Raw genomic sequence first — 55908 nt, forward strand, 5'->3', positions numbered from 1 at the left:
GCTCCTCCCCAGGTCTGAAGGCCGGGGTCTGTAGCGCCACTGAAATCTGATGACGAAACGTCCTCTCCGAGCTTGTCTGGTCCTGTTGTTGGCTTTCTCTTTCGACCGCGCCTGCAAAGGCGACGAATTGACCGGACCAGCGGCGCCGCCCGCAATCGAGGCATGGGCGAGCGATCAAGGAGATGACGCGCTCGCCTCGACGCGCCGACTGGACCAGCTAAACCGCACCGCCGATGGCGCATTGCGCCCGCTCCCTCCCGAAGAGCACATGCGTCGCGCGGCGATCTATTTCGCCAACCGAGCCTTCCGCGAAGCGCGCGAACACTGGCAAACGCTGATCGCGCGCTACCCAAATGACGCGAACATCCCGGCAGCCCTGTTCGGCATCGGACGCGCCTTCTACCAAGAACGACGCTACGCGGAAGCGCTTCCTTTCTTCGAGCGCGTCGGGCGCGAATTCCCACACACGCGCGAAGGGCGCGACGGATTCTATTTCGTCGCGCCGACGCTGCTGCGCATGGGGCGGGCCGCCGAAGCGGCGCTACGGTATCAAGCCTATATCGAGCGCTTTCCCGATGGAGAACGCATCAGCGATGCATACCTGAACGCAATCGATACGTGGCGTGAGGCGGGAAACAGCGATGAGGCTTTGCGTTGGATCGAACGCACGCGCCAGAAGTTCGCTGGCACGCCAACGGCCCAAGCTGCACTCTTCGCCCACTTGAGACTGGAGACGGCGCGCGCTAACTGGTCCAGTGCGGCGCGCATCGCCGAAGCGCTCGCCCGCACGTCGCTTGCGGCGACCATGACGAACGCCGCCGAGATCGCCTACTTGCGCGCTTACTGCTTGGAAAGGCTCGGACAGACGGCGGAAGCGGCAAAAGTTTACCAATCGATCGCCGACAGCCCCGGTTCCTACTACGGCTGGCTGGCGACGCAAAGGCTCGGGAAGCTGAACAAAGAGACTCGCCGCATAGCCGCCGCACGTGACGCGCGCGTGCGGCAGGCGGTCAAAGCGGCAGCCGCTGACTACCCGGCGCCGTACCGTGAGACCATTCTGCGCGCCGTGCAAGGACGCGATCTAGACCCGCGCCTTGTGCTCGCCATCATGCGCCAAGAGAGCGAGTTTCGCCCGCAAGCGCGCTCGCGCGCCGCAGCGCGCGGCCTCATGCAACTGACCATGGACGCGGCGAAAAGGTACGGGCCGCGCGTTCAACTCGCCGATGTGAGCGAAGCGGATCTCTACCAGCCGGAAGTCTCCATCCGCATCGCCGTCGCCTACCTCGAGGAGTTGAACAAGCTCTTCGCTCGCTCAACCGAAGCCGTGGTCGCCTCCTACAACGGCGGCGAGGAGAACGTGGCGCGCTGGCTCGAACGCTCCGGCAGACACGATGTCGGCATCTTCACGGCTGAAATCGGATTCGCTGAGACGAAGAACTACGTCTTCAAGGTGATGACGAACTATCGCGCTTACTGCACGCTCTACACTACAGACCTACGGCCTAATCTCACGACCGAAAAGCTCTCAGCTCGATGAACGCTACGCCTTCCGGCTCTTTTTCTCGGTAGGCCAGGCGATCAACGTTACGCTCGCTTCAGGAGCGGAGAAGCCTTCAAAAGGGCAGCCCACCGCTCCCGACCTTTCACGCGCTCGGTTTCGCTGTGAGTTCTGCCAAAGCTTCCGACGTTTCGCCCGCGGTGAGCGCCGCTCAAGCGATGGCGCCCGCTTCAAGCCGCTCCTCGCGCAGATCGATCACGCTGAACTCACCTTTGGCCAAGGATCCGGGCATCACGACCCACGAATCGCCGAGCTTCTCCTGTTTGCGCTCCGCGCCCGCAACCAGCGCCGCTCTCGGGTTATAAGTCTTGATCAGCTCGGCCACCGTCTGGCTGCCATCCTCGCCGAGACCCTTGTGCGCTGGCGGCGTCGTAAAGAGCAGGATCTTGGGGTAGTCCTTTAACTCTCGGAGCACCTTCAAACGGTACTCGGCTTCCCAACCGGGATAGCGCAAGCACTCGCGTTCTTCGCGCGGCGCGTCCGGGTCATCGGCGATCTCGCCGCCTAGACCAGCGACCAGCAGATATCCGGGCGCAAAAGCATAGCTTCCGTGTACGCCGTGCATCTGCGGATGGACCACCTCGATGTTGGCCGCCTCGCGCAAGTACTCTTCGATGGGCGCATCTTGACGCCCCGGAAGGTAGAAAGTCGGTAGATCAACATGTGTCAGAAGGCGGAAGAGCTGCGCGTAGTCGCGCGTGCCAGCCTCACGCGGGGCTAAATCCCCGAGGATGACCAAAGCGTCGGCCTCGATCTCAGGGATTTGCTGAATCAAGCGTTCAAGCGCGCTCAGCTCACCGAGGACGTTGGAAGCAGCGATCATTCTCCTCGTCGTTTTGCGCATCGCCATTCACCTCCTCACAGATAGATGATCTCGGAGGGTTTAATCTAGCGAATTGATAATGTTATTGTCAAGTAATATGAGCTTATTTTTATCAAAACGCCGACGGAATTTTTCTGAAACCTCCAGCGCCTTTCGCTCGTCACCACAGTTGAGGAGCAAATAGGCCAAGGCTCTATTGGAACAGATCTTTCTCGCTGGCGCTTCGTCCGTGTGAGAACAACAAAATTGTTGTCTTTTGGTTGCGAATTGATTACTATGCAAAAGGGTTTTGTGGCGGATGAACAAGGCCGCCGCGCCATTTGCTAGAAGCACGCGCCTGACCGATATACCTCGATATGATAGACGCTCGCATTCTCTTCATCGAAGACGAAGATCGCCTTCGTCAGCTTCTGCTCGAAGCGGCTGCGCTCGACGGATACAGTGCCAAGGGCGTCGCATCGGCTGAAGCCGCGCTGGAACTCCTCAAGCGAGAGAGTTTCGACGTTTTGGTGACCGATATCGCACTGCCGGGGATGTCAGGGCTTGATCTTCTATTGCATTTGAAACAGGTCGCTCCCGGCGCCGTCACCATCGTCATGACCGCTTACGGGACCATCGACGTGGCGGTGGAAGCGATGAAGCGCGGGGCGGTGGATTTCATCACCAAGCCGTTCCAACTCGACACGCTATCGAGCGCCGTGCGCGTTGCTGTTGAACGCCTTGCGTTGCGCCAGCGGCCAAGAGTCAGCGCGGGGGATCGCGAAGTCGAAGTGGTCATCGAATCCCCAGCGATGCGGCGCGTCTTCGACCAAGTGCAAGCCATCGCCCCTTTCAACACAACCGTGCTGCTCACAGGCGAGACGGGCACGGGCAAAGAGGTCGTCGCGCGTTCGATTCACCAGCAGAGCTCGCGGCGCGAGCGTCCATTTGTCGCCTTAAACTGCGCCGCCGTGCCGGAGCAACTCCTCGAAGATGAGCTTTTCGGCCACGTCAAAGGGGCTTTCACTGGTGCGCACACAACCCGCGAGGGACGTTTTGAACAGGCCAACGGCGGCACGCTCTTTCTTGACGAGATCGGCGACATGAGCTTGCCGTTGCAGGCCAAGTTGCTTCGCGTTCTGCAGGAACGGGAGTTCGAGCGTTTAGGCAGTTCGCGCCCGGTCCGCGTCGACGTTCGCGTCATCGCGGCGACGAGTTGCAACATCGAAGAGCGCGTCGCCAATGGACAGTTTCGCGCCGATCTCTACTATCGGCTCAACGTCGTACATCTGAAGCTTCCGCCGCTGCGCGAACGGGGAGCTGACATCATGCCTTTGGCCGAGCACCTTTTAGCGAAATTCTGCCGCAACGTCGGGCTTCCGGTTAAAGAACTCGACGAGGAGGCGCGTCGTGTGATTCTCTCCTACCGCTGGCCCGGCAACGTGCGTCAATTGCAGAACGCCATGGAGCGCGCCGCCGTGCTTTCTGGCGCGCGCGCGAAGATCACTGTGGACGATCTTCCCGAGGAGGTACGAGGTGGGGCGGCTTCCGGCGTCTCGGCGATCGCCGCACAAGCGCGCGTCGAAACGCAGATCCCCGACGAGGGATTGAACTTCGAGGCGGTCGTTTCGCAGGTCGAGCGCGAGCTTCTGCTTCAATCGCTCGCCAAAACCAAGGGGAACAAGATGCAGGCGGCCAAACTCCTCAACATGAAACGGACGACCTTCGTCGAGAAGCTGAAACGCCTGCAGATCAACACGGACGACGACACATAAGGGAGTTTTGCGCGGGTCTGGCTCTCTTAAGGCGGCAAAGAGCGGATCACACCATGCGGTCGCAGGCGACCGGCTTTGTTTGTCCATCTTGCAGGTAGGCGCGCGATCCTCTGGTCGCTCGTTGAAGGCGCGCTAAGCGTTCCGAGGTCTGCCGACGAACCGTTTCCAGCGCCACGCGCGTTCTTCCGTCTTGCTCTTTGATCTCCCGAGCGAGCTGCAGGAGGTAGGCCGCCTGCTCGCTCTCAAGGTCGGGCGAACGCTGACCGAGCTGCGCGCGCAAAGAGATGATCTGTTGCTGATAGACCGCTAGACGTTCGTCGAGCGTGGCACGCTCGCGCACGGTCGCCATCAACGCGGCGAAATCGCCGCGTTCGAGTTCAGCCGCTTCGCGCCGCGCAAGTTTCAACAACAGTTCAAGGTCGCGACACTGCGCGATCAGCAACTCGATGATCGACTCGGCTCGCGCGTTGATTTCCGTTTGCAAATCGGCGCGGTTCATGGTTGGGCTGTGGCGCGAGGCGCGCTGAACGCTTCACCGTTCAGCGGAAGGCTATTGTTCGAGCCGGAACGAATTTGGCACCAAGCGTCGCGCACTGGCACGAGCAGATCGGCCGCCCGACGCATGGTTTCGGCATCGAGCGTGGCGCTGGCGCGCAGGACGAGCGCGGCGACTTGGTTGTAGAGGTGATCGAGCGTGCGCGCGACGTCGCCGCCGCGTTCGAAGTCGAGAATGGCTTGCAAGTAGGCGATGACGTCGAGCGCGCGATTGGTCTGTTCTGCCTTGGTTTGCAGGTCGCCTGTCTCGATGGAGCGCGCGGCGAGCCGCAGGAAGCGTATGGCCCCATCGTAGAGCATGACGATCTGTTGCAAACGATCCGTTTCGGCGTTGGCCACTCGCCCGTAACTAGCGAGCGCGTTCGGTTTAGCGATCATCTTCCTCTTCCCTCCCTCGTCGGGCGACGCGAGCTTACCGATTGTTTTGTTGCGGCTGCAAGGACCGGATGATGTTGTTGAGCGCTGTTCCCTGCCCGTTCAACTGGCTGATGGCCGCATCGACGGCGGCGAATTGCCGCGTCAGGCTTTCGCGCAAGCGGTCGAGACGCGCTTGATTGTCGGCGATCAAACGATCGAGGCGCGATGCGGAATCCGTGTAGCCTTTGATCGCCAGCTGAACTGTGCCCGAAACCTGATCGCTCAAGGAAGAAGCGGTGGTCAGTATTTGGTCGGCCAATCCGACGTTGCTCGGCGTTCGCCCAGCAAGCAGCGCAACCGTATCCGCGAAGGCGTTCTGCAAGCGATCATCGAGTTTGGCTTGATCGAGGGTGAGTTTACCTCGCTCGTCGCGCCCGATGCCGATCTCCGTCAGGTTGGTAAACGCGCCGCCGTTGCCGGTGGATGAGGCGGCGAGCGCATCGCGCAACGTCCTTTGCACGGCGCGCAACGTCGCATCGCTGGCGAGCGGCCCACCGGCTTTGCCTGCCGCGTCGTTTTGCTGCGACAGGATAAAGTCCTGCACGGAATTGTAAGCTTCGACGAAAGCTTTGACTTTGTCCGCGACGCTCCTGGCATCGGCGGCGACGGTGATGGTCGTCGTCCCGGCGGACTTCAATTCGAAGGTGACGCCAGCGACTAGATCCGCGATCTTGTTCGCTGCGCGATGGACCACGAGGCCGTTGAGGTTTATTTCGGCATCAAGGAGCGAATAGTCGGGCGGCGAACCGGTTGGATTGAGGGCGCGCAAGTTCAAATTGGCTTCCGTTCCGGTGGCGCTCGTTTCGATCAACTGGACGCGATTGCTCGCGCCCGTGTCGGTCGAGGTGAGCACGAGTTGATAGGCTGATCCGTTGCCGCCCACATCGACGATCGCAGCAGTCACCCCGGCGTTGGCAGCGTTGATGGCATCGCGCAACCCGACGAGGCTGTTGTTGCTCGCATCGATGGTGATCGTTGGACCAGAAGAGGCCCCGCCCTTGCGCAGTTCGAACGTCGCGCTGGTTGCGCCAGCGGCGAGCACCGGATCGTTCGGCGAGGCGAAAGAGCGGGTCGCTTGGGCGAAGGCGGTCGCTAGCCGCGCCACGCTCAAGTTGATGGCCGTCGGCGAAGCGCCATCGCTCGCGGTGGCTGTGGCGACCGCGGCGTTGGACGAGGTGGTCGAGCGCGCGGCGGCGAGCGCGTTATCGGCCAATGCGCGCGCCGCTTCGGTGAACTTGATCAGACGCGCGTTGAGTTCGCGCAACGCATCGGCCCGCGCTTGAACCGTGCTCCGTTGCGCTTGCAACTGTTGAAGCGGACGGCTGCTGCGCGCGACGATCGCGTCGATGAGCACGCCGAAGTCTATGCCGCTGTTGAAACCGCCCAAGCCGACGTTGCCGTTTGCCACGTGCTTCTTCCTCTCATGCCAACCGATTGAAGATCTGGCCTTGAAGTTTGCCCAACGCCGCCGACAGGCGGAGCAAAGCTTCCGGCGGGATCTGCCGTAACGTCTCGCCGGACCTTTCGTCGATCACGCGAACGACGATCGCGCCCGTCTCCTCGTCGCGACTGAACTTGAGCGCGATCTGAAATGGTTGAAGCACATCGGAGATCTTCCGCAGGTCGCGTTCGGAGACGCCTCTGTCTTCCGCCTGCGCCGCATCCTGTTTGTTCACAACCGTTGCGACGCGCGCCGTTTCGGCAACGCCCATGCTGGCGCCGCTCGGCGAGTTGAGATTCGCTTTCAATCCCATGATGGCGATGCTCATAGCTCTATCCCGAATCTCCGCGCGTTGATCTTAAGACTAGAGCGAGCCTCGCGAAGAGGAAGCCCGCTCTAGCCCATGCACCCCTTGTCGAAAGGTCGTCCTCGAGCCGTTTATCGGAGCAACGAAAGCACCGCTTGATTCGACTGGTTGGCTTGCGCCAAAGCGGCCACGCCAGCTTGCTGCAGAATGGTCAAGCGCGACAGATCCGAAGCCTCCGAAGCGACGTCGGCATCGCGAATGCGCGACTCGGCGGCTTGGAAGTTGGTCAACTGCGAAGTCGCCAGATCGATCGCTTGTGCGAGGTTGTTCTGACCGGCGCCGACCTTGCCCTGTACTCCGCCGAGCGTGGTCACGGCACTGCGGATCGTTTGAATCGCTGTCAAAGCGTTCGCTTGCGTGCTGATATCGATGGTGACGGTGTAGTCGCCGGTGGCGCTGTCGTAGGTAGCAAAGCTCAATCCGGCAGCATCGACGTTGACGCCGGCCAGATCGACCTGCACCGAGTTGTTGCTGGAGTTGGCTGACGTTCCGCCGCCGATGAAGACCGTCAAAGCTTTGGCAAAACGGCTCCACGCCGCCCTTGCTGGATTGGCGTCAGCGCTTGCCAGACCGATGTTTTGGGCTTGGCGCGAGATTTCGGCGACGACTTTGCCGAGTTCGGCGTTGAGCGTGCTGCGGTCGCCGATGAACGTATCCGAAGCCGATTGCGTCGCCAGCGTCATCGCGCGATCGAGCAAGGTCGAGATCGTCGCCAAACCGCCGTCGATGATCTGCAAGGTGGAGACGCCGTCGTTGGCGTTGCGGATACCTTGACTCAATTTAGCGATGTCGTTGCGGAAAGCATTGGCGATCGCCAAACCAGCGGCATCATCGCCTGAGTTGTTGATGCGAAGACCGGAAGAAAGGCGTTGAAGCGTGCGGTTGAGTCTGACCGAAGTAGCGGACAGACGAGATTGTGAATCGAGCGAAGCTAGGTTGTTGACAAGCGAGAATCCCATTAGTGTTCCTCCGTGAACGGTTTTTTGTAGCCGCGGCATCCGTGCCTTGGCTCTTCTTTGTTGCCGGGAAACTCTCCCGGTTTCACACTACTTATCGGAGCTGCGCGCGCGGAACTTTAGCGCGCGCCGTGACCTTATGGCGTTGAGCGCCTATGCTTCAAGCGCGTCGCCATCCGTTCGATCACCTCACGTTCCAGCTCACACGAGGCGAGCGCGGCGCGATTGGCCGCTTCGATCTCGGCGAAGACCTCGAACCGATGGACCGACGTTGCCCGCGGCGCGGTGATCCCGAGCTTGACCACATCGCCGTTGATGGCCAACACCTCGACGACGATCTCGTTGCCGATGATCAGTTTTTCGCCGCTTTTTCTCGATAGGACGAGCATAAACCTCCGCTCCTTCACGCCGCTTCAGCGACGAGCAACGGCTGGTCCACACGATAGCTGCTATCGGCGAGAATCGTTTGCAGTCCGCGCATCGCACGCGCCGAAATGAGCACGGGGGCGCGTAAGTTGACGGTCGAGCGACTTGGGTCCGCACGCATGACGACCATGCAGAGCATCAACAGTCGGTCTTCCGCGTCGCACATTAAGCGGGCGCGCACATCTGTGGGCACGTGCGACGCGTAATCGGCCAAGAGAGTTCGCGGATCGATCGTCAAAAAGGCGAGACGCTCGTCGTCGAGCGGTACGAGCCACAAGAAGGGGGCGATGTCGCTTTGTCGCACCAGCACCATGCGGCGAAGATGCGGGAAGCCGATCAACCCTTCGTCGAAGGCGATGATGTCCGATTCTTCATAAGAGAGGGTCGCACCCTGAATGCATATGGTCGGCATCTTCTTCAACCGAGGATATCGATGAGCGAGTTGCGTCTAAAGCGCGCCGTTTGCGCGATGGCGTCGATCACGTTGGAGGCTTCCGCCAGCTTGACGGCGGCTTGCGCGACGTCGGCGGATTCGGCCTGTTGTGCGACCTCTTCGAGCACTAGGTTGTCGGCATCGAGCCGTGCGCCGACGGCTTCGACGTGCTCCAAAGCGACGCCGAGGCGCACGCGAGCGCTGCGAGCGCGGCTGCCGAGATCATTCAGGCGCCCCATCATCGCCTCCAACGTCGCCCGATCCGTAGTCGGGTTGCCCGTTCCGCGCAGCGCCGTCGCCGCGCTGGCCAACGCGGCAAAGACCGTTCCGTTGCCATCGCTGAAGACCTCTTCGGCCCGCACGCCCGTGATCACGGGCGGAGCCTCAGCTTCGATCTGCAACAGCTGTTCGGTCGAAGGCGTTGCGGCGGGCGTTCCCGACGAGTCAAACGGCGGCTGGTCCTGTCGCGTTCCGCCGAAGATGAATTCGTCGCCGTGTTTCAGTTGCGCGAGGTGGAGCGCGCTTTCGCGCAAGCCCTCGATCTCGACGGCCAACGCTTGACGCGCCTCTGGCGTCGCGAAATCCGACAGGCCTTGTGCGAGCAACGCGCCCGCCCTGTCCAACAGTTGCTCATAGGATTCGAGCGCGCTATCGCCGACGCGCAGCTTTTCATCGGCCTGCGTGATCGCTTTCTTGAACTGCGCGAGCGCTGCTTGCGAGATGCGGATGTTCATCACTTTCTCTGCCCCGACGGGATCATCCGAAGGGCGATTGATCCGTTTGCCGCTGCTGATCTGCTCCTGCGCGGCGGCCTGCTTTTGCCGCGCGAGGCCGAGCTGCTGGACCAGACGTGCGCTCATCAATGAATCGGTGACGCGAAAAGGCATAAGACCTTCAACCTCGAAAGTTGATTGTTAGGATCATCACTGACCGAGGGCGATCAACGTCTGCGTCATTTCGTCAGCGACCTTGAGAAAGCGCGCTGCCGCCTCGTACGCGCGTTGATACTGCATGAGATTGATCGCTTCCTCATCGAGCGAAACGCCGGATACGCTCTCCCGTTGAGCGACCACTTGAGCGACGATCGATTGTTGCGCTGCTAATCCGTCTTCCGCGACGCGCAATTGATCGCCGGCATCGGCGACGATCGAAGAGAAGATCGAGGGGAACGATCCGGAACGCGCTCCGACCGTTTGATTCGAGTCGGAGACGAGATTGGCGATGGCGCGTGCGACCGTCGCATCGCCGCTTCCGGCGCCGGTGGCCGCGGCCACGACGCGTCGCGGGCTTGCCGTCAGCGCCGGATTGACGCTCAAGGTCGCGGCATCAATCGGACCGCCATTGCTTGAAACGAAGAAGGCCGCTCCGGCGTTGCCGTCGAGATCCTCACCCGAAGTATGAAGTTGGTTGACGCGCGCGGCCACGGCAGCGGCCAGACCATCGAGCGCGACGATGTGATCACCGACTGCGCTCAAGGCGTTCAACAGACCGCCGATGCGCCCGCCGTCAACCGAGAGCGGTTGTCCATCGAGGGTAATGATAGGAACGCCGTTGGCGACCGAGACCATGTTCATAGCGAACGCGCGGTCGTTTAGAACCAAAGCGCGCCCATCGCTGAAGGTGAGCGTCACGTCGCCATTCGGGTTCTCCACGGCGTTGACGCCGACCAGTTCCGTCAAACGCTTAACGACTTCGCCGCGCTGATCCTCGAGCGCCGAAGAGATGTTGCCGGTCTTTGCCGCGACGCTGATCTGCCGATTGAGTTCGGCGACCTGCGCTGCTAATCGGTTGACTTCTTCGACGAGCGAACCGGCTTCGACCTGCGTATCGCGATAAACGGATTGCAAACGCGATCGCGTCAGGTGAAAGGCGTTCGTCAGATCGACGGCGCGCGCAACCACCGAGGTACGCAATGGAACGGAAGTCGGATTCGCTTCGAGATCGCGGAAGGAATTGAAAAAGCTGGTTAGCGCTTGACCGATGCCGCCTTCGGAAACGTTGCCAAACGCCCCTTCGATCACGGCGAACACATCGCGTTCAGCGTTCAGGCGTCCGGCGATTCCCGTTTCGCGTTGCAGGCGCGCCTCGATGAAACGATCGCGGGCTGCTTCCACGCCTTGGACCAAAACGCCGACGCCAATCGACAGAGGACGCGCCCCGTCGGGCGGCGCAGGCGCGAGCAACAGCCGCTGCCGTGCGTAGCCGGGCGTGTTGACGTTGGCGATGTTCTGCCCTGTGACGGTGATGCCGAGCTGCTGAGCGCGCAGCGCGCGCCGTCCGATCTCGAAAGCCGAAAAGTTTATGCCCATCGCGTCGGCCCTCCGCGAGGTGTAAGAGGAACGCTGTAGGTTATGGGCTGAATCCCATGCATCTGCATGCAGGCTGCGGTGAAGACCGAACCGTTGTTGGCCAGCATCGCGGCGCGGCGCCGCACGTGTTGGAATTCGCGCGCGGCGCGCATCAATTCTGCCGAAGCCCGCTCGAAACGATCGCGCGCCTCATCGCTGATGGGCAGCGGGCAAGCCGCACGTGCGTCGGCGAAGGCGGCGAGTGTGCCCACCAATTCCACCAAACGCGCGCGCATCTTATGCAGTTCGGCATCGCCTGCGCGCACGAGCGCTTCGATCGTCTCCGGCGCGTCGCGCACGAGCGCCGTCAACATCTGCGCGCATAAAGAACTCAATCGGCCATAAGCTGCCGTCTGTTCAGCCATCAGTGACGCGGCTTTTCGGATCAGTTCGTCCTGCATCGTCGCTCCACGTTCGAGTCAAAGAGGGACGAACGCGCAAACAAATCGCCAAACGAGTTCGTCCTTCGTCGCCCGCCTTCAGCTCGAGTCAAAGATTTCGCTAGCGCCGCGACAACACGCCGCGCTTTTTTTGAATCAGCTCCAAGGTTCAAGCTAGCGAGAACCGTTCTCCTGCCTGATGATCGCCTCAGCGATCATGCCTGCCGGCGGATCGTACCGCCCGGATCGAACCAGTTCGCGAAGCTCAGCCACCCGCTCTTGCCGCATGTCCGGCATGTCGCGCAAGCGCGCAGCGAGCTGTTGCATGCGCGCGGCGCGCTCCGATAAGCTCACGCGGTCTGCGCCCTCCGACGTTCGCGCTTCTTCCGCTTTGCGCACTTCGGCAGCGCGTTCCGTGCGCCGCACCGGCCCGACGCGACCGGTTTCGATTTCGCCGTTTAACTCCACCCTGTTCATCTGTTTCTCCATTGCGCCTCTTCAAGGGGATCTTCCCCAAAGCTTCTTATCGGCTATTTCGGGCCAAATCATTAGCCTTTATTCGTTCGACTTCGCGCAATGGGTCGACGCGCCGTCCATCCTCGACCACCTCGAAATGCAGATGCGGCCCCGTCGCCCGCCCCGTGGCGCCGACGGTGGCGATGGGTTGGCCAGCGCGCACGTGGTCGCCCGGCTGGACCAGCAAGCGTTCAGCATGGGCGTAGAGAGTGCGCCGTCCGTCTGCATGTTCGATGACGACCGTGTTGCCGTAACCGCGCCTTTTCCCGGCGAAGATCACCCGTCCGTCGCCTGCCGCAGCGATGCTGGTCCCGCGCGGTGCAGCCAGATCGACGCCAGCGTGATATCGCTGCCGCCCGTTGATGGGATCGCGGCGCAGACCGAAAGACGAGCTGAGGCGCGCCCACAAAGGCATCCGCAGCGGAACCTCTTCGCCAACTGTTGGCGCTCCATGCCCCGACGCACCATGCGGTTCGGCGAAGACGCGCCGCGGCCGAGTGAGATGTATCACCTCTTCCGGCGAGCTGAGCACGCGCTGCTCGGATGCCGCCATCGAACTGCTTATGTGACGCGGTTCGACGCCAACTGAGGGGACCGCCTCCGTCTTCTCAACGCGGACCAGTCGCGCTCCTTCCACCGCTCGGACGAGCGGCGATCGCTCTTCGGCGAGGTTCAGGCCGCGCAGGATCATGTCGGCGATGCCGATGCCTCCGCCGCGTGACATCGCCCGCGCGATCTCTTCGCCGAACATCTGACGATAGACGCCACTTGCCGAGCCGCCGAACAGATCATCTTCGCTCTCCTCCGCAGGGGCGAGCGCCGAAGTCAACTGATTGAGCAACAGCGCCTCAAATTCCTGCGCGGCGCGCCGCGCTTCGGCTCGACGCTGCGTGGCGTTGATGGTCGCCGTGCCATTGATGGCCGTGATCTCCGACACTTCGCTTCGCTCCTTACTGCATCTCCAAGTCGGCGGCGAGCGCGCCAGCCGCTTTGATCGCCTGCAAGATGCTGATGATGTCGCGCGCCGAAACGCCCACTGCGCGCAAGCCGCGCACAACCTCATCGACGGTCGCGCCATCGGGCAGCACGACTGATTCCGGCTTGCGCTCTTTGACTTCGACGCTCGTGCGCGGGACGACCGCGGTCTCGCCCGTTCTTGACAACGGCCCCGGCTGCGAAACTTCGTATTCCGTGCCGACGCGCACCGTGATGCCGCCCTGCGAGATCGCCACCGAAGAGAGTCGGACGTTGCCGCCCATGACGATGGTCCCTGTCCGTTCATTGATGACCACTTTGGCCACCACGTCGGTTTCAAGGCGCAGCGCTTCGAGTTCAGCGATGAACCCAACGCGATCCTGCTGCCAGCCGTTTGGCAAGAAGATCTCGACGTTGCGTCCATCGATGGCACGCGCCGTGCCCGTGCCGAATTTGGCGTTGACCGCACGCGCCAGACGCGCCGCCGTCGTGAAATCATCTTGCCTGAGCGCCAACGTCAAGCGTCCGCCAGCGGCCAGATCGGTGGCGATTTCGCGTTCAACGAGCGCCCCGTTGGGAACGCGCCCCACCGTCGGGTGATTGACCTCGACGGAATTGCCCGGCTCGCCCGCCGAGATACCACCTACCGAAACGGGACCTTGGGCGAGCGCATAGACTTGACCATCAACGCCGCGCAAAGGCGTCAAGACCAACGTCCCGCCCTGCAACGAGCGCGCATCGCCGATGGACGAAACTGTGACGTCGATCTTGGTCCCTTGACGGGCGAAGGGCGGAAGCGTAGCCGTGACGAGAACGGTGGCCATGTTCTCCGGACGCAAAGCATCGGTCGAGACGGTGATCCCCATGCGTTCGAGCAAGTTCTGCAACGTCTGTCGCGCGTAGAGGTTCTGTTGCACGCGGTCGCCCGTGCGGTTCAGGCCGATGACGATGCCATAGCCGATGAGCTGATTCGAGCGGACGCCCTCGATTTCGGCGATGTCTTTGACGCGCACCGTCAAACGATTGACGCTCTGGCCGAGCGCTGCCGCCGCAAGGCAAAGCGCCATGTAGAACGAGCAGAAGAGTTGAGCCGCATGCACGCAGTCAACACAGTCGGGAACGAGCGCCATGAGATCTTCGAGCGCGGCTGAACGACGGCGTCTGCGCGGTTTTCGGTCGTTAGTGAACATGGCTTTCACCTCGTCAGAAGGGCGCGATCTTCTCAAAGAGCCGGAAGAGCCAACCCGGCGCGTTATCCGCAGAGGCAACTCCCTTGCCATTAAGTTCAACGCGCAAATCGCCAATGGCCGTCGTCGGCACGGTATTGTCTGCCGCCACGTCGCGCTGTCGCACGACGCCGGAGAGCAGCAGCGTTTCCGTCTCTTTGTTGACGCGGACCAGTTTGCGCGCTTCGATGCGCAGGTCCCCGTTAGGCAACACCTCGACCACGCGGGCGACGATGCGCGCGCGCACGTTGCTTCGCCTCTCGGTTGAACCTTTGCCGTCGTATTTGCGCGAACCCAGCGCACCGATGACGCCAGCGGCGATGCCGGCACCGGGAAGCGGCAACGCTCCGGCTGCCGTCACGAGGCCGCCAAGCGTGCCGGAGTCGCGCGCGCGTTTGGCGTTTGAAGCGACCGATGCGGTGCTCTCTTCGACTACATCGACGAAGACCAGATCGCCCATGCGACGCGGTTTGAAATCGCCGTAAAGGTCGACCATCGGCGAGGCTTGCACGAAGAGCGAGCCGTTGGCCGAAGGCGCTGCCCTGTCGGCGGTTCGAATCATTTCACCTTGCGCCCAACACCACAATGGAGACATCACGCAGATCATCAAGGCAAACAGTCTGAAGCGCCCATTCATCTTCTTCTCCCTTTTCCGACGCGATCTAACCCGCTCGACCACAAGATCCAGCGGCGCAACCACTACCGGTTGTGGTAGCGCCAACCGATGTCGCTGGTCCGGTCGCTGGCAACGGATCGAGCTGCGGCTGCTGGCGGTCATAGATCCCTAGAAGTTCGCTCCGCAAAAGCGCGCAAATCGAGGGGCGCTTCCCCGACGAGAAGAGACGCGCCTTTTAAAAGCGCACGCGAACGACCCCTTCATCGACGACCACCGCTTGCAGCAACGCGCCCGATTGCGCGTTTCGCACCGTGATGCGGTCGCCTATGCGCCCGGCGGCGCGCGCTTCGCCCATGACGGCGACGCGCACGCGATCGCTCGCCCCTTCGATGCGCACTTGATCCCCCGGACGGATCACCGTTTCCGCGTGGAGCGCATCGATCGTGAACGTCTCGCCCCGGACGATCAAGCGACTCGCCGCCATTCCGCGAAGCTGCTTCGTCTCGCGCAAGTACGAAGTCACAGGGCGAGTCAAGCGCCTCACTTCAACGGTCGCATCCTCTTCGCGCAGACGCCTTCCAATCGCCAGATCACGCGCAGCTACCAGCACCGGAGCAAAGGCTTCCACCTGCGCCGTCAAGCTCAAGCGTCGCACTGTGCGACCGTCAACGCGCACTTCCGCCGTCAGCGGGAAGGGCGTAAACGGATCGCGCACGCCGTTCGCCGCAACACGCACCTCGATCTGCCCCGTTGGGATATCGACGTGCGGTGGCAGGTCCAAACGCACGAGCCGCGCTGTAGCCCCCGCCGCTTGAAGTTCGGTCAACACCGCTTGTTCGACCGCAGCGCGCAAGAGCTGTTCGTCTAGCTTTTGCGCGGCGCGCCGCACGAGGCTCGAAGCCGGTCCGCTGAAGCGCACTTCTTCGGCGCGAAATCCGGCAGCGATGATGGCGCGCAGCACGTCAACGCGCCCGATCTCGCGCGCTGCCCCCACCGCCGGAGCGTAGCCGAGCGACGCGGAGGCAAGCCGCGCCCTGTTCATTTCGTCGGCAGCATGTATTTCGGCGATCTGGCCCAAAGTCAACACGTCCGAAGACACGATCGTTTCAGCGCGCAGACGCAGCTCGGCAACCGTCTGCGCGTTCGATCTGAACGCGCAAGCGAGCACACACAGGAGCGTGAACCACACCAGTCGCATGGCAATTACAGCGTTGCGAGGCGAAAGCGCCGACGGACGAAACGCCATCTGCGCCGCTCACATGACCGAACCATGTTCGACTACGAGACGGCTTGATTGATGGTCGCCAGCATCCGATCGGCGGCGGTGATGACCTTGGAGTTGGTCTCGTAGGCCCGTTGTGCAGCGATCATCTGGACCAGTTCCTCGACGACGTTGACGTTGGAACCTTCAACGAATCCCTGATTGATCCGTCCCAAGCCGTTTGCGTCGGGCGTCCCGACAGTTGGCTGCCCCGAGGCTGCCGTTTCGCGGAAGAGGTTGCGCCCGAGCGATTCGAGTCCGGCGGGATTGGCGAAAGTCGCCAGTTGAATCTGGCCGACCGTCTGCGCGTTCGCCTGCCCTGGCATGGTGACGCTCACCGTACCATCGGTCCCGATGGTGATCGAAGTCGCCTCGCGTGGGATGGTGATGGCCGGCTCCAGCGGCTCGCCCGTTGCCGTGACGATCTGTCCCTCAGCATTCAAGTGAAAGGAACCGGCGCGCGTGTAGGCGATCTCGCCGTTGCTCAAGCGAACTTGAAAGAATCCGCTCCCTTCGATGACGAGATCAAGCGGGTTCTGCGTCTGTTGGAAATCGCCCTGCAAAAAGATGCGTTCGCTCGCCACGGCGCGCGTGCCCAGACCGATCTGCAAACCGACGGGCAGCGATGTTTGCGCATTGGAGGCGGCGCCCGGCGTGCGCAGGTTCTGATAGAGGATGTCTTGAAACTCCAACCGCGTCCGCTTGAAACCGACGGTGGAGGAGTTGGCGAGGTTGTTAGCGATGTTATCGATCTGCTGCTGCTGGGCCATCATGCCCGTCGCAGCGGTGTGAAGTGCTCTGCTCATCTTTCGCTCCTTTCGTTGACCGACATGCGGTGCTAGATTCTTCCGAGTTCGTTGACGATCTTGCGTCCGAGCTCGTTCATCATCAGCGTCACGCAACGCTGCATGGACTCGAACTCGCGCCCTTGCTGAATCATCGTCACCAGTTCCGCAACCGGGTTGACGTTCGACATTTCGAGCGCGCCCGACCGAACCGCTGTGCCGACAGCTTCTTTGGGCTGCTCGGCGCCCGTGGCGGCAAACAGCGCTTGTCCTTCTTTGATGAGGGCGCGGCCTGCGTTCTCGAATCGCACGAGTTTCAAGCGTCCGACGATGCTCCCTCGAACCGAGATGACGCCGTCGCTGCTAATGGAGACTTCGCCCGGAGGGAGCGTGAGCGGCCCGGCGTCACCCACCACGAGGTCGCCGTCGTGCGTGACGAGTTGGCCGGCGGAATTCAACGTGAGCGATCCGGACCGCGTGTAACGCTCGCCGCGCGCCGTCGCGACGACCAGAAAACCATCTCCTTCTAGAGCGATGTCGAGCGTCCGCCCCGTCTGACGGATCGGGCCGGCGGAGAAATCGGTCGCCGTGGCGCTCACCACGCCCACGCGACGCGCATGAAGCGCCAACGTCGAAGCGCGTTCCGCATCAATAGCCGCATCGTCGCCACTGAGCGCAGCGGAAGCGGGTTGCGCGCTGCCGCTCGTTTCAGCTCCGAGCGTTTGGCTCTCCGGCGATACCTCCGCTTCCACGGCGCGGTAAAGCAGTCTGTCGGCTTTGAAAGCCGTGGTCGAAACATTGGCGATGTTGTTCGCTGTCACATCGAGCGCCCGTTGCCGAGCGCGCATGCCAAGGTAAGCGGTATACAATCCGTTGCTCATCTGGCTTCCCTTCCACGTGAGAATTCAGTTCGCAATGCCGCTCGTCTATCCGTCGTTCATCTGGCTTCAAGCCGCGCGGCTCAAGCCAATGATCAATTCGACCTCGCCGTGCGGGATATTGAGCATGGACGAAATGGCACGTGCATCAAGCCCTCTTCGCGCAAGCCGCAACACGCGGTAGCGGCGTTCGGTCAAACTCGGTTTGATCGTTGCGCCCTCCGATGGGCTCTGTTGCCGATCGGCGTCGCTGGCTATTGGGCGGCGTGCGGCGGGCGTGCGCGTCGCCGACTCGGTTGCGCGGCGAAGCGCTGTCAATTGGCCTTCGAGGTCGGCGATGGAAGAGAGCAGTTCTTCGGTACGAACCCGCTCGCGCCGCAGCCGGAGTTGTTGGATGGAACACAGCACCAAAGAGACGACGCTTGTGCACAAAGCGATGAGCGATAGAAGCTGAAAGTTCGGCATGATCTTCTCCTCAGTCAAATCATCGAAAAAGCGCGGTCGGCAGGCGAGCCGATCTCGGTAATGCGAACGCCGTAGTAACCGTCAACGACCACCACTTCGCCGCGCGCCAACGGTCGCCCGTTGACTAAAATCTCCACGGGCTCATCCACGGTGCGATTGAGTTCGACCATGGTGCCGACTCCCATGCGCACGACATCGCGCAGCGGCATCACGGTCGCCCCGAAACGCACGACGACGTCGAGTTCCACATCGAGCAACCGTTCGATGTTGCGCGTGGCGGCGGCGCGCACGCCAGCGCTCGCCCCTTTCTGATCTAGTGGCGGGACCGGGTCATCTCTCCGCTTGGCCTCCGTCTCGATGGGAGCGAGCGTCCCTTGAGGCGCATAAAGCAGGAGCACCTGAGTTTCGAATTCGCCTTCCACCGCGAGCGAGAAAGTGCCGACCAACAACTGGTCGCCAACGATGGCACGCAACCGAGACTCGTCGGCGGTCAGATCCAAATGTCGCGCGTTGCTGATCTCAAACTTCTGGTCGCCAAATTTCTGCGCTGCCGCGGCGAAGACCGCATTGGCCAGCGCGCGCGTGCCCGGCCGCATTCCTCCGTCACCTTCTGCCTTGACGAGTCGGTCGAGCGCGGCATCATCTTCCGTCTTGAAGAGCAAAACGACCATGCCGCCGAGCGTCCCGCGACATTCGGCGGCGAAAGCTGCCGACCACGTCGCGGCAACGGCGAGCGCGCTGTTGGCCTGCTCGCCGGCGACTTCGCGCAGCGAAAGCGAAATCAGCTTGGAAGGGCGATCGAGGAGTTCTGGGGCAACTTCATTCCATGCGGCAACGAAGTTCTCAATCAGAATTTGCGAAAAGCGATCTCCGGTCTCCACCTCAAACCTCCATCTCGTTCGTCAACGCCACCCCTCAAGCTTGTTCGGCAGAAGTCGCATCGGCGTTTGCCGGCTCCACCTGCGGCTCGTCGAAAGCGCGCGCGCATAGATAGATCGCCTTGCGCCCGCGATGAGAGATCAACTCGGCGCGGAACTTCACCGAACCGCCAACGCTCACCTCGATTGGCTGGTCCACAGGATGGTCCAACTTAAGCACATCGCCGGGAGCGATGCGCAACAGGTCTTCCAGCGGCACTTTGGTGCCGCGCGCTTCGGCAGCGATCGGGAAAGAGACCATCGCCAGCGTGTCGAGCAACGCGCGCGTTTGCTCGGGCGGCACGTCGCGGTTACGCGAGTAGAGCGAACGGTTGAACTTCTGGATGATCGGCTCGAGCGTGACCGCCGGGATGCACAGACTCATGTGCCCGCGCGCCTCGCCGATCTGCATATGAAAGACGATCGAGAGGACGACTTCGTTCGGCGCAACGATCTGCAGCATCTGCGGCCGCGTCTCACGACCGACGATTTGCAGATCGAGTTCGATCAACGGTCGCCATGCTTCGCGCAGGTCATCGGCGACCAACTTCAAGAAGGCTTCCAGAATCTTCTGTTCGATCTCGGTGACGGCTCGTGCCTCGCCCAGCGGGATGCCGGGACCGCCAAGCATGCGGTCGATGATCGGGAAGGCGATCGAGGGATTCAATTCGATGATCGCTAATCCTTGCAACGGCTGCATCGAGAGGGTGAAGATCGCCGTCGGGTCGGGAAGACCATAAAGATATTCGACGTAAGCTTGCTGTTCGACGGAGAGCAGCGTGACCTCTGAAATGGTTCGCAGAAAGACCGGCACGCTCGAAGACAAACTGTTGCAGAACAGATCGTGCAAGAGGTAGAGCGAGCGCACCTGCTCTTTGGAGAGGCGGTCCGGACGGCGGAAGTTGTACGGGACGACGCGGTGACGCTTCTCCGACATCGGCTCGGCGTTGGCGCCCAACAAGGCGCGCATCTCCTCTTTGGTGACGATCTCGTTCGACTGCATGGCCTTCTCAAATGTAGGCGAACACGTCGCGCACGGGCTCGAGCATGGCGCGCAAGCGGAGCACGGCTTGCGTGTGAATCTGTGAGACGCGCGATTCCGTCACGCCGAGCACCGCGCCGATCTCTTTCATCGTCAACTCTTCGAGATAGTAAAGGGCGACGACCTGCCGCTCACGCAACGGCAAACGTTCGATCGCGGCGGCCAATTGTCGCTGCGCTTCCTCTCTTTGGTATTGGTCGAGCGGGTCGAGAGCCTCTTCCGAACGGATGGCGCGCGACCGTTCGTCTCTGCTTTGGGCGTCGGTCTCCGTGATATTGAGCGTACGCAATTCGGAGAAGAGTTCGTGTAATTCTCCGAGCGAGATGTTCAAAGCGGCGGCGACCTCTTCCTCGGTCGCTGGGCGGCCCTGCGCCTGTTCGATCTCGCGATAAGCGGCCTCCACTTGCCGCGCGCGTTGCCGAAGCGCACGCGGCGCCCAATCCATTTCGCGCAGGTGATCGAGCATCGCGCCGCGCACGCGGGCCTCAGCGTAGGTCTTGAACAAGATGCCGCGCGACGGATCGAACTTCTCCGCCGCGTCGAGCAGCCCCATGACGCCCGCGCCGATGAGATCATCGGCGTGCACCGATGGCGGCAGTTTGGCGGCCAAGCGTTCGGCGATGAATTTGACTTGCGCCAGATGCGATTCGATCAATGCAGTACGATCGATCTTCATGGATTCGAACGGGGCCGACGCGCGGCGGGCGTCGCGGTCGATGACACCTTTCGCGCGCTGGCGATGGGCAGAAGATAGTTCAACCACCGGCTCTTTCGATGAAGGACTGCCAGAAATCGGGTTCGCGGTCGAACAGATGAGCAGCGCGTCGCTGGTCCAGCCGTTTGGCGATCAAGCGAAAAGCGCGGCTCGATGGCGATTCAGGAGCGTAATCGACCACGGGCGTTTGCGCGCAAACGGCTTCCACCAACTCCGGATCGTGCGGCACGCCGCCAAGAAGCTCAACCCGGTGGCGCAGGAACTGGTCCGACGCCGCACGCAGTTGGCGATATATCCTTTCGGCATCGCCGACGCCGACCGTATCGTTGACGACGATCCACGCCGGCTTGTCTGGCGCATGCTTGTGCAACACCTTGAGCGTGGCGTAGGCATCGACCACTGCGGTCGGCTCTGGCGTGGTGACGATGACAACTTCGTTCGCCGCACATAGCAACCCCGTCACGTTGCTCGCAATGCCAGCGGGCGTGTCGACGACCAGGTACTCGGACCGCGCTTCCATAGCGCGCAGCTCCGCGAGCAACCGCGCCACCTGCGCACGTCCGAGATCGGCCAACTCGTCCAACCCGCTGCCGCCCGGAATCAAGCGGACGTTGGGCGCGATCTCGACGATCACCTCTTCCAAAGCGCGCTCGCCCGCTAGCACGTGGCCGAGATGGCAGCGCAAGTTGAGCCCGCAAAGCACATCGGCATTCGCCAAGGCAAGATCAGCATCGAGCAACGTAATGCGCCGTCCGAGCGCAGCGAGCGCCAGCGCGAGGTTGACGGCGACGTTGGATTTACCGACCCCGCCTTTGCCGCCAGTGACAGCGATGGCGTAAGCGCTCGTGTTTTGTTGGTTCATACGTTTGATCTGCTCCTCCGACAGCGCAGGCACACGCAACGCCGAAAGCAGGCGCAAGGTCGAAGCTTGATCCGTCATCTTCCCTCCCGCATGAACCCGCCGCGCAAGATGCGTGCGGCGAACGATTCAGCATGAGCTTGCTCGAGGTCTTCGGGAACGCGCTGGCCAGCGCACAGATAGGTGAGCGGCAGACCCGCTTCGGCGGCGATGGTGACGGCAGCGCCGGGACGCGATGTCTCATCCAGCTTGGTTACCACCAACCGATCGCTGCCGAACAACGCGAACTTGCGGGCGGCAGCGAGTGCATCGGTCGGATGCATGGTCGCTTGCAACACGAGGCACTTGGTGATCGCGCTGTTGCTTCGCAGGTAATCAGCTAGCTCCATCTGATCGGCCAGATCGTGTGGACTGCGCCCGATGGTGTCGATGATGCAAACGGCTCCGGCCGCGTGCCGACAGAGCAACGCGTCGAGTTCAACCATCGAACGGGCGACGTGAAAGCCGGCACCGATGATCTCGGCATAGGTCCTCAACTGCTCGATGGCCGCGATGCGATAGGTGTCGAGCGTGATCAGTTCCACTCGACGACGAGCACGCAGCGCAACGCGCGCGGCCAGTTTAGCGATGGTCGTCGTTTTGCCAACGCCGGTCGGGCCGATGAAAGCGAGCGTCGGTTGGGAGTCAACCTTTTCGGGAGCAAGCGGATCCGGTGCGAACCGGACCAACGTTCCAAGCGCGCGGATGAGCGCGGCGCGCGCCAGCGATTTGGCTTCAACGCAAGTTTCAGCGAGATTCAAACCGAGCACCGTGCGTAGCGCGCGACGCGCATGATCGGGGTCGAGCCCAGCGCCCGTTAGGTCCAGATAAGCTTCGTAAAACGGCGAATCGAAAAGTTCTGGGTCGTCCTCCAACGACGCTACCGCTCCTTTGTCGAGTGCCGGCGCGGCGGCTGCGTGTGCGGCAAACGCGCCGAGCGCGAATTTGACTTCGCGCAACTCGGCCCGCAAACGTTCCAACTCAGCCGTCAAGGCGGTGCGCGGAACGCCGCTTTGCGTGCGCTCTACATCGGCGGCGCTGCTGCGTTCGCCGACTAGCGAGCTGCTGTCGAACATCCGCGCTGACTTACGCGCCGTGCGCTCAAGCGTAGAAACCTCGTCGCACGCCAACGAAAGGCGTTCATCCGCGGCGACCGAACCGCACGTAGGATCGAGCTTGACCTCTCGACGATGCACAGCGCGTCCTTCGGCTTGAGCGCCGTTCGGCGTGGCGGGACTATCGTCCAACAGCTTCAACCCTTGACGCTCGATGTAGCGCGGCCTCTTGTCGTCGCACGGAGTCGTTTTCGCCGTCGCGCGACCGTTGGAAGGTTCAGCAACGCGCACTTCGATTAGTTCGCGTCCGCCGAAACCGAACCAACGGCCTGCACGCACGCGGCGCGTATCGAGCACCAGCGCCTCTTCGCCAAGCTCGTTCTTGATCCGTTCGAGCGCTTCGCGCATGGTCGCGGCGCGGTAACGTCTGACGTTCATGGTCTTTTTGGTGGAAGCGGTCAGCATGGTTTCAAGTGATGGTCCCCAACGAGATGAGTCTGACATCCGGCGCGATCTCGTTGTGCGAGATCACGGCCAAGTCTGGCAAGAAGCGTTCCGTAAGCCGCCGCAAGTGCGGGCGCACCGCCGCCGAACAGAGCAGGACGGGTTGTTGCAACACGGCGGCTTGCACGGCGGCTTCGATCTTTTCAAGCAACATGCGCCCGAAATCCGGGTCGATCGCTGGCGTCGGCGCACCCGCATGCAGCCCAAGGCGTTCGGCAAACTGCCGTTCGAGATGCGGGTCGAGTGTCAGCACGGCCAGTTCGCCGTTTTCGTTCGCCAGATGCGCGGAGATGGTCCGGGCTAGCGCAGCGCGCGCCGCTTCCGTCAAGGCATTGACATCGCGCGTCAGGCTTCCGGCGTCGGTGATCGCTTCAAGAATGGTGGCGAGATCGCGAATCGGCACGCGCTCGCGCAAAAGGTTCTGCAACACGCGTTGCACTTCGCCAAGGCTCAAAACCTTGGGCGTCGCCTCTTCAACCGTTTTGGGATGCGTCTCGGCCAGTATGTCGAGCAGCGCGCGCGTCTCTTGTCGCCCGAGGAGTTCGGGCGCATGGCGTTTGATCACTTCCGAAAGATGCGTGCAGATCACGGTCGTCGGATCGACCACCGTGTAACCCGCGGCGAGCGCGCGCTCGCGATCGCCGTCGCGACGGATCCAGACAGCCGGCATGCCGAAGGCGGGATCGTTGGTTGGCAGACCGTCGATCTTCTCGCGAACCACGCCCGGATCAATCGCCAAGAAGCCTTCGGGGAAGACTTCGCCGCGCGCCACGCGCACGCCGCGCAAGAGGATAGCGTACTCACGCGGCGAAAGCTGTAGGTTATCCGTCACATGGACCGGCGGGACGATGATGCCGAGATCGTGCGCTATCTGACGGCGCACTTCGCGAACGCGCGCGAGGAACTGATCGCCCGAACTGACCAGCGGAATCAAACCGTAGCCGACCTCGAGCGCGAGCGTGTCGAGCTTGAGCGCCGCCTCGATCTTCTCAGCTTGCTCTTTGTTCTCCGCGGGCGCTTCGAGCGCGGCAACCTGCGCCGCCTGTTTCTGGACCGACCACTGGCGCGACAAATACCCGGCGATGGCCGCTACAACCGCCAAAAGCAGAAAGGCAAGGTGCGGCATGCCCGGAAGCAGACCGAGAAACGCGAGCACGCCAGCGGCGATGAGAAGCGGACGCGGGTTGGCGAGCAACTGGACCGACACTTCTTCGCCGATGCTCGCCTCGCTCGCAGCGCGCGTGGTGATGATGGCCGCAGCGACCGAGACGAAAAGCGAAGGGACAGCAGCAGCCACACCATCGCCCACTGTCAAGATCGTGTAGGTGCGCAGCGCATCGCTCAATGACATGCCGTGCTGAACCACGCCGATGCCGAACCCGGCAATGATGTTGACCATCACGATCAGAATTGAAGCGACGGCATCGCGTTGCGTAAAACGCACTGCACCATCCATCGCGCCGTGGAATTCCGCCGCCTGCGCGATCTCCTGCCGCCGCCGCCGCGCTTCGCGCTCATCGATGATGCCGGCAGATAGATCAGCATCAACGGCCATCTGTTTGCCGGGCATGGCATCGAGTGTAAACCGCGCCGTCACTTCCGACGACCGGACCGCGCCGTGATTGACGACGACGAACTGGATCGCCAACAGGATGAGAAAGATGACGACGCCGACCACGTAATTGCCGCCGATGACGAATTCGCCGAAAGCCTTGATGACGCTCCCGGCGGCGTATTCGCCCGCTTCGCCGCGTGTCAAGATCAAGCGCGAGGTGGCGACGTTGAGCGCCAAACGGTAGAGCGTGGTCAACAGCAACAGGTTCGGGAAAGAGGTGAACTTGATCGGTTCGGTCGTGTACATCGCCACGAGCAACACGACCACCGACAGCATCAAGTTGAAGCTCAACAGGACATCGAGCAACAACGGGGGGAGCGGAATCAACAACACCAGCAGAATGACCACCGCTCCCAACGGAACGGCAAGGTGCGCGTGACGGCTGGCCGAAGAGACGAGGTTTGTAGCGGCTGCGGTGGTCAAGGCGCGTTCTTTCCTGCGTGGCGTGACGGATCGAGGGCGACGACGCATCGCTTGCCCTCGCGCCGGAGATGCTCCGGCATCGCCGCCGAAGAGCAAGTCGAGTGCCGCAACTCTTGGGCCGACGTTCGATCAAGGCTGAAGGCTAAAGTCAACGCGCGTTTCTGCCGATAAACAGTCCGAAGCGCCGTGCCGTTTGCGCTCGGCGGTCGCGCTCAACTGCCAAAATGTTGACTATGAACGTCCGTTTCTTGCCAGTTCCGGGCTGAACAGTTGAATCGAAGGCTCCTGAAAGGATTCGGTCAATGAACGTCTCTGCGACATTCGATATTCACTCGCTGGTCACAACAGAGATACCGCCGCTTCCGAACGCCGCGATGCAGGTCGCCACGCTCGCGCAAGATGTCAACGCTCCAGCACGCGCCATCGCCGATGCCATCGGTTGCGATCCGGCGTTGGCCGCGCGCGTCTTACGTGTGGCCAATTCGCCGCTCTACGCCACCATGCGACGCATCACGTCGTTGCCCATGGCCGTGACCGCGCTTGGCAACCGCGCTATCTACCAGCTCGTCATCGCCTCGATCACGGGCGAGACTTTCCGCCGTAAAAATCGCTCGCCGCTGGAAAAGGCGCTCTGGGAACATTCGGTCGCCGTCGCTTTGATGGCACGCGAAATCAGCGTGACGCTCGGTATGCGCGGCAGCGAAGAGGCTTTTCTCTGCGGCCTGCTACACGACATCGGCAAGCTTTTGCTCATCCGCTACGACGAACTGCTCTACCGGCAGGTAATGGAAGGGGCTTCCACCGAACAGTTGCTCGCCCGCGAACAGGAGACCTACGGTTACACGCACGCGCAGATCGGCGCGCTCGTCTCACGCCGTTGGGACCTTCCCGAAGAGATCGCTTATACGATCTATCATCATCAAAGCCCGGGAAGTGTGGACCAGTTCATCTTCATGGCGCGTGTGGTCAACGTCGCCGATGCGATGGCCAACGTCGTCGGCATCGGTCTGCGTTCCATGGACGCGCGCGAAGCGTTTGAATCAGAATCGGCCCGCTCGCTGCGCCTGACCGAAGCGCAGCTCAAGTCACTGTGGGAGAAAACGGCCGCATCCATGGCGGAGATGCAACGCCTGCTCGACTGAACGGAAGACTGCAATTATTAGATCGGCGATAAGCGCATCAAGGTAGCAAGATGCAACGCCCGCTCGACTGAACGGAAGATCGCAACCATGGTCGAGATCCGTGGTTCGCCCGACTAAACGAGCACCCAACACAACCGGCCCCTGAGGTCAAAAAAGGCAACAGCGCGTTGGCGGCGCGTTTCGACTACATTTCCAAATCCGGAAAGATCTGTTCGAGCATTTCGATCAATTTCGCGCTGGAGAGCGGTTTGGTGAGGTAACCGTTGGCGCCGAGCCGCATTCCGGCAACGCGCGTCGCGTCATCGCCGTGCGCCGAAAGTATCAGAATCGGCAGATTGGCATAACGTTGGCGCGCATGTCGAATGAACTCCAAGCCGTTCATCTCCGGCATATCAACGTCGGTGATGACCACATCAACTGGCGATGTCGCGAGCTTTTCGAGCGCCACGCGCCCATTGGGTGCATCGATCACCGATTGGCAGCCCATCTGCCGCAACGTCATTATGATCAACATGCGCATCGTTGCCGAGTCGTCCACGACGAGAAAAGATTTCGCGAGTCCCATAAGAGGTTCTCCTGCGGCCGTTCTCATGCCGGCTTGATCAAGTTGATGAAGCTCTCCATCGAACGGAGTTTTTTGATCGTCTCCCCGTAGAGCCGCGCGCACATGATGGCCGTCGCCATCTGACTGGCGAGCATTTCGAAGAGCATTCGATCCAGTTCGCTGGCTCCCCTTTTATGCTCCGCGAAGGCGTAAACGACGATCAGCCCGGTGACCGTGCCATCCTCTAGTTTGAGCGGGATCAATGCCAGCGGCGCATCTGGTTCATCTCCGTGCATCGAACTGGCCGTGCCGTTCTCCAACGCTGCGATCAGTTCATCGTTGATGTCGAACCGATGGCCTTGGACGCCACGCCCACCAACCAAAACCAAGCCGCCTCGTTTTTCGTCGCGCAAGAAAATGGCGAAAGCGGAGGCAGCGATCATATCCCACAAGATCTCTTCCGCGATGCGAATCACTTCGTCCGAAGCGAGCGTCGAGTGCAATCGGTTGGCCGCGACGAAGACGTTCAAGAGAGCCGAATTCCGTTGCGCGAGCTCCTCGTAGCGCCGCCTGTACTTCTGCGCCTCAAATTCAAGTGCGGCGACGCGCCGTTCGAAAGCGCTCAGCTCGCGTTTCAACTCTTCGTTCTCTTTGCCGAGCTGACTTCCCGATAAGCGCTGGTCAGCTTCGGCTCGCTGCCGCTCCAGCAACAGATTTTGCATCCGCAAGCGCTCGTTTTCGCGCATCAACTCCGCCGCCACATCCTTCATCCGACGGAGCAGTTCGCGTATCTCTTCGTTCGGGCGCTCTTCTGAATCCGTGATGACGCCGCACAGTTCCTCCGTGCGCGCGAAGATGCGTTGCAACTCCACCATCGGACTCATGCTGTTCATGTTGCTCAACACGCCCGCCACCTCGCTCGACGCGGCGCAGAGGGGGATTCGCCGCTCAAACTTCTTATCGGCAGCGGCGTCGGAAACTTGAGTCGAACGTCAAGAAGCTGACACTCGACCTCGTCTTTCAACCGGCAGCCGAACAGCAGTGAACAGAGCGAAAAAGCGGCAAACGCGCCCCTGGGTGGCCCGCCGACGAACCGCGCAGCGTTACGGGCACAACGATTGCTTACGCCGATGGACGGAGGGCTTGTGCCGATGGAACTTCCCATCGCCGACTCGATCACATCGCTTCTCAGAACCTTTCTCGACGTGCAAAGTCGCCGTGCGGAACTCGCGTCGAGCAACATCGCTAATTCGGAAACGCCCGGCTACACGGCCAAAGAACTGGATTTCGCCGCTTTCTTGCGCCGAGCCGCGCAGGACGCGCTCGCGCCACGGGCGGCGCGAGAGCCTATCGCAGCGGCACAGCCGCGCGTGCGCCTGCAAGGGCAAGCGCCGCTTCGGCTCGACGGCAACAACGTCGATCTGGCGCGCGAGATGGCGACCTTGGCCGAAGCCGGCACGCAGTTTTTGACCGGAGTGCAGCTTCTGCAGGCCCGGTTGCGTCTGCTGCGAACAGCGATTCGCGAAGGACGTTGATCAGCCAAGACGGACTTCAATCGATTCTTCACGAAAGCCTATGTCGCTTCTCACTATCTTTCGCGTTTCGGCTCAAGGGATGACCGCCGAACGGTTGCGTCTGGAAGCCGCCGCAGCCAATCTAGCTAACGCCAACACCACGCGCACGGCAGAAGGCGGTCCGTATCGCCGCCGCGACGTGGTCTTTGAAGCCATTCCGCTTGAAGAGACGCCCTCTTTCAGCATGACGTTGAGCCAGACGACCGAGCGGTTGACAATCGCCGGCGTACAGGCCAGAAGCGTGATCACGGAACCGCAAGCTGGCGTCCGTCGTTATCAGCCGGACCACCCGGATGCCGATCCAAACGGGTACGTCACGCTTCCGGACGTCGATCCGCTCGAAGAGACGATCAACATGCTTTCGGCGGCGCGCGCGTTCGAAGCCAACGCGACCGCCTTCAACGCGGCTAAAGAACTGGTCCGTGCCAGTCTCAAGCTCGGCGAGGCATAACTTGACCCCAAACTCTACCCGTCCCGAGGTGAGGCCAAGATGAACCTTGAAGGCGTTGCCCTGCCAACGACGAGCGTCGCAGCGGGGAATCCACTCCGACGCGCAGAAAGCCCTGTCTCATTCGGCGACATGGTGCGCGCGACCATTGAAGCTCTGAACCGCTCGCAGAAAGGGGCTGAGATCGAAGTGGCGCGCGCAATCGCGGGCGATTCTCCCGATCTTCATCAGACGATCATCGCCTTGCAAGCGGCAGATTTGAACTTCCAGTTCGCGCTTCAGGTGCGCAACAAACTGATCGGCGCATACGAAGAGATCATGCGCATGCAAGTTTGAGCTGAACGCGCGCTGGAACCTTCTTCCGGCCTTTGCGGAAAGACCGCTCTTCAGCGATGCCGACCCTCTTCAAACAACTGAGCGAAATGTGGCAACGGCTCGACCGACGCCAACGCATGGGCGTGGTTGTGGCCGCCGTCGCCACTTTAGCGCTGATCGGCGCGCTCGTCTTCTATGCCACGCGCCCCGAATACGCGGTCCTCTTCTCAGACCTGCGTCCAGCAGATGCGCAAGCCATCATCGAGAAGCTCAAACAGTCAAACGTCCCGTATCAAGTCTCCAACGGCGGCACGACGATCAGCGTTCCAGCCGAGCGCTTGTCGGAACTGCGCCTGCAGATTGCCGCCGCGGGTCTGCTTTCGGGCGGTCACGTTGGTTTCGATCTGTTCGACCGAAACAACTTCGGCGCCACCGACTTCACGCAACAGGTCAATTACCAACGGGCGCTTGAAGGCGAATTAGCGCGCACGCTCGAAGGCATGGAGGAGGTTGAATCGGCACGCGTTCACATCACGCGTCCGCGCGAATCGCTCTTTACGGAAAAGGCCGAACGAGCCAAAGCTTCGGTCATGCTCCGCGTGCGTCAAGGGCGAGAACTGTCGCGCGAACGCACAGAAGCCATTGTCGCCTTGGTCTCGAGCGCCGTCGAAGGACTCGATCCACAAGATGTCTCCGTGATGGATACGCGCGGACGCATCCTTTCAGCTCCAGCGCGCGCCGGACTGAACGACGCGGGAGCCTTCAATTCCCACTTGGAAGCGCGCCGCAGGCTTGAAGCGGAGATGGCTGCGCGCATCGTCTCGTTGATCGAACCTGTTGCTGGAACGGGGCGCGTGCGCGCCGATGTCGCGGCGGACGTTGACTTCAGCCAAGTCGAACAGACCGAAGAGAAGTACGATCCGAAATCGGCCGTTATCCGCTCACAGCAAACCTCGCAGGAGGTGCGCAACACGAGCGGTCCGCAATCGGGCAGCATCGTCGGCGCGCGTGCCAACGATCCAAGCGCACAACCGACGCCAGCAGCAAACAGCCCCCAAACCACCATCGGCGAACAGCGCAGCATGACGGCCACTAACTATGAGATTGATCGTCTGGTGCGCAAGACGACGGGCGGAGGCGGACGCATCTCGCGCCTTTCGGTCTCCGTGCTAGTCGATTACAAAAACGTCAACGGCGTCGCCGTCGCACGCACAGATGAAGAATTGAAGAAGATTCAAGAACTGGTCGCCGCCGCCGTCGGCATCGATTCCGGACGCGGCGATCAAGTCGTCGTGCAAACGATCCCTTTCGATCAACCGAGCGCAGAGACCACCCCGCCGACATGGCTTGAACGCTATCGCGATCTCGTGCGCACAGGGATTAAGTATGGCGCGCTCGTCTTGGTCGCATTGCTCGTCATCCTCTTCGTCATCCGTCCAGCCCGTCGCACGCTGCAAAATGGCGCGACGGTCGCGCCCGAACCGCAGCTTCTTCCTGCCGGAGCGACGCTCGGCGGAGAAAGCGCCACGTCGCCGACTGACGGGGCGAATGTGGCGGAGCTTACGACGCCGCGCACCGTTGCCGAATTGGAGGCAGAAATGGCCGCCGAAGGGCGACGCGAAGAGGCGCTGGAAGAGCCGCCGATCGAAGCCGTTCGCGCTGCCGAGATCAAACGTCAGCTCATCGAACAAGTCCACAAAGATCCAGAACTCGTCGCGATGACCATTCGCGGCTGGCTTCAAGAGACAGTCGCGCCGATGCCAATAAGGCTCAACGCAGATGACCACAACTAACGCGATACAAACGCGGCGCAGTTCCGATGGACGCGTCGCACTACAGAACATCGAGGCCATGTCGGGCGCGCGCAAAGCGGCCATTCTTTGCGTCGCGCTCGGCGACGAAGCGGCGAGCGAAATCTTCAAGTATCTCGACGAAGAAGAGGTACAAGCGATCTCGAAAGAACTCGCCGCGCTCAACAACGTCCCATCGGAATTAGCCAATGAGATCGCCGAGGAGTTCCAGCAGATCCTCACGGCGCGTTCATACGTCATCTCGGGCGGCGTCGAATACGCCAAACGTCTGCTCGTCAAAGCATACGGGCCGGAAGTCGCGCGCCGTTTGATCGATCGCATCACGCGCTCGCTCGAATCGACCATCGGATTCGAAGCCCTGCAAAAGGTCGATCCACAACAACTCTCCAAGCTTTTTCAGAACGAACACCCGCAGACCATCGCGCTTGTGCTCGCGCACTTGGATGCAGCTACCGCCGCCGATACGTTGCAGTATCTGCCTGAGACGCAACGCGCCGACATACTCCTGCGCATGGCCAACCTGCAACCCATCTCGCAAGATGTGATCCGGCGCGTCTCCGTGGTGCTGGACCAAAAGTTGCGCAGCATCGGTAACTATAGCCGACAAGCCGTTGGCGGAATCCGACCGGTGGCCGAGATCTGCAACCGGCTGGAGCGCGAAACATCGCGCAAGATCCTCGAAGAACTGGAGAAGACGAACGCGGAACTGGCACTCGAAATACGCAACCGCATGGTCACGTTCGAGGACTTGTTGCTGATCGATGATGTCGGCATACGCGAGATCTTGCAGCGCGTCGACAAGCGCGTGCTGGCCATGTCGCTCAAAGGCACGACGCCCGAATTGCAGAACCGTTTCTTCTCGAACATGTCAACGCGCGCCGCCGAGATGTTGAAAGAGGAGATGGACTACATGGGTCAAGTTCGCGTCAAAGACGTCTCCGCCGCCCAACGCGAGATCGTCGAGATCATGCGCGACCTAGACGAGCAGGGGATCATTAGTCTTTCGGGAGGAGCAGAAGAAGAGTATGTCAGCTAAGCTGATCAAGGGCGCCGTCGCATGCTTTTCGCCGCTCTCCTTCCCCGAAGTGGAGCAAATGCTCGTTCGTCACGCTCAGATCGCAAACGATGCGACGCCCACGGCAGAAGCCGACGACGCGATTTACGCCGCCGTTGAAGAACAGACGAAGGATCTAGATCGAGCGCACGTCCTCGCCGAACAGATCATCGCCGAAGCGCAGCAGCGCGCTGAGCAGATTATGCGCGAGGCGCGCGAACTCGGTTTTGCCGAAGGGCGCGCGCGCGCCGAAGCGCAAATCGCCGATGAGATCGCGCCTTTGCGCGCGCGTCTTGCCGCCACCATCGAAGAACTGCACGCTCTGCGCCGGACGATGATGGAAAGGACCGAGCGCGAACTCGTACGTCTCGCCATCGAGATCGCGCGCAAGATCGTCCGGCGCGAAGTCACGGTTGATCCAGAAGTCGTCCTCGCCATCGCGCGCGTTGCCCTGAGCCGACTTCCGGATCAAGCGCTGGTCAAGCTGCACTTGCACCCAGATGATTACCATTACCTGATCGGGAAGCGCGAGCCTTTGACCCGTAACGGGGCCATCGAGCTGGTGGAAGACCCAGCCGTTGAGCGCGGCGGATGCTATGTGCGCACCGAAATGGGCGACCTCGATGCGCGCATCGAGCGACAATTCGCCGAAATCGCGCGCGGTTTCTTCGAAAACTGAGAAGGCGAGGCTTGACTCCGACCACGATGAAAACACTCGAAAGAACCGAGCGATCGCCCTTGGCCCGCTACTTCGAACGGCTGGCGCAAACCGACACGCTCGTCTCCGTTGGCACGGTCGAGCGCGCCATCGGCATGGTCATCGAATCGCGTGGGCCGGCAGCGTCAGTTGGCGAACTCTGTCGGTTGGAAAGACCCGATGGCGAACAGCTACCGCTCGAAGTCGTTGGCTTTCGCGATTCTCACGTTCTTACGATGCCGCTCGGCGTGATGCCGAGTTTGCGCGCTGGTGATCGCGTGGTGGCGACCGGCGCGTGCGGTCGTGTTGGCGTCGGCATGGAACTTCTCGGGCGCGTCATAGACGCTTTAGGAAGACCGCTCGATGATGCAGGTCCAATCGTTTGTACCGAGACCTATTCGCTGCGTCCCGATCCGGTCAATCCGCTTGCGCGCGATCACATCACGCAACCGCTCAGCACGGGCGTGCGTGCCATTGATGGGTTGCTGACCGTCGGCATGGGCCAGCGCGTTGGGATCTTCGGCGGCTCAGGCGTCGGCAAATCGACGCTGCTCGGTATGATGGCCAAACGCACAGCAGCCGATTTAAACGTCATCGCGCTGATCGGCGAGCGCGGACGCGAAGTGCGCGCCTTCATCGAGCGCGAACTCGGCGACGCCGGCATGCGCCGTTCGGTGGTGGTCGTTTCGACATCGGATGATTCGCCGCTCGTGCGCATTCGCGCAGCGCTCACCGCGACGGCCATCGCCGAATACTTCAAGGATCAAGGGGCCAATGTCCTTCTCATCATGGATTCGGTGACACGCTTTGCGATGGCGCAACGCGAAATCGGCTTGGCCGCCGGTGAACCGCCATCGTCGCGCGGCTACACGCCATCGGTCTTCGCCCTCTTGCCGCGATTGCTCGAGCGCGCGGGCAACTTCGCCGCTGGCGGCTCGATCACAGCCTTCTACACGGTGCTCGTCGAAGGAGACGACATGAACGAACCCATCGCTGATGCCGTGCGCTCGATCCTCGATGGGCACATCATCCTCTCACGCGCCCTCGCAGCGCGCAACCATTACCCGTGCATCGATGTTCTTCACAGCGCGTCGCGTCTCTTCACGGAGATCACCACGGCTGAACATCGTGCCGCTGCGGGGCGCGTGCGCGAGCTGCTCGCCGCTTACGAACGGGCCGAAGATTTGATCAACATCGGAGCGTATCAACGCGGGAGCAACTCGCGCATCGACGAGGCCATTGCCAGTCACGATGCGATCGTCGCCTACTTGCGACAAGACCGCGATGAAGCGGTCGATTTCGACGCCGCGGTAACCAGATTGCTCGAATTGGCGGGCGAGGCACGCAGCGCGTCGTTGCAAGATCGCTTGTAGCGACACCGGTCGAAGGTGAAATGCGAAGATGAAGAAGTTCCGTTTCTCGTTGCAATCAGTTCACGACCTGCGCCTGACTCAGCGCGAACAGGCCGAGCGCGCGCTTGCCGATAAAGAAGGCGAGGTGAAAGAGGCCGCCACTCGCCTCGCCGAAATGGAACGCAAGCGCGCAGCAGCGATGCGTGCCTACGCGGAGTTGATGCGCATGACCAACGCGCCAGATCCGCAAGAGATCGCGCTGCGCGCCGATTACATCGCGCTTCTCGAACGGCAGGAGAGCGACGCGCGTCGGCATCTGGCACAGCTTGAACGCGAACGCGATTGTTTGCGCCAGAAGATGATCGAAGCGGCACGCGACGCAGAGACGACCGAAAAGCTGCGCGAGCGGCAGTACGCGCAACACGTTCTTGAGACTTTGCGTCTCGAACAGAAACTGCTGGATGAGATCGCGATGCTTAAGATCGCGCGACGGATGACCCAATGATGATCGAAAACAATCCCTTGTTGCCCATCTCGACCGACGAGCGCCGTGCGACCGACGCACAGGCAACGAGCGCGCTCTGGACGGCGCTGTTCAGCTCTCTGCGAGGGGAGGTGACGGGAGCGGAATCCGAGATAGCATGCAGCGGGGAATCGGATGCGGTCGCGTCCGATGCTGCTGCGCCGACGGCGGTCGCTATCGCGCTGCTTCCCTTCTCTCCGTCGCCATCCAAAGCTGAACCGCCGGAAGATTGCCCGGTCATGCGAAGGCCGATCGAGAGCTTGCGCCCTCTGGCAAACAGCGACGGCGCGATGCTCGACATGCGCGCGCCAACGACGGTTCTAAGCGGCACAACGCAGCAGGACGCGGTTCCAACGAATTTCGACGCGAATCGTTCCAGCGCCTCTGATGTGGAGAGTTCGGCGGTGATTGGATCGATTGCCCCAAAGGACGCAGCGGAGACAGCGCACTTTGCCCGTCACCTCCTCACCGAAGGTCCATCCCCAGCCATCTTTCCGGCGCGCATGCCGCAAGAAGGATTGGCTCGCGGCGGATTCGATTTGAAGATAGACCGGTCCAGCGAGCGCAAAACGGGAGACGGCACGGATGATCGCGCGACAGCCACCGAAGCAGCTTCAGCGCTGAAAGAGACGCGGGTTGAAGATGCTTCTTCGATGCTGAAAGATCTTGCCGCCAAAACGACTGGACACCTTTCATCTGCAATCAATAGCAGAACGCTGAGTTTCGGCGATCAGAGCGTCCAACACCACACAAAGCCGGAATTTGCTCCGGCTGCCCTGAACGACCAGTTAAAGACCGGCTCCGTCGCCGACGCAGCAAGCGAGCAGCCGGAGATGAGCGACAGCACGCGCGCGACGGTGGATCGAACTGAAGTGGACTTGCTTGCGCAGCTATCGAGCGGCGAAACGGAGGCGCGCGCACCGGTCACCATCTCGCGAGTTCGAGCGCTGTTGTCGAACGAATGGGAAGACTCTCGTCGGAAGGATGAAGCGTTGTGCATGGGGCCGAACGAGTCGAAGCGCCTTGGGCCAACTGAGAATCGAGCTGCCAAAGCGTCGCGCGACGAAACGCGCGACGTGTCCGTGGAGAACGCGCCTCTGCGTCAAGTTCAAACACCCCTGATCGCGGCAGCGCGCCAAACCGTTCGCACGCGCGCCCTTGACATACAGCTTCATCCAGCGGAGCTTGGCACCGTCCGCGCGCGGCTCCGACGCGATTCCGAAGGGCGCATCAGCGCAACGCTCGCCGTCGAGACAGAAAGCGCACGGCAGGCGCTCGCATCCGGCCTTGACGAGCTACGGCAAGCGCTCGAACGCGCCGGACTCGTGACCGACCGCATTGACGTCGTAACCGATGCTTCGCCGAGTTCGACGTTCGCGCAATCTAACCCACAGGAGCGCCGACACGATGACGGACGACGTTCATCGCTCGTCGCGGCGTCCGATGTCCCGCCAGCAGGCGCGCTGGCGGACGAAGTCGCAATCCCTTCAACTCCCGACAAACTCATCAGCCTACGGGCTTGAAGCAAGGAGAAAGCTCGCATGAGCAACATGATCGGCAGCCTTCAACCTTTCGGCACTGCGGCGCCGACGCAACCCGTGCAAGGCGTCAAAGCGGCCGACCGCGACGTGTTTTTAAAGCTTCTCGTCGCGCAACTCAAAAACCAAGACCCGCTCGCACCTCAAGACGGTGTGCAATTCGTCTCGCAACTGGCGCAATTCAACTCTCTGGACCAATTGATCAACATCAATCGGCGACTCGAAGAGTTGATCGCGCAGCTCAAGCCAGCATCCACGGGTTCGACATCCAAAGACTCGACAAAACAGTAGGAGGAAGTTATGCCGTTCTCGTTCTCGACCGCGCTTTCGGGACTGCGCGCCAGTTCCGACGCGCTTTCAACCACCGGAAACAACATCGCCAACGCCAACACCATCGCTTTCAAGAGCAGTTCGGTCAGCTTCGCCGACGTCTTCGCCAGCGCTTCGGGAACACGCATCAATGGGGCAGGCGGCGTCATTCAGTTCGGCAACGGTGTGCGCACCGCGGCGACGCGCACCAATTTCGCGCAAGGCAACATAAACGAATCGGCGTCGGCGACCAACGCAGCCATTCAGGGCAACGGCTTTTTCGTCGTTGAAGATGGGGCCGGATTTCGCGCCTTCACGCGCGCCGGCGATTTCGCCCTCAACCGCGAGGGGTATCTCGTCACGCCCGGCGGGCATAAAGTGCTCGGCTACATGGCCGTCGATGGCAAGATCCAGCCGGGGACGCCGGTCGCCCCCATCAAGGTTCCGCTCGGCGAGGTCATTCCGCCCGCGATGACGACGCGCGCCACCTTGCGCGCCAACCTCGACAGCAGCGCGCCGGTTGGCGCCGTCTTTCATGCTCCTATTCAGGTCTTCGACTCTCGCGGCGTCGCACACGTGCTCGATCTAACCTTCACCAAACAAGGCAACGGGCAGTACAACGTAACGGCCACGCTCGACGGAACCGCGGCGCAGTTGAGCGCCGACGGCGGCGCGCCGACTAATCAAGCGACCTTCACTTTCGACGCCAACGGCTTGCTACAGGCTCCAGCCAATTCGCTCGCCATTCTGCCTGATCAATCGACGCTCGATGGCGCAGCGCTGCCGCAAATCGACCTTGAGCTTTACCGCACCAATCCCGACGGATCGCAAGGTCCCTCGAACTTCACGAACTACTCCGGCCCGTCGGCGGTGAGCGCAACTGATCAAAACGGTTTCGCCGCCGGCTCGCTCAACGGCATCTCGATTTCGACCGACAGCACCGGCACGCTCTACGGCATCTTCAGCAACGGGCAGACGCGCGCGCTCGCCCAATTCGCTTTGGCGTCGTTCAATTCGCAAGATGGGCTGCGCCACTTGGGCAACAACCTCTTCGGCGAAACGCCCGCTTCCGGACAACCCTCCATCGGTCCGGCGTTGACCGGCGGACGCGGCGAAGTTGTCGGCAGCGCGCTCGAACAGAGCAACGTTGACATCGCCACAGAGTTCACCGAGTTGATCGTCGCGCAGCGATCTTTCCAAGCCAATTCGCGCGTCATCTCGACCATCAACCAGACGCTGCAAGACTTGATGCAAGTGATCTGAGGCTGTGGCGCGCCGTTTGGCGCCGTTCCGACGGCGACTCGTTGGCGTGGGTCGCCCTTGCAGTGAGGGGCCGAGAAACGCTCTTTCTCGCACGCGACTCGGCCCCATTGATCGCTCAAGTTTTGCGCCGCCGTTGCCGAAAAGGAACTACGGGTAGGTTTCGCTATGTTCATCATCATCGGCATCGTCATCGTTTTGGCAAGCGTCGTCGGCGGATACCTGTTGGTCAACGGTCCGCTGGCGGTCTTGTTCCAACCGTCCGAGTTCCTCGTCATCGGCGGCGCGGCTATCGGTTCGATTGTGGCGAGCACGCCGTTGAAAACGCTCGCGTTGATGGGCAAGAAACTACCCGCAGCGCTCAAAGGATCGCCCTATACGAAAGAGACGTTCGCCGAACTGTTGCGCTTGCAGTACGAAGTTTACATCAACGCGAAGAAGAACGGCATGCTCTCGCTCGAAGAGGATGTCAATTCGCCTGCGACGTCGGCGATCTTTTCGAAATATCCGACCTTTCTCGCCAACCACCATGCCGTGGATTTCTTCTGCGATGCGCTGAAACTGCTGGTCAACGGAGCAGCGCAACCGGAAGAACTGGAGATCGCCATGGAGGTCGAGATCGAGACCCATCACGAAGAGAACGCGCTCGTGCCCGCCATTCTGATGCGCACGGCCGATTCCCTGCCAGGGCTCGGCATCGTCGCTGCCGTCCTCGGCATCGTCGTCACCATGCAACATCTTGATGGGCCGCCGGAAGAACTGGGCCACCACATCGCCGCGGCGCTCGTCGGAACGTTTCTCGGGCTGCTCCTTTGCTATGGCGTGGTCGCGCCAATCGCCAACAACCTGAACAATTTGGCGCACGAAGAGGCGCGTTACTTCGCCTGCATCAAGGCCGGATTGGTCGCCTTCGCCAACGGCGCGGCACCGATCACGGCCGTTGAATTTGCGCGCAAGACCATCTACAGCTTCGTACGTCCGCCGAGCGCCGAACTCGAACCGCAATTGCGCGAGATCAAGCCGCGTTGAGACCGATGCTGAAAAAAGAACCGGAAAAGAAGCCGCGTCGGCGGATCAAGAAAGTCAAAGGGCACGACGGCCATCACGGTGGTGCATGGAAAGTGGCCTACGCCGATTTCGTGACGGCGATGATGGCGCTCTTTTTGGTCCTCTGGCTCGTATCGCAGGCCGACATCAAACTCAAGCAAGCGATCGCCAACTATTTCCGTTCGCCAGGCGTCTTTGATGCGCTCACCGGCGGCATCTTGAAAGGTCCCAAGAAGGTGAGCAAAGCGCCGACCTCGCTCGAATCCAAAGACGAAGAACAAGCGCTCTTTAGCGCCGCAACGCTGTTGCGCAAGGAATTCGAAACGCGCCCGGAATTCTCCAAGTACAAGGATCAGATCAAAATCGAGCTGACCGAAGAGGGGCTGCGCATACAGATCCTCGACAAAGCCGAGCGCGTCTCCTTTCCCTCAGGAAGCGCTCAGTTGACGCCGGACGCCCGTGCCATTCTCGCCGAGATCGCGCGCGTCATCTGCCAACTGCCCAATCCGCTCGTCATCGGCGGGCACACGGATCGGCATCTGTTCCCAACCGGCTCGACCTACACCAACTGGGAGCTTTCCGCTGACCGCGCCAATGCGGCACGCCGTGAACTCGAGGCTAATTGCGTGCGCCCGACGCAGATCCGCCGCATCGTCGGTTATGCCGATACGCAACCGCTTGTGCCCGAAGATCCTTACGCCTCGGCCAACCGGCGCATCAGCATCACCGTGTTACGACTCCACGCTCCGCCCGCAGAAAGGTATGGCAACGGTGCTGGCGAAGAAGAAGCCGCCGAGGCGGAGCGTTCGTTCAACGTGCCAGCGTCAAACGGCGAAGCGACATCGCGCGAGCAGCCGCGTGTTCGGGACGACGCCAACCGGACGGGCGAACCGTCGCAAGCTGAAACTCTCAAGGAAGATCGCGTGCAGCCAACAACCAAGAGAGAAGACGGTCCATAGCGCGGCGCGCGCCCGAAAGTGTCGGATTCCCGACGCGTCAAGCGTCGAACCTACGTCGAATGCGCGCGCCGATGGCTTCATCTCGCACACTGATGGCCACAAGGCGGAGCGCAAATGCCTTCGCACGACGCAACTCTTCGCCTCCTCTTGCTCTGGCATGAAGCTCGCATACCTCGCCGACTGGAGGTCAGTATGAGCGACGCGCCGCAAACAACCGACGCCGTGCCGAAAAAAGGCAAAAAGAGACTGTTTCTGATCATCGCGCTCGTGCTGCTACTCGTTGCCGGCGGCGGCGGCGGTTACTTCTACTTCATCAACGCCAGTTCAGCTAAAAAGGCCGAAAAGAGCCGACGCACGCGCGCCGCCGAGCAAGAAGAGACCGTCGAGCAGCCCGAGGGGAAGAATCGGTCGAAAGCCCAAAACGTCGTCGATCTGAATCTCCCCGACGATTCCGAGGTCAGTCACGTCATCGAGCTGCAACCGTTTATCGTCAATCTCGCAGACAAAGGCGAAGCGCGCTACCTGCGCATGACGGTGAGCATCGGGCTAGGCGGCGAAGTCAGCGAGAAGGAGAAACCGAACCCGCTCTTTACTACCCGCGTGCGCAACGCCATGCTCGCTGTCCTGACGACTAAAACCTCGGACGAAATCCTGACGCCGGAAGGCAAAGCCGCGCTACGTAAAGAGCTGCTGCGCGCGGCGCGCGCCGCCGTCGAAGAGCCGGAGATCAAGGCCATCTACATCACCGATTTCATCGTTCAACTTTGATCGAGCAGCAACCATCATGAACAGCGACGCGCTGCAAGCCGCTAATCGCGCCGACCTCGAAGCGTGGCGCGACTTCCTCGACCTACAAGTGCCGCTCGTCATGGAACTCGGCCGCACCAAGCTGACCGTCCGCGAGATCCTCGACTTGGACGCGGGCAGCATCATTCAACTGCCGCGTTCCACTGGCGAGGGCGTCGATGTGTTGGCTGGCGACCGTTGCATCGCGCGCGGCGAGATACTGATGATTGAAGATCGCACCGGGGTGCGCATCAACGAAATCAACAACCCGGAGCACAAATGATGGCAATTGAGCGACGATCCATAAATCGCCAGCGCGTTTCCCGCACCATTATGAACGTCACTATGTATCGCCGCTTGCACGCCTCGCTCGCCATCTTACTTCTGGCAAGCGGTGCGCTCTTTGCCGTCCGCGCCGAGAACGGGCGCGTCTCCGCCGATGGCACGTCGCCCACCATCGAACGAAGCGAAAAGGCTGCGCCCTCGTCTGCCGCGAACTCAACGGACACAACCTCACTCGCCACTGAAAAGAGCGAAACGTCGGTAACCGCAGCGCACGGCGAACGAGAAAGAGCGGCAAAAGCCGACCCGACTTCTGACGAGTCTCTTTTTCTTGAACCGCAACCTGGAGTGTTGGCCGAACAGGTGCCAAGCACGTTCAATCTCTTTGCGCGCACCATCGGCTCCCTAGCGATCGTCCTCGGATTGATCATTGGCGGCACGGCGCTGTTTCGCCGCTTCGGCGGATCGAAAGCGCTGCGAACATCGGACGACTTGCCCGAACTGATCGTTCTATCGTCGGTCCCGCTCGGGCGCGAACGCACGCTGGCGCTCGTCCGCTTCGGATCGCGCACGCTTCTTGTCGGCTCGACGCCTCACGCCATCACACTCCTTACGGAAAGCGACGGAGACGAAGCCCGCGCGCCAGTTTCCGTCGCCGAGTTGCTTGATGCGGATGATTTCGCCGCGGAACTGGAACGAGCGAGCGCCACGCCGGTCAACCCAAACGCTTGACGAAAGCGCGGCGAGCGAGCGAAACGAGCAGCGCACGCCCTCCGCTCGAGCCGACAACAGGTCTGCTTCCAGATAAAGGAGGGGGGAAAACGTATGAGGAATCGCCTGTCGCCTGCGCTCTGCAGCATGCCACTGATCTTCTTTCTCCCAGTATTCGCCCTTGGAGCGGTGCCCGAACCATCTGTGCGGCTCGATCTGGCACAAAACGGCACGGCGCTCCCCATTCAGATCATCATCATCCTCACGCTGCTCAGTTTCATTCCGGCCATTCTCATCTCGATGACCTGCTTTACGCGGCTCATCGTCGTCTTCCACTTCTTGCGTCAAGCTCTCGGAACCACCGAAGCGCCCAACAATCAAGTGCTGCTCGGTCTAGCGCTCTTCCTGACGATGTTCGTCATGGGACCAGTCTTCGCCCGCGTCCACACGGAAGCTCTCGCGCCGATGATCTCCGGTGAGATCACGCATGCGGAAGCTCTCTCGCGCGCCCTCGTGCCGCTGCGCGCTTACATGCTCAAGCACACGCGCGAACGTGATCTCGCGCTCTTTATCAGGCTATCGGGCAACCCGCGTCCACGCACGCCGGACGACGTGCCGACGACGGCGCTCGTCCCAGCTTACATGATCTCGGAATTGAAGACCGCTTTTCAGATCGGGTTCGTCCTCTTCATCCCATTCTTGATCATCGACATGGCCGTTTCATCCGTGCTCCTCTCAATGGGCATGATGCAACTGCCGCCGGTGATCATTTCCATGCCGCTTAAAGTGCTGCTCTTCGTCATGGTCGATGGGTGGTACTTGATCGTCGGCTCGCTCGTCAAGAGCGTGATGTGAAAAGTTACGAGTCTTCCGGAGAAGAAGATGTCCGATGCAGTTATCTTGATGCTCATGCAACGTGCGCTGGAAACCTTGATGTGGATCACGGCACCCATGCTCGCGGCGGCCATCATCGTTGGTATCATCATCAGCTTGGTTCAGACGCTGACCTCAATTCAGGACCAAACTTTCAGTTTCGCGCCGCGCGTGGCCGTCATCTTCGTCGTCTTTCTCATCACTTTCCCTTGGGCATTGCGCGTGCTCGTGACTTTTACGCAGTCGCTCTTCAGCGACTTTGCGCCCTACATACGCTGATCGTTTGTCGCGTGCTCGATTCGATCACCATTCCGTTGCGTCCCTTCCTCGTCTTCGCCGTGGTTCTCGCGCGCGTCGGCGGGTTGGTCACCTTCGCCCCTTTTTGGGGGCATGGAGCGATCGCCCCGCGCGTGCGCGCGCTTCTCGCGTTGATGCTCGCCTTCTGCGTGACTCCGTTGGTGACGCCGCGTATCCCAACGCCGCCAGCTGAGCTGACCGGGTTGACCTTGATTCTGATCGGCGAGGCGCTGATCGGTTGCGCTCTCGGCTTCGTCGGGCGATTGGTGCTGAGCGCGTTGACGGTCGCTGCCGAGATGATCACGTTTCAACTCGGCCTTTCGCTCGCCAGCACGATCGACCCAGCAACGCACGCACGAACCACGGCGCTCGGAACGTTCGCGCAGATGATCGGATTAATGGTGCTGTTAGCAGCCGATGGCCATCACTGGTTCTTGCTGGCGACGGTGCGCAGCTTCGACCTCCACACGCCATCTTTGCCCCAAATGACGCCGCTTCTGGTCCAGTTGCTCGTGCGCCTTTCTGCCGATGCGTTCAACATCGGCGTGGCGCTGGCCGCTCCTGTGATCATCGCCCTTTTGTTGGCTGAGTTTGCGCTCGCCGTCGCCGGGCGCGTCGCGCCACAACTGCAAATTTTCCTGCTCGGGTTCCCCGTCAAGATCGCCGTCGGGTTATGGATCATCGGCGCGACGCTCTACTTTCTGCCCGGAGCAGTGCGTACCATCCTCTACGCGCTTCGCGCCGACCTATTGCGAGCGGCCGGCGCATTTTGAGCGAGCGCTATCTCGTTGCGGGTTGATCGAAAGAGACGATGGCCGGAGAACGCACCGAACGAGCGACGCCGAAAAGACGCGAGGAGGCACGCAAACGCGGCCAGATCGCACGCCGCCCGGAACTCGCTGCAGCCATCGCCTTTCTCGTTGCGCTCGGCGCGTTGCGCGCAACCAGCTCCGATCTCGGCGAACGCGCGGCGATGCTGATCGCTAAAGCGGCGCGCATGACCGAAATGGCGGCAAACTCGAACTTCTCCATCAACGATGTTCACAAAATGGTGGCCGATGCGTTGGTCGAGATCGCCGCGTTGACGGCTCCGATATTGCTCGCCAGCTTGGTCGGCGGCGTCGCGGGCAACGTCGTGCAGGGCGGTTGGAGCTTTGCACCAGCAGCGCTCAAACCGCGCGCCGAAAGCTTCAGTCCAAAGGCGAACCTGCGCCGCGCCTTCGCCAATGTTCCCTTTGAAACGCTCAAAAGCGCCCTCAAGCTCGCCGCCGTCGTCGCCATCGCTTACGGCACGCTCGCTCACACGGTCGCACACGCCGCCGACTTGGTCGGCGCACCAGCATCGCACACGCTAGCGACCCTTGGCGCGATCGGATTCGATTTCGCCTTGCGGGCGGCGCTCGCCATGCTCGTCTTTGCCGCGCTCGATTACGGCTACGGTTGGTTCAAACACGAACGGTCGCTCCGCATGACGAAGCAGGAGCTGAGAGACGAACTGCGCGAACAGGAAGGCGACCCCGTAATCAAGGGGCAGCGAAGGCGAACGGCGCGCGCGCTTTTGCAAAGGCGCATCACCATCGAAGTCCCACGCGCCGATGTCGTTGTCGTCAACCCAACGCACTACGCCGTCGCGCTGCGTTACGACAAGATGAAAGACGCAGCCCCCGTAGTCACTGCCAAGGGACTGGACCACATCGCACAGCGTATGCGCCAAATCGCGCGGGCACACGATGTGCCGGTGATCGAAAACCCCGCGCTCGCGCGCGCTCTTTACCGCGCCGTCGAGATCGGAAGGACCATCCCGCCCGAATTTTTCCGAGCCGTGGCTGAACTCCTCGCCTACGTCTATCGCCAACGGACGCAACGGGATTGACGCCTCAGCCTGAGGCGTCTTTTGTCTTCTCGGCATCGAGTTCGCCGCGCAAGATATCCGGCAAACGCTTGGCGAAAACCGAACGCGGCATGACGAAATCGAAGCCGCTGGCGCGCGCTCGCCGCGCCAATTCCCCTTCGACGTGCGAGAAGAAACCGAGCAATTTCGCCTCGCGCAATCGTGCGTCGGCCTTCACTTTGGCGGCGACGGTGAAGGGATCGAAACGCCCGGCCTGCAGATCAACGATGATGAGCTGCGGCGCACATTCGTCGCCCGCGATCTTTTCGCTGCCTTTGACGATCTTCACAGGAATGCCTAGCTGTTCGGCGGTGCCGCGGATCTTAGCGGCGAAGAACATGTCATCGACTACAGCAAAGATCATCGCCATCCATTCTCCCTGAAAATCCTGCTAGACGCGGTTCGGACGAGCAGCGCGTCGTCAAACGCGCAACCGCAAAGCCTTTTGAAATTCTCTCTGGATAGGCGGACTTGAAGTGAAGTTGAGCGGCACCCCGTTTGCTCTTTCCCAGATCGTGATGCCGCCGATCTCATCGGACCGAAAGCGTGCCAAGCTTACCAGCGAAGATCGGCGCGCACGAGATTGACCCGCCACTCGCCTTCGCCTAAAACCGGCACTTCGCCATCATACGAAAGCGCCAGATCAACGGCGCGTCGGATGCGATAGGCGCGCCCCGACGGCGCGTTGACGACCAACGTCACGAGCTTCGGCTCCTTCTCGGCCACGCATGCCTCTCGCCAATCGGCCCGACACCGAATGATAAGTCGCGCGCCTGTCGGAAGCTGGCCCAGCGTGGTCGGTCTCGTCGAAAGCCCATCAAAGTCTCGGCTCATCCTCAAAGGGCAGATCAGGCTGACTTGGCGCCCTCCTTTCGGTGTAGGAACGAAGCGCGTAGTAGAGGATCAGCAACGCGAGCGCAATCCAGATGGCCGACCAAAAGGCTGCCGGAATGCCGGTCGCCTCCGCCATGTTCGCCGCATCGGTCGGCACGCGCGGCGCAAAAGGGGCGGAGAGGGAAAGCACCGTCTTCAAATCGAGCAGCGCGTTCAGAACGCATTGGGCCGCGAGCAGGCTGACCAAAAACATCGCAGCGCGCGGACCGAGAAACATCGCCGCAGCGATCAATCCGCCGGACAGCACCATGCCGGCCACAATGGTGAACAAGCTGCTGAAGCCATATGCGAGCGTCAACGTCAGTATCAATCCGGCGGAGATGATCAGCACGCGACGAGCGGCGACGGCGCGCCGAATCCAAAAGAGCAACAACGCTCCGTAGAGCATCGCGCCGAGGTAACCGGCGCTCGAAATGATGAAACCCGAAAAGAGGTCGCTCTCTGTCGTCAACGTCACGCCGCTTCCACTTGGCGCGATGCGCAACCCGTAAACGCCATTGCCCGTCAGCACGGCGGCAAGCGCGTGACTGCCTTCGTGAACGAAAGTGACGAACAAACGGAAGGGATAGGTCAAAACTTCTGCAAATGGGATGAACCAAAGTGCGACGCTCAGCAAAGTGGCGATGAGCAAGGTGCGCGCTTGCGGGCGCGCATCGTTGGCCAATCTGAAACTCATCCTTCCGCTCTCCTCTCCCGCGCTGACCGAGCGCGTGCTGTGGCTCGATTGTACGACGAACCGGCGGGTGAACCCAAACCCTTCGCTACGGCTTCAAGGACGATTTCGCTTCGCAAGGTAGATCTCCCGCGTATAGTCGCGGACCATGCGGTCGCTATTGAACTTCGGCGCGAGCGTCGCAATGGCGCGCTTCATCATCGCCACCCAACGACGCGGGATGCCGTCGGCATCGCGCTCGTAGTAGAGCGGAACCACTTCGTCTTCGAGCAAGCGGTAGAGCGCTTCGGCATGCCGCGCATCATCTTCTAGGGAAGCGTGCATGATCGTCGGGTCGCCGATGGCCCAGCCGTTCGTGCCGTCAAACCCCTCAATCCACCAACCGTCTAGCACGGACAGGTTCAACCCACCGTTCATCGCGACTTTCTGTCCGCTCGTGCCCGAGGCTTCAAGCGGCGGACGCGGCACGTTCAACCATACGTCCACGCCTTGCACGAGTTGCCGGGCTATCTCTTGATCGTAGTCCTGCAAGAAGATGGCGCGGCGCATGATGCGCGGATCGGCACGCCACTGCGCGATGCGCTGCAGGACGAGTTTGGCCTCCATATCCTGCGGATGGGCTTTGCCGGCGAAGACGAACTGCACGGGGCGCTCCGCATCGTCGATCAAACGCAACAGACGCTCCGGGTCGGTAAGCAGCAAGCTCCACCGCTTGTAACCGGCGACGCGCCGCGCAAACCCGATGATGAGCGCTTCCGGATCGAGCAGAGTGCGCGCGGCGTCAACCCTTTCAGGGCTTTCGCCGCGCTGCAACCAAGCGTAGTGCGACCGGTGACGAATGAAAGCGACGAGCTGCTGCTTGAGCAGAGAGTGCGCCTCCCACAACTCTTCGTCCGCGATCTTCTCGATGGCACGCGCCCAACGTTTCTGGTCCAACATGATTTCAGTCCAGCTCTTTCCAACGCGCTTCTCGTAGATCGCCCGAATCAGGGGCGCGACCCACGTCGGCGCGTGAACGCCGTTGGTCACGTGCGCGATCGGCATGCGTTCGGTCGGCACGTCCGGCCATAGCTCGCGCCACAAAGCGCGCGAGACTTCGCCGTGCTTGCGACTGACGCCGTTGGTTGAGCGGCTCATCCTGATAGCAAGCGGCGTCATACCAAAAGGCTCGTCGTCGCGCGTCGGATGGACTCGACCGAGCGCGATGAACTCTTCGCGCGTAAGCCCCAACTCACGCCAGTAGACCTCACCGAAACACCGTTCGATCAACGCCGGATCGAACTCGTCGTTGCCAGCGGCGATCGGCGTGTGCGTCGTAAACACGCACAGGCGGCGCACGCGCTCTACGGCGTCCGCAAAGTTCGATCCCTGCACGATGAATTCGCGCGCCAGCTCAAGGGTCAGAAAAGCCGAATGTCCCTCGTTCAGATGATAGACGCGCGGTTCGATCTTCAATTGACGAAGCAAACGGATGCCGCCGATGCCGAGAAGCATCTCTTGCACGACGCGCGTTTCGCGGTCGCCGCCATATAGATGTCCGGTGATCCAGCGGTCTGTAGGATCGTTCTCCTTCAGGTTAGAATCGAGCAACAGAAGAGCGACGCGCCCAACCTGCACGCGCCACGCGCGCGCGCGCACCGTGCGCCCGCGGATGAGGACTTCGACCGCCACTGGCGCGCCGTTCTCATCCAGCACGGGGAACACTGGCAAAAGATCCGGTTGCAACTCACCATAGTGTTCTTCTTGCCATCCGTCGCGCCTGATCCGTTGACGGAAGTAACCGTAACGGTAAAGAAGCCCGACGGCAACGAGCGGGAGACCGAGATCGCTGGCCGATTTCAAATGGTCGCCAGCGAGAATCCCCAGCCCGCCCGAATATATCGGCAGGCTATTATGCAACCCATACTCGGCGCAGAAATAAGCGACCGGATGTGCCGCTGTGATCTCGCGTGCGCGTCGCGGCGACCACGCCCCTCGGCGCTCCATATAGCGATCGAACTTTTCGGCCAGAGCGCGCACGCGAGCGACATAACCGGGATCGGTCGCCATCTGCATTAAACGAAAATCGGAGACTTCGTTCAGCAAACGGCGCGGATTGTGCTCGCACTCTTCCCAAGCATCTGGATCGAGATCGCGGAAGATGGCCGCGTCTTCGCTCCAACTCCACCAATAGTTCCACGCCAAGCGGGCCAGCGCTTGCAACGTGATCGGCAAGGGCCGTTGTTTTCGCTCGCTCGTTCTATCTTCTGTCCTTTCGACTTTCTCCTCCGTAATCATAACCGCATAATTGCACACTGGTCCGCCGTCATTAGTCAAGGAGCGATCAGGAGATTTCGACGCCATAATGCTTCAACGCTCGCTCAGCCCATCAGGACAACTCGCTCGCGTCACGCGATTGGGCGAAGACGATTGCGCGAGCTTCAAGATGCTCGATCACCTTCTTTGAAAATGTCACTTCGCCACCTCACAGCACCGAAAATTAAAAATGGGGGGGTTGAACGAGTGCGAGTCGTTCACCCCCCTTGCCTAATGACTCACAAAGGCGGTCACAATAAACCGCTGCCTTCCAAAGCATCATAGGCCGTCCCGAGGCCGTTGTTGTACCTCTCGATCTGGAGCTGACTGAATTTGTTGGTCTCGAACGCGCCGCGCAGTATTTCATCCACATCGTTGCGATTCTTGACCCTAGCTCCGTTGCCCAACCCGAACAGCCCCGTCTCCTCCGTGAGGCGATTCGCGACGTACTTCGCGACATCCTCTCGCGCTGCATTAACTCCCTTCTCGGCGATTATTTTGCCGACGAATTCGCCAACATCTTTCCCAAGCACTTCGCCGAAAAGATCCTTGAGCTTGCCTCCGGCAGGGATGAGGTCGAAAACGAAGGAGACAAATCCTTTGACGGCAGCCTCGTGATCCTTTTCTTCCTTGACGGCGATGCGCAGGCAACTGTTAAGACTATATCCATCAAACGGCGACATCGATAGAGAGACGACGCTGGGAGTTTACGCCGGGCCGAGCCTCGCCATTCGCGCGCCTTGCGGTTCGTCGCTCAAGTCTTCGAGCCAACGTCTTTTTGCAGCTCAACCGCTTTCAAAAGTCTGATGCTCCAAGAACACACGCGCGTCTTCCGGCGAGAAGAAGACCAATCTAACTTCTTCAATGGTTGCATCTCGGGCGAGGAAGTCGCGAATCGCCTTGGAAGCGACGCGCGCTGCCTGATCGCGTGGGTAACCGTAAGCTCCGGTCGAGATCGAAGGGAAAGCGATGCGGCGTAGTTTCTGCTGAGCGGCGAGCGCGAGCGCATTTTCGTAGCATCGCGCGAGGAGTTCCGCTTCTCGTCCCGCGTGCTGCCCATAGATGGGGCCAACGGTGTGGATGACGTAACGCGCTGGCAAACGGCCACCGGTGGTCATCACGGCTTCGCCCGTCGGCAATCCTTGCGGATAAAGGGTGCGGCGTATTTCACGGCATTCTTCCAGTATCTGCGGCCCCCCTTTGCGGTGAATTGCTCCATCGACGCCGCCACCGCCCATCAAAGACGAATTGGCCGCGTTGACTATGGCATCAACCATTTGTTCAGTGATGTCACCGACGAGAACTCGCACACGCCCGTTCAAAAACGTCCTCTCTTCCATAAGCTCCCCTCCGTCAGCGCAATTGATCCTAGCGCCCGAAAGCGCCCCTGCAGCAACGCTCGTCGCAACGCGGACCGTTCGTTCATAGGGCGTGCCGCGTCGCTGTTTGATAAACAGCAGGGGATTTGACCTGAGCGAACGAAATTTTATACGAGACGCGCCTGCGTATCGCAAAGACGGCACCGTCTCGTCGCCAGCTTCTCTGCAAGCGACATGTCGCGTCCAATCAAGACGCGCAAACGAGGGTGGAACCAAGACCGATAAGGGGTGCCTCAGGCGAACGGCAAATAGCCGCGCGACAAGAGTGGCTCCCCCCCCCACCCTTCGCATGCCACTCCGGCGTTCGAACTGGGAAGATCATCCGCGATTGAGGATTGCCGCCGATGCTCATCACAGCAATGACGATCATTTTCGAGAAGGTCTTTCAGAGGCTTGTCGAGCAACCAACTTGATGCGGCGCATGCATCAAAGCGAAAGATGAAAGGGTTGACCGTCGTTCGCCAAATCGCAGCGAAAACGCGCGTCTGGGTGTTCGCGCTGTTCATGAAAAGATCGGCGATGTTCCGCGAGCATGTGAGCACAAAGCGCAGCATGGCGGGCTGGCGCGTCGCACTCGCAATCAAGTGCGCGTTGTTTCTCATCTCGCTGTCGAGTGCGGCGCGCTTGGCAGCACAAGCTCCCGCGTCTCGATTACAAGAGCGACGAGATCAAGAGACGCTGAAAGTGATCACCGAAGAGGTGATCGTCCCCGTAGTCGCGCGCAACGAACGCGGAGCAGCTGACCCGACGCTTGAAGCCGATGACGTGCTTCTGCTCGAAAACGGCGTGCCGCAAAGGATTCGCAGTCTGCGGCGAATTCCCGCCGATGTCCTTCTGCTGTTTGATACCAGCGTTGGACCGAACTCAGCCAAAGATCCGGCGACGACGCGCGCTGTAGCCCTTCGCTTGCTCGCGCAACTACGCGCGGATGATCGCGTCGCCATCATGCAATCCAACGACCGCGTGGAGATCCTGCAAGACTGGACCACCGACAAAAAGGCCGCCGCGCAAATCATCACGCAACGCCTCTTCTCGGGGCGGAGCTCTCGACTCGCGGAAGCGATTCGGGTCGCAGCCGAATACCTCGCAAAGAGTTCTAGCCTCAACCGTCACCTAGTGCTATTCACTGATGGAGCGGAGACTCCGTCGGGCCGCCTCTTCGACGAAACGCTCGCAAGCAGGCTAGTGCAAACGGGCACCACCGTGCACTACGTGGATTACAGCGAGATCGGACGAAAAGAGATCGAAAAACGAGAAGCGATCATCCGTTCGCGCGGCCAAAGCCGGGTGCCGGAAGAGGTGATTCGCGAACTCCCATCACAAGCGCAGCCGATCTACAGGACGCCGGGCGGCATCACCATCGATCTGAATCGCCAACAGCGCAAACGGCTCGAAGAATACAAAAAGGCGATGCAAACTGGAGCGGCACGATTGCGCGCGTTGGCTGCCGAGACGGGCGGACTCGCCCCCGCACCCGCTTCGGTCGAAGAGATGTTTGTGCGCGCCGAAGAGGTGGCGCGAGACATCACAGCGCAGTACATCATCACCTACGCGCCGCGTCGCCCGCTCGACTCTGCGCCCGAAGGCGAACGCCGCCGGATCGAAGTGGCTCCGCGACGCGCAGGGTTGCAATTGAAAGCGCGACGCGCTTACATCTATGTCGCGCGCAAATCCGGGTGAACCTCACACTCGGTTCTCATCGCACGGTTCGATCTCGACCGCATCGAACATGTTGTGACGGCGAATCGTCTCGGCCAAACAACGCGCCCGATGCTCGGTCAGCGGATGATCTGGATCGGCGCTGGTGATCTCGAAGACGCCTTCGTCGATCATCTCGATGGCCAACGCGCCGAGCGCTACGCCCGGCGCCGCCTCGATCTCCGACAAGTTGTGCGCACGGAAATGGCCGCGCTCTTCGACCCAATCCTCGATGAATGGATCGAGCAGGGCGCGCTTGGCTTCGGCTTCGGAAAAGTAAGAACCTTCGACTACAACGCAATACAACCGATTGGAACTGTTCTTCATGATCGCGAACTAGGCGGCTGATGACCGCAACAGGCAAAAACGCGACTTCCACCTCGAACTCCGGTGCGTTGCGCATCCACAAAGGAAAGCTTTACGAACGGCTGACGACATAACTCATCTTGGTCGCAATCGCCATTGGGGCGCTAGCGGGACTCCCGCAAAGGCTCTTGTACGAAAGAAAGCTGGCCGACGTCAAGAGCATTCTCGTGCCCGTTCTTTCCGTGCGGGGCCGCAAGCACACGACCGACGAAAAGGGCGAACCCATTCTCATCTCGCTCTGCGCCTGCGTTCGAGCGTGAAGCGAATCTCCGCGCGCGTTCGTAGTTTCGGTCGTCAAGAGGACTTCTTCTCTGCCTTTTTCATCCGCATCTTCCTTGGGACGTCGCCGTCGTGAACGAAGCATGCATCGTCGCAGTCAACCGTGCCGAAGAAGCGCCGCCGATTTCGCGCGATGAACTCATAAAGCGCGTGCCCGACGACCCTCATGGGACGAGTTGAAAGCACGGGCGCGAGCATACGCCATCCCGGCAAAAGGCGCAGGATCTCCAGCCATGCATCATAACCCGTAGCCCACACGCCATCGGCAAGCCGTCGGACGTGTATTCGCGCATCTAACTGCTCGCGCGTTGTGGGTGCGGCGCGCGCCGCTGCATGCTCTTCATTGTAGTCGAGCCATTCGATGGCGTGCGCGCGGTCCCGCGGCTCGACCAGAGCGCGCATGCGTTGGCAAAGCCGGCATCGCCCATCAACGTAAACTTCCAACAATTTCATCCCGCGTAAATCCATCGCGCGACTCGCTTTCGTAAATTGAGCGGCGTATGATGTTATCTTATCAGATCGGCGAGCGACGTTCGATTGAACGAACGTGCCCGATCGGCAATTCGACGCGCCCTCGGTGAAAGGTCGGTTTTGCCACGAGGCATCCACTGTCTGATCGAACGTCGTCCGTTGCCAGAAAGACAGCAAGAAGATGAACGAAGCGGAACGCCAGCCGAAAGAGAGATTCCAAGCGGCGGCAGCAGCCGTGCTCGCGGCGACCGCCGCGTTCGCCGTCTCATACTTTTTCCGCGCGCAATTCAACGCCGCATTCCTTCCCGAAGTGAGCGCGCAACTCGGCATCGAGTTTTCGCCGCCGCGCATCACGCGCTTTCTCATCGAAACATTCGGCAAGGGAGCCAAAATCGGCGGCGTCGCCATTGCCTTTCTCGTCTATTTCGCTGCTGCCGCCGCGCTCGGCCTTTTCTTTGCGCGCACGCGCGACGTGCTCCCCGGCAAAAGCGCCATCGCGCGTGGTCTCGCCTTTTCGCTGCTGCCGATCACTTTCACCGCGCTATTTATCGGCGCCATCTTGTGGATCCAACCGCAAATCCTCTCCGGCTACCCGCTGCGTCCGACCATCATCTCGCTATTGCTCTTCAACTTGACCTTCAGCTTGGTGCTCAGCCTGCTGGCGGACATCTCCGCGCCTGAAGAAGGCGGAAGCCAAGTGGCCCATTCAATCGCCCGTCGCCAAACGCTCTTCGGTCTCAGCGTCGCAGCGATCACCATTGGTTTTACAGCGCTCGTCTTACGCGGGCTGTTCCGCTCGCTGGTCGCCGCAGTAGGGATCGTCAGCGGGCGATTGCCCTCGTTTCGCACGTCGAACGAGGAGTTCTACCAAGTCTCCAAGAACGCTTTCAACCCGGTGATCGACGCGCGCGAGTGGAAGCTCTCGATCCGCGGCAACGTCGAACGTCCGTTCTCTTTGACATACGATGAATTGCTTTCGTTTCCGATGGTCGAGCGCGATGTGACGCTCGAATGCGTGTCGAATGAAGTCGGCGGCAATCTCATCAGCAACGCGCGCTGGACCGGTGTGCCGCTCAAACTGCTTCTCGAACGCGCTGTGTTGCGCGACGGAAGCCGTGACTTGGCGCTGCGCGCCGCCGACGGCTACACAGATAGCATCCCCGTGCAATGGGCGCAACGCGACGAGACCATGCTCGCCGTCAAAATGAACGGCGAGACGCTCCCGCGCGATCATGGCTTTCCGGTACGTCTGCTCGTACCCGGCCTCTTCGGCATGGAGAACGTCAAATGGTTGACCGACATCGAAGTGGTCACCACAGATTTTCGCGGCTACTGGCAACAACGCGGCTGGGCCGATACGGCCGTGGTCAAAACCATGTCCAAATTCACCGTGCCGCGCGATGGTGAGATACTGCAAGCTGGACAGACCTACGAAGTCGGCGGAGTCGCCTTCAGCGGCAATCGCGGCATCAGTTTGGTCGAAGTCTTGATCGAACGAGCCGGTCACAATGCGCCCGGCGGAACATGGATCAAGGCGGAGCTTTTGCCTGAAGCTTCGCCGACGACGTGGACCATCTGGCGGTACCTTTGGACGCCGGAAAAGAGCGGCGAATACGTCCTCTCCGTGCGCGCTGTTGACGGCCAAGGCGCGCCACAAACGGCTGAAAGAGCCGATCCTTTTCCCGACGGCGCGTCGGGATACCACCGCATAAAAGTCAACGTCGCTTAAGTCGCAAGGCCGTTCATCCTCGTCAACTCAGCGCGCGGCAATTGTTCGTGCGCGCTGAATTCGACAGCACGTCGGGAGAAGACTTTTCGCCCCTCATTTTGCTAAACTTCCCGCTCCACGCCGCGAACTAAAGAAATATGGGGCAGACGATCTTGAACACCGAATTGACTGCGCTCGTGGCGCGCCGAAGCGGTCCGAACCTCGCCGACGAAATCGTGCGGCTCGAAAAGCTTCTGGCTGAGAGACGAAGCGAATTGGCGGCGCTGCAAGAAGCGATGCAGGAGTTCCGCGCGCTTTATACGCGCGTGGTCGGCAGCAAACTGGCCGAGCTGGCCGAGGTCGAGCGCGCCATTCGCGAGGCTGAGCGAAAACTCCTGGGCGAGAATGAAGATGAACCCGAACAGACGCAGGAGACCAAGGGCGAAGCTCCGGCAGCCGAGCGGAGACCGACGCTTCGTCGGTTGTTTTGGGCCGCCGCTAAGATGTTCCATCCGGACCATGCTGCGAACCCGCAAGATGCCCAACGCCGCCACGCGATCATGGCTGAAGCGAGTCGCGCCTATCGCGAAGGCGACATCGAAAGCCTCAACGTGCTGCTCAACGACGAAAACTTGCAATCCTACTGCGTCGCGTCGCGCAGACAGGACGAAGCGCGCGATCCCGCAACCATGCTGCTCGATCTCAAAGAGGAGTTGATCACCGTCGAATTCGGGATCAAGCGACTCAAACAAGACCCTCTCTATCGTGTCAAGCTGAAGGTCGAAGAGGCAGCAAAGCAAGGACGCGATGCGCTGGCCGAAATGGCCGACGATCTGTCTCGGCAGATCGCCAAAGCGCGCAGGCGCTTGTCGCATCTCGTCGCGTAGAATGCTGAGCGCACGTAGCGTCCTTGTTTCCGACTTCGCCGGCAGAAAGGATCGGAAAGGCAAACGGAGAGCTGATTCGGGCGCCGCAGTTACCACCAGATTCAAAGAAAGATTTAGGGGAGCCTCCTTCGTTTGAACGCGCCGCGAGCGCAGCGGCTTTCTGTTCCTTCGGTGTTGAGTCCGCGGTGAGCTCTTGGAAGAGGAAAGCGCCTCCTCCCTTTAGCGAAAGGCGAGGGCTTTCAGGAAGACCGTGAAATCGCGCCGAATGACCCTTTGGTCCTCGCGGCAAGTGGGCCTTTGTTGGTCACCACAAGATGCAGAGCACTGAGGGAAAGCGAAATTCCCTCGGCGTCATGATGACGCTTTCGCCCATTCATGTCCATTCGATCATGCGCCGTCGGTGGCAGTGTCCGTTGTGGGTTGAGCCCTTCGCTGTTGCGGACTGGATGCTCGCGCGTGCAACAGATCCGCGATCCTCTGTTCGTGCTTCGCCGTT

The 55908-nt window shown here is 61.0% G+C and carries 61 protein-coding genes; 26 read left to right on the forward strand and 35 right to left on the reverse strand.

Going from position 1 to position 55908, the window contains the following annotated elements; genetic code table 11:
- The first annotated feature begins 49 nt into the window (after positions 1 to 49).
- Positions 50 to 1537, forward strand: coding sequence for a transglycosylase SLT domain-containing protein (locus tag C4334_RS03235; protein ID WP_352430644.1), 1488 nt, complete (start codon positions 50 to 52; stop codon positions 1535 to 1537).
- A 172-nt stretch (positions 1538 to 1709) separates the two neighbouring features.
- Here C4334_RS03235 and C4334_RS03240 read toward each other — a convergent pair whose 3' ends face one another.
- Entirely contained in the window at positions 1710 to 2402 is a 693-nt protein-coding gene (locus C4334_RS03240; protein WP_352430645.1) for a metallophosphoesterase family protein, read from the reverse strand.
- Positions 2403 to 2737: 335 nt separating this feature from the next.
- Here C4334_RS03240 and C4334_RS03245 point away from each other — a divergent pair, with 335 nt between their 5' ends.
- Positions 2738 to 4135 carry a sigma-54-dependent transcriptional regulator gene (locus C4334_RS03245; RefSeq protein WP_352430646.1) on the forward strand — a complete coding sequence of 466 codons (1398 nt, stop codon included), beginning with the start codon at positions 2738 to 2740 and terminating at the stop codon, positions 4133 to 4135.
- A 46-nt stretch (positions 4136 to 4181) separates the two neighbouring features.
- Here the strand turns inward: C4334_RS03245 and C4334_RS03250 are convergent, their stop codons facing one another.
- The 24 genes from C4334_RS03250 to flhA all read right to left on the reverse strand — a co-directional run bounded on the left by C4334_RS03250 (position 4182) and on the right by flhA (position 25349).
- A complete protein-coding gene (locus tag C4334_RS03250) occupies positions 4182 to 4634 on the reverse strand; it encodes a hypothetical protein (protein ID WP_352430647.1) in 453 nt (150 codons plus the stop codon).
- Positions 4631 to 5068: a flagellar export chaperone FliS gene (gene fliS / locus C4334_RS03255; RefSeq protein WP_352430648.1), complete on the reverse strand. Its 438-nt coding sequence runs from the start codon at positions 5066 to 5068 to the stop codon at positions 4631 to 4633. The genes C4334_RS03250 and fliS overlap by 4 nt, the downstream gene beginning before the upstream one ends.
- 34 nt (positions 5069 to 5102) lie before the next feature.
- Positions 5103 to 6515, reverse strand: a complete 1413-nt coding sequence (gene fliD / locus C4334_RS03260; protein WP_352430649.1) for a flagellar filament capping protein FliD — start codon at positions 6513 to 6515, stop codon at positions 5103 to 5105.
- Between the two features lie 13 nt (positions 6516 to 6528).
- Positions 6529 to 6876, reverse strand: a complete 348-nt coding sequence (locus C4334_RS03265) for a flagellar protein FlaG (RefSeq protein WP_352430650.1) — start codon at positions 6874 to 6876, stop codon at positions 6529 to 6531.
- 110 nt (positions 6877 to 6986) lie between these two features.
- Positions 6987 to 7874, reverse strand: coding sequence for a flagellin N-terminal helical domain-containing protein (locus C4334_RS03270; RefSeq protein WP_352430651.1), 888 nt, complete (start codon positions 7872 to 7874; stop codon positions 6987 to 6989).
- Between the two features lie 134 nt (positions 7875 to 8008).
- Complete coding sequence (csrA, locus tag C4334_RS03275; protein ID WP_352430652.1) at positions 8009 to 8260, reverse strand: carbon storage regulator CsrA; 252 nt, start codon at positions 8258 to 8260, stop codon at positions 8009 to 8011.
- A 14-nt stretch (positions 8261 to 8274) separates the two neighbouring features.
- Positions 8275 to 8709, reverse strand: coding sequence for a flagellar assembly protein FliW (gene fliW / locus C4334_RS03280; protein WP_352430653.1), 435 nt, complete (start codon positions 8707 to 8709; stop codon positions 8275 to 8277).
- A 5-nt stretch (positions 8710 to 8714) separates the two neighbouring features.
- Entirely contained in the window at positions 8715 to 9617 is a 903-nt protein-coding gene (locus C4334_RS03285) for a flagellin N-terminal helical domain-containing protein (RefSeq protein ID WP_352430654.1), read from the reverse strand.
- 36 nt (positions 9618 to 9653) lie between these two features.
- On the reverse strand, positions 9654 to 11039 hold the full coding sequence (gene flgK / locus C4334_RS03290) for a flagellar hook-associated protein FlgK (protein ID WP_352430655.1): 1386 nt from the start codon (positions 11037 to 11039) through the stop codon (positions 9654 to 9656).
- A complete protein-coding gene (locus C4334_RS03295; protein ID WP_352430656.1) occupies positions 11030 to 11479 on the reverse strand; it encodes a hypothetical protein in 450 nt (149 codons plus the stop codon). Before C4334_RS03295 ends, flgK begins: the two co-directional genes overlap by 10 nt.
- Positions 11480 to 11632: 153 nt before the next feature.
- Positions 11633 to 11935, reverse strand: coding sequence for a flagellar biosynthesis anti-sigma factor FlgM (gene flgM, locus C4334_RS03300; RefSeq protein ID WP_352430657.1), 303 nt, complete (start codon positions 11933 to 11935; stop codon positions 11633 to 11635).
- 46 nt (positions 11936 to 11981) lie between these two features.
- Positions 11982 to 12911, reverse strand: coding sequence for a peptidoglycan DD-metalloendopeptidase family protein (locus C4334_RS03305; RefSeq protein ID WP_352430658.1), 930 nt, complete (start codon positions 12909 to 12911; stop codon positions 11982 to 11984).
- A gap of 13 nt (positions 12912 to 12924) precedes the next feature.
- Positions 12925 to 14016 carry a flagellar basal body P-ring protein FlgI gene (locus tag C4334_RS03310; protein WP_352430721.1) on the reverse strand — a complete coding sequence of 364 codons (1092 nt, stop codon included), beginning with the start codon at positions 14014 to 14016 and terminating at the stop codon, positions 12925 to 12927.
- A gap of 136 nt (positions 14017 to 14152) precedes the next feature.
- Positions 14153 to 14812 (reverse strand): flagellar basal body L-ring protein FlgH, encoded by a 660-nt coding sequence (locus C4334_RS03315; RefSeq protein WP_352430659.1) that lies wholly within the window; start codon positions 14810 to 14812, stop codon positions 14153 to 14155.
- Between the two features lie 214 nt (positions 14813 to 15026).
- Entirely contained in the window at positions 15027 to 16037 is a 1011-nt protein-coding gene (flgA, locus tag C4334_RS03320) for a flagellar basal body P-ring formation chaperone FlgA (RefSeq protein WP_352430660.1), read from the reverse strand.
- Between the two features lie 32 nt (positions 16038 to 16069).
- The gene (gene flgG / locus C4334_RS03325; protein ID WP_352430661.1) at positions 16070 to 16858 is read right to left on the reverse strand and encodes a flagellar basal-body rod protein FlgG; all 789 of its coding nucleotides are present in this window, start codon (positions 16856 to 16858) and stop codon (positions 16070 to 16072) included.
- A 32-nt stretch (positions 16859 to 16890) separates the two neighbouring features.
- A complete protein-coding gene (gene flgF, locus C4334_RS03330; RefSeq protein ID WP_352430662.1) occupies positions 16891 to 17718 on the reverse strand; it encodes a flagellar basal-body rod protein FlgF in 828 nt (275 codons plus the stop codon).
- 66 nt (positions 17719 to 17784) lie between these two features.
- Positions 17785 to 18180 (reverse strand): hypothetical protein, encoded by a 396-nt coding sequence (locus C4334_RS03335; protein ID WP_352430663.1) that lies wholly within the window; start codon positions 18178 to 18180, stop codon positions 17785 to 17787.
- A gap of 14 nt (positions 18181 to 18194) precedes the next feature.
- Positions 18195 to 19061: a flagellar motor switch protein FliN gene (fliN, locus tag C4334_RS03340; RefSeq protein WP_352430664.1), complete on the reverse strand. Its 867-nt coding sequence runs from the start codon at positions 19059 to 19061 to the stop codon at positions 18195 to 18197.
- Between the two features lie 34 nt (positions 19062 to 19095).
- The gene (gene fliM, locus C4334_RS03345) at positions 19096 to 20100 is read right to left on the reverse strand and encodes a flagellar motor switch protein FliM (protein ID WP_352430665.1); all 1005 of its coding nucleotides are present in this window, start codon (positions 20098 to 20100) and stop codon (positions 19096 to 19098) included.
- Between the two features lie 7 nt (positions 20101 to 20107).
- Positions 20108 to 20815, reverse strand: coding sequence for a FliA/WhiG family RNA polymerase sigma factor (locus C4334_RS03350; RefSeq protein WP_352430666.1), 708 nt, complete (start codon positions 20813 to 20815; stop codon positions 20108 to 20110).
- 79 nt (positions 20816 to 20894) lie between these two features.
- A complete protein-coding gene (locus tag C4334_RS03355; protein ID WP_352430667.1) occupies positions 20895 to 21794 on the reverse strand; it encodes a MinD/ParA family ATP-binding protein in 900 nt (299 codons plus the stop codon).
- The gene (gene flhF, locus C4334_RS03360) at positions 21791 to 23311 is read right to left on the reverse strand and encodes a flagellar biosynthesis GTPase FlhF (protein WP_352430668.1); all 1521 of its coding nucleotides are present in this window, start codon (positions 23309 to 23311) and stop codon (positions 21791 to 21793) included. Before flhF ends, C4334_RS03355 begins: the two co-directional genes overlap by 4 nt.
- Positions 23277 to 25349: a flagellar biosynthesis protein FlhA gene (gene flhA, locus C4334_RS03365; protein WP_352430669.1), complete on the reverse strand. Its 2073-nt coding sequence runs from the start codon at positions 25347 to 25349 to the stop codon at positions 23277 to 23279. Before flhA ends, flhF begins: the two co-directional genes overlap by 35 nt.
- A gap of 302 nt (positions 25350 to 25651) precedes the next feature.
- Here flhA and C4334_RS03370 point away from each other — a divergent pair, with 302 nt between their 5' ends.
- Entirely contained in the window at positions 25652 to 26491 is an 840-nt protein-coding gene (locus tag C4334_RS03370; RefSeq protein ID WP_352430670.1) for an HDOD domain-containing protein, read from the forward strand.
- 184 nt (positions 26492 to 26675) lie between these two features.
- Here the strand turns inward: C4334_RS03370 and C4334_RS03375 are convergent, their stop codons facing one another.
- Entirely contained in the window at positions 26676 to 27056 is a 381-nt protein-coding gene (locus C4334_RS03375) for a response regulator (protein WP_352430671.1), read from the reverse strand.
- Between the two features lie 23 nt (positions 27057 to 27079).
- On the reverse strand, positions 27080 to 27940 hold the full coding sequence (locus C4334_RS03380; protein ID WP_352430672.1) for a hypothetical protein: 861 nt from the start codon (positions 27938 to 27940) through the stop codon (positions 27080 to 27082).
- A 225-nt stretch (positions 27941 to 28165) separates the two neighbouring features.
- On the opposite strand from C4334_RS03380, the gene flgB reads away from it, so the two are divergent.
- The 20 genes from flgB (at position 28166) to C4334_RS03480 (ending at position 44744) form a co-directional block, all read left to right on the forward strand.
- Positions 28166 to 28570, forward strand: coding sequence for a flagellar basal body rod protein FlgB (gene flgB, locus C4334_RS03385; protein WP_352430673.1), 405 nt, complete (start codon positions 28166 to 28168; stop codon positions 28568 to 28570).
- 40 nt (positions 28571 to 28610) lie between these two features.
- Positions 28611 to 29060 (forward strand): flagellar basal body rod protein FlgC, encoded by a 450-nt coding sequence (gene flgC / locus C4334_RS03390; protein WP_352430674.1) that lies wholly within the window; start codon positions 28611 to 28613, stop codon positions 29058 to 29060.
- 39 nt (positions 29061 to 29099) lie between these two features.
- A complete protein-coding gene (gene fliE / locus C4334_RS03395) occupies positions 29100 to 29393 on the forward strand; it encodes a flagellar hook-basal body complex protein FliE (RefSeq protein WP_352430675.1) in 294 nt (97 codons plus the stop codon).
- A gap of 56 nt (positions 29394 to 29449) precedes the next feature.
- The gene (gene fliF, locus C4334_RS03400; RefSeq protein WP_352430676.1) at positions 29450 to 31165 is read left to right on the forward strand and encodes a flagellar basal-body MS-ring/collar protein FliF; all 1716 of its coding nucleotides are present in this window, start codon (positions 29450 to 29452) and stop codon (positions 31163 to 31165) included.
- The gene (fliG, locus tag C4334_RS03405) at positions 31152 to 32219 is read left to right on the forward strand and encodes a flagellar motor switch protein FliG (protein ID WP_352430677.1); all 1068 of its coding nucleotides are present in this window, start codon (positions 31152 to 31154) and stop codon (positions 32217 to 32219) included. Before fliF ends, fliG begins: the two co-directional genes overlap by 14 nt.
- Entirely contained in the window at positions 32209 to 32916 is a 708-nt protein-coding gene (locus C4334_RS03410; protein ID WP_352430678.1) for a FliH/SctL family protein, read from the forward strand. Before fliG ends, C4334_RS03410 begins: the two co-directional genes overlap by 11 nt.
- A gap of 26 nt (positions 32917 to 32942) precedes the next feature.
- On the forward strand, positions 32943 to 34307 hold the full coding sequence (locus tag C4334_RS03415) for a FliI/YscN family ATPase (RefSeq protein WP_352430679.1): 1365 nt from the start codon (positions 32943 to 32945) through the stop codon (positions 34305 to 34307).
- Between the two features lie 28 nt (positions 34308 to 34335).
- Positions 34336 to 34791: a flagellar export protein FliJ gene (gene fliJ, locus C4334_RS03420; RefSeq protein ID WP_352430680.1), complete on the forward strand. Its 456-nt coding sequence runs from the start codon at positions 34336 to 34338 to the stop codon at positions 34789 to 34791.
- Positions 34788 to 36332 (forward strand): flagellar hook-length control protein FliK, encoded by a 1545-nt coding sequence (locus C4334_RS03425; protein ID WP_352430681.1) that lies wholly within the window; start codon positions 34788 to 34790, stop codon positions 36330 to 36332. Before fliJ ends, C4334_RS03425 begins: the two co-directional genes overlap by 4 nt.
- An 18-nt stretch (positions 36333 to 36350) precedes the next feature.
- On the forward strand, positions 36351 to 36638 hold the full coding sequence (locus C4334_RS03430; RefSeq protein WP_352430682.1) for a flagellar hook assembly protein FlgD: 288 nt from the start codon (positions 36351 to 36353) through the stop codon (positions 36636 to 36638).
- A 9-nt stretch (positions 36639 to 36647) separates the two neighbouring features.
- Positions 36648 to 37919 (forward strand): flagellar hook protein FlgE, encoded by a 1272-nt coding sequence (locus C4334_RS03435; RefSeq protein WP_352430683.1) that lies wholly within the window; start codon positions 36648 to 36650, stop codon positions 37917 to 37919.
- 165 nt (positions 37920 to 38084) lie between these two features.
- Positions 38085 to 38945, forward strand: coding sequence for a flagellar motor stator protein MotA (motA, locus tag C4334_RS03440; RefSeq protein ID WP_352430684.1), 861 nt, complete (start codon positions 38085 to 38087; stop codon positions 38943 to 38945).
- A 5-nt stretch (positions 38946 to 38950) separates the two neighbouring features.
- Positions 38951 to 39922, forward strand: a complete 972-nt coding sequence (locus C4334_RS03445; protein ID WP_352430685.1) for a flagellar motor protein MotB — start codon at positions 38951 to 38953, stop codon at positions 39920 to 39922.
- Between the two features lie 192 nt (positions 39923 to 40114).
- A complete protein-coding gene (locus C4334_RS03450) occupies positions 40115 to 40690 on the forward strand; it encodes a flagellar basal body-associated FliL family protein (RefSeq protein WP_352430686.1) in 576 nt (191 codons plus the stop codon).
- 16 nt (positions 40691 to 40706) lie between these two features.
- Entirely contained in the window at positions 40707 to 40991 is a 285-nt protein-coding gene (locus C4334_RS03455; RefSeq protein ID WP_352430687.1) for a FliM/FliN family flagellar motor switch protein, read from the forward strand.
- Between the two features lie 62 nt (positions 40992 to 41053).
- Positions 41054 to 41722 carry a FliO/MopB family protein gene (locus tag C4334_RS03460; protein ID WP_352430688.1) on the forward strand — a complete coding sequence of 223 codons (669 nt, stop codon included), beginning with the start codon at positions 41054 to 41056 and terminating at the stop codon, positions 41720 to 41722.
- Positions 41723 to 41815: 93 nt separating this feature from the next.
- Positions 41816 to 42556 carry a flagellar type III secretion system pore protein FliP gene (gene fliP / locus C4334_RS03465; protein ID WP_352430689.1) on the forward strand — a complete coding sequence of 247 codons (741 nt, stop codon included), beginning with the start codon at positions 41816 to 41818 and terminating at the stop codon, positions 42554 to 42556.
- 27 nt (positions 42557 to 42583) lie between these two features.
- Complete coding sequence (locus tag C4334_RS03470; RefSeq protein ID WP_352430690.1) at positions 42584 to 42853, forward strand: flagellar biosynthetic protein FliQ; 270 nt, start codon at positions 42584 to 42586, stop codon at positions 42851 to 42853.
- An 11-nt stretch (positions 42854 to 42864) separates the two neighbouring features.
- Entirely contained in the window at positions 42865 to 43644 is a 780-nt protein-coding gene (gene fliR / locus C4334_RS03475; protein WP_352430691.1) for a flagellar biosynthetic protein FliR, read from the forward strand.
- 38 nt (positions 43645 to 43682) lie between these two features.
- Entirely contained in the window at positions 43683 to 44744 is a 1062-nt protein-coding gene (locus tag C4334_RS03480; RefSeq protein ID WP_352430692.1) for an EscU/YscU/HrcU family type III secretion system export apparatus switch protein, read from the forward strand.
- A 4-nt stretch (positions 44745 to 44748) separates the two neighbouring features.
- On the opposite strand, the gene C4334_RS03485 is transcribed toward C4334_RS03480, so the two are convergent.
- The 6 genes from C4334_RS03485 to C4334_RS03510 form a co-directional block, all read right to left on the reverse strand.
- On the reverse strand, positions 44749 to 45132 hold the full coding sequence (locus tag C4334_RS03485; RefSeq protein ID WP_352430693.1) for a hypothetical protein: 384 nt from the start codon (positions 45130 to 45132) through the stop codon (positions 44749 to 44751).
- 185 nt (positions 45133 to 45317) lie between these two features.
- Complete coding sequence (locus C4334_RS03490; RefSeq protein WP_352430694.1) at positions 45318 to 45488, reverse strand: hypothetical protein; 171 nt, start codon at positions 45486 to 45488, stop codon at positions 45318 to 45320.
- A gap of 91 nt (positions 45489 to 45579) precedes the next feature.
- The gene (locus C4334_RS03495; RefSeq protein WP_352430695.1) at positions 45580 to 46332 is read right to left on the reverse strand and encodes a M50 family metallopeptidase; all 753 of its coding nucleotides are present in this window, start codon (positions 46330 to 46332) and stop codon (positions 45580 to 45582) included.
- A 93-nt stretch (positions 46333 to 46425) separates the two neighbouring features.
- Positions 46426 to 48606: an alpha-glucan family phosphorylase gene (gene glgP, locus C4334_RS03500; RefSeq protein WP_352430696.1), complete on the reverse strand. Its 2181-nt coding sequence runs from the start codon at positions 48604 to 48606 to the stop codon at positions 46426 to 46428.
- A gap of 269 nt (positions 48607 to 48875) precedes the next feature.
- Complete coding sequence (locus C4334_RS03505) at positions 48876 to 49307, reverse strand: hypothetical protein (protein ID WP_352430697.1); 432 nt, start codon at positions 49305 to 49307, stop codon at positions 48876 to 48878.
- Positions 49308 to 49409: 102 nt separating this feature from the next.
- Positions 49410 to 49964, reverse strand: a complete 555-nt coding sequence (locus C4334_RS03510) for an O-acetyl-ADP-ribose deacetylase (protein ID WP_352430698.1) — start codon at positions 49962 to 49964, stop codon at positions 49410 to 49412.
- 477 nt (positions 49965 to 50441) lie between these two features.
- Here C4334_RS03510 and C4334_RS03515 point away from each other — a divergent pair, with 477 nt between their 5' ends.
- A complete protein-coding gene (locus C4334_RS03515) occupies positions 50442 to 51683 on the forward strand; it encodes a VWA domain-containing protein (RefSeq protein ID WP_352430699.1) in 1242 nt (413 codons plus the stop codon).
- 3 nt (positions 51684 to 51686) lie between these two features.
- Here the strand turns inward: C4334_RS03515 and C4334_RS03520 are convergent, their stop codons facing one another.
- Both C4334_RS03520 and C4334_RS03525 read right to left on the reverse strand, forming a co-directional pair.
- A complete protein-coding gene (locus C4334_RS03520) occupies positions 51687 to 52028 on the reverse strand; it encodes a hypothetical protein (protein ID WP_352430700.1) in 342 nt (113 codons plus the stop codon).
- A gap of 333 nt (positions 52029 to 52361) precedes the next feature.
- On the reverse strand, positions 52362 to 52799 hold the full coding sequence (locus C4334_RS03525) for a thiol-disulfide oxidoreductase DCC family protein (protein ID WP_352430701.1): 438 nt from the start codon (positions 52797 to 52799) through the stop codon (positions 52362 to 52364).
- A 199-nt stretch (positions 52800 to 52998) separates the two neighbouring features.
- Here C4334_RS03525 and C4334_RS03530 point away from each other — a divergent pair, with 199 nt between their 5' ends.
- Together C4334_RS03530 and C4334_RS03535 are read left to right on the forward strand one after the other, a co-directional pair.
- Positions 52999 to 54546: a molybdopterin-dependent oxidoreductase gene (locus tag C4334_RS03530; protein WP_352430702.1), complete on the forward strand. Its 1548-nt coding sequence runs from the start codon at positions 52999 to 53001 to the stop codon at positions 54544 to 54546.
- A gap of 137 nt (positions 54547 to 54683) precedes the next feature.
- Positions 54684 to 55412, forward strand: a complete 729-nt coding sequence (locus C4334_RS03535; RefSeq protein WP_352430703.1) for a hypothetical protein — start codon at positions 54684 to 54686, stop codon at positions 55410 to 55412.
- Positions 55413 to 55908 lie beyond the last annotated feature (496 nt).

The sequence above is a fragment of the Pyrinomonas sp. genome (assembly GCF_040289685.1).
In the GTDB taxonomy this organism is placed as follows: Bacteria; Acidobacteriota; Blastocatellia; order Pyrinomonadales; family Pyrinomonadaceae; genus Pyrinomonas.

Bases quoted from the DNA above. Each gene is read 5' to 3' on its own strand.
- C4334_RS03235 (WP_352430644.1), top strand. From the start codon at position 50: ATGACGAAACGTCCTCTCCGAGCTTGTCTGGTCCTGTTGTTGGCTTTC.
- C4334_RS03240 (WP_352430645.1), bottom strand. From the start codon at position 2,402: ATGCGCAAAACGACGAGGAGAATGATCGCTGCTTCCAACGTCCTCGGT.
- C4334_RS03245 (WP_352430646.1), top strand. From the start codon at position 2,738: ATGATAGACGCTCGCATTCTCTTCATCGAAGACGAAGATCGCCTTCGT.
- C4334_RS03250 (WP_352430647.1), bottom strand. From the start codon at position 4,634: ATGAACCGCGCCGATTTGCAAACGGAAATCAACGCGCGAGCCGAGTCG.
- fliS (WP_352430648.1), bottom strand. From the start codon at position 5,068: ATGATCGCTAAACCGAACGCGCTCGCTAGTTACGGGCGAGTGGCCAAC.
- C4334_RS03265 (WP_352430650.1), bottom strand. From the start codon at position 6,876: ATGAGCATCGCCATCATGGGATTGAAAGCGAATCTCAACTCGCCGAGC.
- C4334_RS03270 (WP_352430651.1), bottom strand. From the start codon at position 7,874: ATGGGATTCTCGCTTGTCAACAACCTAGCTTCGCTCGATTCACAATCT.
- csrA (WP_352430652.1), bottom strand. From the start codon at position 8,260: ATGCTCGTCCTATCGAGAAAAAGCGGCGAAAAACTGATCATCGGCAAC.
- fliW (WP_352430653.1), bottom strand. From the start codon at position 8,709: ATGCCGACCATATGCATTCAGGGTGCGACCCTCTCTTATGAAGAATCG.
- C4334_RS03285 (WP_352430654.1), bottom strand. From the start codon at position 9,617: ATGCCTTTTCGCGTCACCGATTCATTGATGAGCGCACGTCTGGTCCAG.
- flgK (WP_352430655.1), bottom strand. From the start codon at position 11,039: ATGGGCATAAACTTTTCGGCTTTCGAGATCGGACGGCGCGCGCTGCGC.
- C4334_RS03295 (WP_352430656.1), bottom strand. From the start codon at position 11,479: ATGCAGGACGAACTGATCCGAAAAGCCGCGTCACTGATGGCTGAACAG.
- flgM (WP_352430657.1), bottom strand. From the start codon at position 11,935: ATGAACAGGGTGGAGTTAAACGGCGAAATCGAAACCGGTCGCGTCGGG.
- C4334_RS03310 (WP_352430721.1), bottom strand. From the start codon at position 14,016: ATGGCGCTTTGCCTTGCGGCGGCAGCGCTCGGCCAGAGCGTCAATCGT.
- C4334_RS03315 (WP_352430659.1), bottom strand. From the start codon at position 14,812: ATGAATGGGCGCTTCAGACTGTTTGCCTTGATGATCTGCGTGATGTCT.
- flgA (WP_352430660.1), bottom strand. From the start codon at position 16,037: ATGGCGTTTCGTCCGTCGGCGCTTTCGCCTCGCAACGCTGTAATTGCC.
- flgG (WP_352430661.1), bottom strand. From the start codon at position 16,858: ATGAGCAGAGCACTTCACACCGCTGCGACGGGCATGATGGCCCAGCAG.
- flgF (WP_352430662.1), bottom strand. From the start codon at position 17,718: ATGAGCAACGGATTGTATACCGCTTACCTTGGCATGCGCGCTCGGCAA.
- C4334_RS03335 (WP_352430663.1), bottom strand. From the start codon at position 18,180: ATGCCGAACTTTCAGCTTCTATCGCTCATCGCTTTGTGCACAAGCGTC.
- fliM (WP_352430665.1), bottom strand. From the start codon at position 20,100: ATGCAGTCGAACGAGATCGTCACCAAAGAGGAGATGCGCGCCTTGTTG.
- C4334_RS03350 (WP_352430666.1), bottom strand. From the start codon at position 20,815: ATGAAGATCGATCGTACTGCATTGATCGAATCGCATCTGGCGCAAGTC.
- C4334_RS03355 (WP_352430667.1), bottom strand. From the start codon at position 21,794: ATGACGGATCAAGCTTCGACCTTGCGCCTGCTTTCGGCGTTGCGTGTG.
- flhF (WP_352430668.1), bottom strand. From the start codon at position 23,311: ATGTCAGACTCATCTCGTTGGGGACCATCACTTGAAACCATGCTGACC.
- C4334_RS03370 (WP_352430670.1), top strand. From the start codon at position 25,652: ATGAACGTCTCTGCGACATTCGATATTCACTCGCTGGTCACAACAGAG.
- C4334_RS03375 (WP_352430671.1), bottom strand. From the start codon at position 27,056: ATGGGACTCGCGAAATCTTTTCTCGTCGTGGACGACTCGGCAACGATG.
- flgB (WP_352430673.1), top strand. From the start codon at position 28,166: ATGGACGGAGGGCTTGTGCCGATGGAACTTCCCATCGCCGACTCGATC.
- flgC (WP_352430674.1), top strand. From the start codon at position 28,611: ATGTCGCTTCTCACTATCTTTCGCGTTTCGGCTCAAGGGATGACCGCC.
- fliE (WP_352430675.1), top strand. From the start codon at position 29,100: ATGAACCTTGAAGGCGTTGCCCTGCCAACGACGAGCGTCGCAGCGGGG.
- fliF (WP_352430676.1), top strand. From the start codon at position 29,450: ATGCCGACCCTCTTCAAACAACTGAGCGAAATGTGGCAACGGCTCGAC.
- fliG (WP_352430677.1), top strand. From the start codon at position 31,152: ATGACCACAACTAACGCGATACAAACGCGGCGCAGTTCCGATGGACGC.
- C4334_RS03410 (WP_352430678.1), top strand. From the start codon at position 32,209: ATGTCAGCTAAGCTGATCAAGGGCGCCGTCGCATGCTTTTCGCCGCTC.
- C4334_RS03415 (WP_352430679.1), top strand. From the start codon at position 32,943: ATGAAAACACTCGAAAGAACCGAGCGATCGCCCTTGGCCCGCTACTTC.
- fliJ (WP_352430680.1), top strand. From the start codon at position 34,336: ATGAAGAAGTTCCGTTTCTCGTTGCAATCAGTTCACGACCTGCGCCTG.
- C4334_RS03425 (WP_352430681.1), top strand. From the start codon at position 34,788: ATGATGATCGAAAACAATCCCTTGTTGCCCATCTCGACCGACGAGCGC.
- C4334_RS03430 (WP_352430682.1), top strand. From the start codon at position 36,351: ATGAGCAACATGATCGGCAGCCTTCAACCTTTCGGCACTGCGGCGCCG.
- C4334_RS03435 (WP_352430683.1), top strand. From the start codon at position 36,648: ATGCCGTTCTCGTTCTCGACCGCGCTTTCGGGACTGCGCGCCAGTTCC.
- motA (WP_352430684.1), top strand. From the start codon at position 38,085: ATGTTCATCATCATCGGCATCGTCATCGTTTTGGCAAGCGTCGTCGGC.
- C4334_RS03445 (WP_352430685.1), top strand. From the start codon at position 38,951: ATGCTGAAAAAAGAACCGGAAAAGAAGCCGCGTCGGCGGATCAAGAAA.
- C4334_RS03450 (WP_352430686.1), top strand. From the start codon at position 40,115: ATGAGCGACGCGCCGCAAACAACCGACGCCGTGCCGAAAAAAGGCAAA.
- C4334_RS03455 (WP_352430687.1), top strand. From the start codon at position 40,707: ATGAACAGCGACGCGCTGCAAGCCGCTAATCGCGCCGACCTCGAAGCG.
- C4334_RS03460 (WP_352430688.1), top strand. From the start codon at position 41,054: ATGTATCGCCGCTTGCACGCCTCGCTCGCCATCTTACTTCTGGCAAGC.
- fliP (WP_352430689.1), top strand. From the start codon at position 41,816: ATGAGGAATCGCCTGTCGCCTGCGCTCTGCAGCATGCCACTGATCTTC.
- C4334_RS03470 (WP_352430690.1), top strand. From the start codon at position 42,584: ATGTCCGATGCAGTTATCTTGATGCTCATGCAACGTGCGCTGGAAACC.
- C4334_RS03480 (WP_352430692.1), top strand. From the start codon at position 43,683: ATGGCCGGAGAACGCACCGAACGAGCGACGCCGAAAAGACGCGAGGAG.
- C4334_RS03485 (WP_352430693.1), bottom strand. From the start codon at position 45,132: ATGGCGATGATCTTTGCTGTAGTCGATGACATGTTCTTCGCCGCTAAG.
- C4334_RS03495 (WP_352430695.1), bottom strand. From the start codon at position 46,332: ATGAGTTTCAGATTGGCCAACGATGCGCGCCCGCAAGCGCGCACCTTG.
- glgP (WP_352430696.1), bottom strand. From the start codon at position 48,606: ATGATTACGGAGGAGAAAGTCGAAAGGACAGAAGATAGAACGAGCGAG.
- C4334_RS03505 (WP_352430697.1), bottom strand. From the start codon at position 49,307: ATGTCGCCGTTTGATGGATATAGTCTTAACAGTTGCCTGCGCATCGCC.
- C4334_RS03510 (WP_352430698.1), bottom strand. From the start codon at position 49,964: ATGGAAGAGAGGACGTTTTTGAACGGGCGTGTGCGAGTTCTCGTCGGT.
- C4334_RS03515 (WP_352430699.1), top strand. From the start codon at position 50,442: ATGAAAGGGTTGACCGTCGTTCGCCAAATCGCAGCGAAAACGCGCGTC.
- C4334_RS03520 (WP_352430700.1), bottom strand. From the start codon at position 52,028: ATGAAGAACAGTTCCAATCGGTTGTATTGCGTTGTAGTCGAAGGTTCT.
- C4334_RS03525 (WP_352430701.1), bottom strand. From the start codon at position 52,799: ATGAAATTGTTGGAAGTTTACGTTGATGGGCGATGCCGGCTTTGCCAA.
- C4334_RS03530 (WP_352430702.1), top strand. From the start codon at position 52,999: ATGAACGAAGCGGAACGCCAGCCGAAAGAGAGATTCCAAGCGGCGGCA.
- C4334_RS03535 (WP_352430703.1), top strand. From the start codon at position 54,684: ATGGGGCAGACGATCTTGAACACCGAATTGACTGCGCTCGTGGCGCGC.